This window comes from Undibacterium sp. SXout7W, from assembly GCF_049339385.1.
Classification (GTDB): Bacteria; Pseudomonadota; Gammaproteobacteria; order Burkholderiales; family Burkholderiaceae_D; genus Undibacterium.
Map to the genome: position 1 here is coordinate 57,672 of NZ_JBMPPF010000009.1, position 57,671 is coordinate 115,342.

The 57,671-nt window shown below is 50.5% G+C and carries 52 protein-coding genes, 1 tRNA gene and 1 riboswitch (2 of these 54 cut by a window edge); of the genes, 30 read left to right on the forward strand and 23 right to left on the reverse strand.

The features are described 5' to 3' along the window. The 7 genes from ACO0LB_RS10455 to mutM all read right to left on the reverse strand — a co-directional run. A protein-coding gene (locus ACO0LB_RS10455) for a membrane-targeted effector domain-containing toxin (protein WP_423049046.1) crosses the window boundary here: on the reverse strand, window positions 1-414 show its start. It extends 882 nt beyond the left edge of the window; 414 of the gene's 1,296 nt are visible here — the first part of the coding sequence; it begins with the start codon at window positions 412-414; the stop codon falls past the left edge of the window. Window positions 415-858: 444 nt separating this feature from the next. Then, window positions 859-2,022, reverse strand: a complete 1,164-nt coding sequence (locus ACO0LB_RS10460) for an ABC transporter permease (RefSeq protein WP_423049047.1) — start codon at window positions 2,020-2,022, stop codon at window positions 859-861. Beyond that, on the reverse strand, window positions 2,019-2,858 hold the full coding sequence (locus ACO0LB_RS10465) for an ATP-binding cassette domain-containing protein (protein ID WP_423049048.1): 840 nt from the start codon (window positions 2,856-2,858) through the stop codon (window positions 2,019-2,021). Before ACO0LB_RS10465 ends, ACO0LB_RS10460 begins: the two co-directional genes overlap by 4 nt. Further along, window positions 2,855-4,282, reverse strand: a complete 1,428-nt coding sequence (locus ACO0LB_RS10470; protein WP_423049049.1) for an alpha/beta hydrolase — start codon at window positions 4,280-4,282, stop codon at window positions 2,855-2,857. The genes ACO0LB_RS10465 and ACO0LB_RS10470 overlap by 4 nt, the downstream gene beginning before the upstream one ends. A gap of 373 nt (window positions 4,283-4,655) precedes the next feature. Next, window positions 4,656-5,831, reverse strand: coding sequence for an A/G-specific adenine glycosylase (gene mutY, locus ACO0LB_RS10475; RefSeq protein WP_423049050.1), 1,176 nt, complete (start codon window positions 5,829-5,831; stop codon window positions 4,656-4,658). Window positions 5,832-5,871: 40 nt separating this feature from the next. Continuing rightward, complete coding sequence (locus ACO0LB_RS10480) at window positions 5,872-7,809, reverse strand: dynamin family protein (protein ID WP_423049051.1); 1,938 nt, start codon at window positions 7,807-7,809, stop codon at window positions 5,872-5,874. Between the two features lie 320 nt (window positions 7,810-8,129). Then, window positions 8,130-8,951 carry a bifunctional DNA-formamidopyrimidine glycosylase/DNA-(apurinic or apyrimidinic site) lyase gene (mutM, locus tag ACO0LB_RS10485; protein WP_423049052.1) on the reverse strand — a complete coding sequence of 274 codons (822 nt, stop codon included), beginning with the start codon at window positions 8,949-8,951 and terminating at the stop codon, window positions 8,130-8,132. Window positions 8,952-9,431: 480 nt separating this feature from the next. On the opposite strand from mutM, the gene ACO0LB_RS10490 reads away from it, so the two are divergent. The 7 genes from ACO0LB_RS10490 (at window position 9,432) to ggt (ending at window position 16,749) form a co-directional block, all read left to right on the forward strand. After that, complete coding sequence (locus ACO0LB_RS10490) at window positions 9,432-11,282, forward strand: tetratricopeptide repeat protein (RefSeq protein WP_423049053.1); 1,851 nt, start codon at window positions 9,432-9,434, stop codon at window positions 11,280-11,282. 95 nt (window positions 11,283-11,377) lie between these two features. Beyond that, complete coding sequence (lolB, locus tag ACO0LB_RS10495) at window positions 11,378-12,052, forward strand: lipoprotein insertase outer membrane protein LolB (RefSeq protein WP_423049054.1); 675 nt, start codon at window positions 11,378-11,380, stop codon at window positions 12,050-12,052. Next, the gene (gene ispE, locus ACO0LB_RS10500) at window positions 12,049-12,921 is read left to right on the forward strand and encodes a 4-(cytidine 5'-diphospho)-2-C-methyl-D-erythritol kinase (RefSeq protein WP_423049055.1); all 873 of its coding nucleotides are present in this window, start codon (window positions 12,049-12,051) and stop codon (window positions 12,919-12,921) included. The genes lolB and ispE overlap by 4 nt, the downstream gene beginning before the upstream one ends. A 69-nt stretch (window positions 12,922-12,990) precedes the next feature. Further along, window positions 12,991-13,067: transfer RNA gene (locus tag ACO0LB_RS10505), tRNA-Gln, on the forward strand. Window positions 13,068-13,186: 119 nt separating this feature from the next. After that, a complete protein-coding gene (locus ACO0LB_RS10510) occupies window positions 13,187-14,149 on the forward strand; it encodes a ribose-phosphate pyrophosphokinase (RefSeq protein WP_423049056.1) in 963 nt (320 codons plus the stop codon). Window positions 14,150-14,268: 119 nt separating this feature from the next. Next, window positions 14,269-14,856, forward strand: a complete 588-nt coding sequence (locus ACO0LB_RS10515) for a 50S ribosomal protein L25/general stress protein Ctc (RefSeq protein WP_423049057.1) — start codon at window positions 14,269-14,271, stop codon at window positions 14,854-14,856. Between the two features lie 153 nt (window positions 14,857-15,009). Further along, window positions 15,010-16,749 (forward strand): gamma-glutamyltransferase, encoded by a 1,740-nt coding sequence (ggt, locus tag ACO0LB_RS10520; RefSeq protein ID WP_423049058.1) that lies wholly within the window; start codon window positions 15,010-15,012, stop codon window positions 16,747-16,749. Between the two features lie 14 nt (window positions 16,750-16,763). Here the strand turns inward: ggt and ACO0LB_RS10525 are convergent, their stop codons facing one another. Both ACO0LB_RS10525 and ACO0LB_RS10530 read right to left on the reverse strand, forming a co-directional pair. Next, window positions 16,764-17,396, reverse strand: a complete 633-nt coding sequence (locus ACO0LB_RS10525) for a glutathione S-transferase (RefSeq protein ID WP_423049136.1) — start codon at window positions 17,394-17,396, stop codon at window positions 16,764-16,766. 99 nt (window positions 17,397-17,495) lie between these two features. After that, window positions 17,496-18,080: a 5-formyltetrahydrofolate cyclo-ligase gene (locus tag ACO0LB_RS10530; RefSeq protein ID WP_423049059.1), complete on the reverse strand. Its 585-nt coding sequence runs from the start codon at window positions 18,078-18,080 to the stop codon at window positions 17,496-17,498. A gap of 34 nt (window positions 18,081-18,114) precedes the next feature. On the opposite strand from ACO0LB_RS10530, the gene ACO0LB_RS10535 reads away from it, so the two are divergent. The 4 genes from ACO0LB_RS10535 (at window position 18,115) to ACO0LB_RS10550 (ending at window position 22,864) form a co-directional block, all read left to right on the forward strand. Continuing rightward, entirely contained in the window at window positions 18,115-20,076 is a 1,962-nt protein-coding gene (locus ACO0LB_RS10535; protein WP_423049060.1) for a transglycosylase SLT domain-containing protein, read from the forward strand. A 9-nt stretch (window positions 20,077-20,085) separates the two neighbouring features. Continuing rightward, window positions 20,086-20,781, forward strand: a complete 696-nt coding sequence (locus ACO0LB_RS10540; RefSeq protein WP_423049061.1) for a glutathione S-transferase family protein — start codon at window positions 20,086-20,088, stop codon at window positions 20,779-20,781. Between the two features lie 16 nt (window positions 20,782-20,797). Next, on the forward strand, window positions 20,798-22,030 hold the full coding sequence (locus ACO0LB_RS10545) for a multifunctional CCA addition/repair protein (protein WP_423049137.1): 1,233 nt from the start codon (window positions 20,798-20,800) through the stop codon (window positions 22,028-22,030). A gap of 93 nt (window positions 22,031-22,123) precedes the next feature. Continuing rightward, complete coding sequence (locus ACO0LB_RS10550) at window positions 22,124-22,864, forward strand: GNAT family N-acetyltransferase (RefSeq protein ID WP_423049062.1); 741 nt, start codon at window positions 22,124-22,126, stop codon at window positions 22,862-22,864. On the opposite strand, the gene ACO0LB_RS10555 is transcribed toward ACO0LB_RS10550, so the two are convergent. Then, on the reverse strand, window positions 22,851-23,351 hold the full coding sequence (locus ACO0LB_RS10555) for an Lrp/AsnC family transcriptional regulator (RefSeq protein WP_423049063.1): 501 nt from the start codon (window positions 23,349-23,351) through the stop codon (window positions 22,851-22,853). The two genes, ACO0LB_RS10550 and ACO0LB_RS10555, sit on opposite strands and share 14 nt — an antisense overlap. A 183-nt stretch (window positions 23,352-23,534) precedes the next feature. On the opposite strand from ACO0LB_RS10555, the gene hppD reads away from it, so the two are divergent. From hppD to ACO0LB_RS10570, 3 genes are all read left to right on the forward strand, one after another. Continuing rightward, on the forward strand, window positions 23,535-24,650 hold the full coding sequence (hppD, locus tag ACO0LB_RS10560; RefSeq protein WP_423049064.1) for a 4-hydroxyphenylpyruvate dioxygenase: 1,116 nt from the start codon (window positions 23,535-23,537) through the stop codon (window positions 24,648-24,650). Between the two features lie 199 nt (window positions 24,651-24,849). Continuing rightward, window positions 24,850-25,737 (forward strand): phenylalanine 4-monooxygenase, encoded by an 888-nt coding sequence (phhA, locus tag ACO0LB_RS10565; RefSeq protein ID WP_423049065.1) that lies wholly within the window; start codon window positions 24,850-24,852, stop codon window positions 25,735-25,737. A gap of 142 nt (window positions 25,738-25,879) precedes the next feature. Next, entirely contained in the window at window positions 25,880-26,245 is a 366-nt protein-coding gene (locus tag ACO0LB_RS10570) for a hypothetical protein (RefSeq protein WP_423049066.1), read from the forward strand. 114 nt (window positions 26,246-26,359) lie between these two features. On the opposite strand, the gene ACO0LB_RS10575 is transcribed toward ACO0LB_RS10570, so the two are convergent. The 3 genes from ACO0LB_RS10575 to ACO0LB_RS10585 all read right to left on the reverse strand — a co-directional run bounded on the left by ACO0LB_RS10575 (window position 26,360) and on the right by ACO0LB_RS10585 (window position 29,340). Continuing rightward, window positions 26,360-27,181, reverse strand: a complete 822-nt coding sequence (locus tag ACO0LB_RS10575; RefSeq protein ID WP_423049067.1) for a DUF2087 domain-containing protein — start codon at window positions 27,179-27,181, stop codon at window positions 26,360-26,362. Window positions 27,182-27,559: 378 nt separating this feature from the next. Beyond that, the gene (locus ACO0LB_RS10580) at window positions 27,560-28,426 is read right to left on the reverse strand and encodes a lipid A biosynthesis acyltransferase (RefSeq protein ID WP_423049068.1); all 867 of its coding nucleotides are present in this window, start codon (window positions 28,424-28,426) and stop codon (window positions 27,560-27,562) included. Then, window positions 28,423-29,340, reverse strand: coding sequence for a lysophospholipid acyltransferase family protein (locus ACO0LB_RS10585; RefSeq protein ID WP_423049069.1), 918 nt, complete (start codon window positions 29,338-29,340; stop codon window positions 28,423-28,425). The genes ACO0LB_RS10580 and ACO0LB_RS10585 overlap by 4 nt, the downstream gene beginning before the upstream one ends. A 222-nt stretch (window positions 29,341-29,562) precedes the next feature. On the opposite strand from ACO0LB_RS10585, the gene metK reads away from it, so the two are divergent. Both metK and ACO0LB_RS10595 read left to right on the forward strand, forming a co-directional pair. Further along, window positions 29,563-30,744 carry a methionine adenosyltransferase gene (gene metK, locus ACO0LB_RS10590; protein ID WP_423049070.1) on the forward strand — a complete coding sequence of 394 codons (1,182 nt, stop codon included), beginning with the start codon at window positions 29,563-29,565 and terminating at the stop codon, window positions 30,742-30,744. A 29-nt stretch (window positions 30,745-30,773) separates the two neighbouring features. After that, window positions 30,774-31,715 carry a M14 family zinc carboxypeptidase gene (locus tag ACO0LB_RS10595; protein WP_423049071.1) on the forward strand — a complete coding sequence of 314 codons (942 nt, stop codon included), beginning with the start codon at window positions 30,774-30,776 and terminating at the stop codon, window positions 31,713-31,715. Window positions 31,716-31,793: 78 nt separating this feature from the next. Here the strand turns inward: ACO0LB_RS10595 and ACO0LB_RS10600 are convergent, their stop codons facing one another. Then, window positions 31,794-32,474: a Fe2+-dependent dioxygenase gene (locus tag ACO0LB_RS10600; RefSeq protein WP_423049138.1), complete on the reverse strand. Its 681-nt coding sequence runs from the start codon at window positions 32,472-32,474 to the stop codon at window positions 31,794-31,796. Between the two features lie 31 nt (window positions 32,475-32,505). Between ACO0LB_RS10600 and ACO0LB_RS10605 the strand changes: the two genes are divergently transcribed. Beyond that, complete coding sequence (locus tag ACO0LB_RS10605) at window positions 32,506-32,724, forward strand: hypothetical protein (RefSeq protein ID WP_423049072.1); 219 nt, start codon at window positions 32,506-32,508, stop codon at window positions 32,722-32,724. 62 nt (window positions 32,725-32,786) lie between these two features. Here ACO0LB_RS10605 and ACO0LB_RS10610 read toward each other — a convergent pair whose 3' ends face one another. Then, window positions 32,787-34,895, reverse strand: a complete 2,109-nt coding sequence (locus ACO0LB_RS10610; RefSeq protein WP_423049073.1) for a TonB-dependent receptor — start codon at window positions 34,893-34,895, stop codon at window positions 32,787-32,789. A gap of 587 nt (window positions 34,896-35,482) precedes the next feature. On the opposite strand from ACO0LB_RS10610, the gene ACO0LB_RS10615 reads away from it, so the two are divergent. From ACO0LB_RS10615 to ACO0LB_RS10630, 4 genes are all read left to right on the forward strand, one after another. Further along, window positions 35,483-37,246, forward strand: coding sequence for an ABC transporter ATP-binding protein (locus tag ACO0LB_RS10615; RefSeq protein WP_423049074.1), 1,764 nt, complete (start codon window positions 35,483-35,485; stop codon window positions 37,244-37,246). After that, window positions 37,236-38,999 (forward strand): ABC transporter ATP-binding protein, encoded by a 1,764-nt coding sequence (locus tag ACO0LB_RS10620; protein ID WP_423049075.1) that lies wholly within the window; start codon window positions 37,236-37,238, stop codon window positions 38,997-38,999. Before ACO0LB_RS10615 ends, ACO0LB_RS10620 begins: the two co-directional genes overlap by 11 nt. A gap of 9 nt (window positions 39,000-39,008) precedes the next feature. Further along, window positions 39,009-41,240, forward strand: coding sequence for a penicillin-binding protein 1A (locus ACO0LB_RS10625; protein ID WP_423049076.1), 2,232 nt, complete (start codon window positions 39,009-39,011; stop codon window positions 41,238-41,240). A 419-nt stretch (window positions 41,241-41,659) separates the two neighbouring features. Beyond that, window positions 41,660-42,163, forward strand: coding sequence for a hypothetical protein (locus tag ACO0LB_RS10630; protein ID WP_423049077.1), 504 nt, complete (start codon window positions 41,660-41,662; stop codon window positions 42,161-42,163). An 80-nt stretch (window positions 42,164-42,243) separates the two neighbouring features. Here ACO0LB_RS10630 and metC read toward each other — a convergent pair whose 3' ends face one another. Beyond that, the gene (gene metC / locus ACO0LB_RS10635; protein ID WP_423049078.1) at window positions 42,244-43,464 is read right to left on the reverse strand and encodes a cystathionine beta-lyase; all 1,221 of its coding nucleotides are present in this window, start codon (window positions 43,462-43,464) and stop codon (window positions 42,244-42,246) included. Window positions 43,465-43,628: 164 nt separating this feature from the next. Here metC and ACO0LB_RS10640 point away from each other — a divergent pair, with 164 nt between their 5' ends. After that, window positions 43,629-44,111 (forward strand): Lrp/AsnC family transcriptional regulator, encoded by a 483-nt coding sequence (locus ACO0LB_RS10640; RefSeq protein ID WP_423049079.1) that lies wholly within the window; start codon window positions 43,629-43,631, stop codon window positions 44,109-44,111. 111 nt (window positions 44,112-44,222) lie between these two features. Here ACO0LB_RS10640 and ACO0LB_RS10645 read toward each other — a convergent pair whose 3' ends face one another. Next, window positions 44,223-45,005 carry an MBL fold metallo-hydrolase gene (locus tag ACO0LB_RS10645; RefSeq protein ID WP_423049080.1) on the reverse strand — a complete coding sequence of 261 codons (783 nt, stop codon included), beginning with the start codon at window positions 45,003-45,005 and terminating at the stop codon, window positions 44,223-44,225. Between the two features lie 305 nt (window positions 45,006-45,310). On the opposite strand from ACO0LB_RS10645, the gene ACO0LB_RS10650 reads away from it, so the two are divergent. Further along, window positions 45,311-46,213: an AEC family transporter gene (locus ACO0LB_RS10650; RefSeq protein ID WP_423049081.1), complete on the forward strand. Its 903-nt coding sequence runs from the start codon at window positions 45,311-45,313 to the stop codon at window positions 46,211-46,213. A 70-nt stretch (window positions 46,214-46,283) separates the two neighbouring features. Here the strand turns inward: ACO0LB_RS10650 and metF are convergent, their stop codons facing one another. The 6 genes from metF to ACO0LB_RS10680 form a co-directional block, all read right to left on the reverse strand. Next, window positions 46,284-47,111: a methylenetetrahydrofolate reductase [NAD(P)H] gene (metF, locus tag ACO0LB_RS10655; protein ID WP_423049139.1), complete on the reverse strand. Its 828-nt coding sequence runs from the start codon at window positions 47,109-47,111 to the stop codon at window positions 46,284-46,286. Further along, on the reverse strand, window positions 47,111-47,452 hold the full coding sequence (locus ACO0LB_RS10660) for a phage holin family protein (protein ID WP_423049082.1): 342 nt from the start codon (window positions 47,450-47,452) through the stop codon (window positions 47,111-47,113). Before ACO0LB_RS10660 ends, metF begins: the two co-directional genes overlap by 1 nt. A 168-nt stretch (window positions 47,453-47,620) precedes the next feature. Then, on the reverse strand, window positions 47,621-49,048 hold the full coding sequence (gene ahcY, locus ACO0LB_RS10665; protein ID WP_423049083.1) for an adenosylhomocysteinase: 1,428 nt from the start codon (window positions 49,046-49,048) through the stop codon (window positions 47,621-47,623). 25 nt (window positions 49,049-49,073) lie between these two features. Further along, a riboswitch (S-adenosyl-L-homocysteine riboswitch) is annotated at window positions 49,074-49,147 on the reverse strand. A 337-nt stretch (window positions 49,148-49,484) separates the two neighbouring features. Beyond that, window positions 49,485-50,027, reverse strand: coding sequence for an adenine phosphoribosyltransferase (locus tag ACO0LB_RS10670; RefSeq protein ID WP_423049084.1), 543 nt, complete (start codon window positions 50,025-50,027; stop codon window positions 49,485-49,487). A 29-nt stretch (window positions 50,028-50,056) separates the two neighbouring features. Next, window positions 50,057-52,039 (reverse strand): monovalent cation:proton antiporter-2 (CPA2) family protein, encoded by a 1,983-nt coding sequence (locus ACO0LB_RS10675; protein ID WP_423049085.1) that lies wholly within the window; start codon window positions 52,037-52,039, stop codon window positions 50,057-50,059. A 129-nt stretch (window positions 52,040-52,168) separates the two neighbouring features. Continuing rightward, a complete protein-coding gene (locus ACO0LB_RS10680; protein WP_423049086.1) occupies window positions 52,169-52,315 on the reverse strand; it encodes a hypothetical protein in 147 nt (48 codons plus the stop codon). 115 nt (window positions 52,316-52,430) lie between these two features. On the opposite strand from ACO0LB_RS10680, the gene ACO0LB_RS10685 reads away from it, so the two are divergent. From ACO0LB_RS10685 to hpf, 7 genes are all read left to right on the forward strand, one after another. Continuing rightward, a complete protein-coding gene (locus ACO0LB_RS10685; RefSeq protein WP_423049140.1) occupies window positions 52,431-53,471 on the forward strand; it encodes a KpsF/GutQ family sugar-phosphate isomerase in 1,041 nt (346 codons plus the stop codon). After that, entirely contained in the window at window positions 53,471-53,995 is a 525-nt protein-coding gene (locus tag ACO0LB_RS10690) for a KdsC family phosphatase (RefSeq protein WP_423049087.1), read from the forward strand. Before ACO0LB_RS10685 ends, ACO0LB_RS10690 begins: the two co-directional genes overlap by 1 nt. Continuing rightward, window positions 53,992-54,642 carry an LPS export ABC transporter periplasmic protein LptC gene (gene lptC, locus ACO0LB_RS10695; RefSeq protein WP_423049088.1) on the forward strand — a complete coding sequence of 217 codons (651 nt, stop codon included), beginning with the start codon at window positions 53,992-53,994 and terminating at the stop codon, window positions 54,640-54,642. The genes ACO0LB_RS10690 and lptC overlap by 4 nt, the downstream gene beginning before the upstream one ends. A gap of 12 nt (window positions 54,643-54,654) precedes the next feature. After that, window positions 54,655-55,254 carry a lipopolysaccharide transport periplasmic protein LptA gene (gene lptA / locus ACO0LB_RS10700; protein WP_423049089.1) on the forward strand — a complete coding sequence of 200 codons (600 nt, stop codon included), beginning with the start codon at window positions 54,655-54,657 and terminating at the stop codon, window positions 55,252-55,254. A 1-nt stretch (window position 55,255) separates the two neighbouring features. Further along, a complete protein-coding gene (gene lptB / locus ACO0LB_RS10705; protein WP_423049090.1) occupies window positions 55,256-56,008 on the forward strand; it encodes an LPS export ABC transporter ATP-binding protein in 753 nt (250 codons plus the stop codon). Between the two features lie 11 nt (window positions 56,009-56,019). Then, on the forward strand, window positions 56,020-57,510 hold the full coding sequence (locus tag ACO0LB_RS10710) for an RNA polymerase factor sigma-54 (RefSeq protein ID WP_423049091.1): 1,491 nt from the start codon (window positions 56,020-56,022) through the stop codon (window positions 57,508-57,510). A 108-nt stretch (window positions 57,511-57,618) separates the two neighbouring features. After that, on the forward strand, window positions 57,619-57,671 hold the 5' end (the start) of the coding sequence (hpf, locus tag ACO0LB_RS10715; protein WP_423049092.1) for a ribosome hibernation-promoting factor, HPF/YfiA family. Its footprint extends 295 nt past the window's final position; 53 of the gene's 348 nt are visible here — the first part of the coding sequence; the start codon lies at window positions 57,619-57,621; its stop codon lies off the right edge, out of view.

The following is a 57,671-nucleotide window of genomic DNA, read 5'->3' on the forward strand; positions in this document are numbered from 1 at the left end:
TCTGCCCAACACTAAACCTTTTTCAGAAAAAAAATCCTGTGCTTGTTGTTTAAATTCAGATTCATTTTGATCATTAAATCGAAGCGAAAAAGGAGAGATCGTTAAGGGATATTCAGTCTCATAATTTGATCGCAGCTCTTCCCGTCTGCGTGTTTTCGCTTCCATCTGCGCTTCCGGATTTGCAGCATTGGAAGTCGGAGAGCTTGTTGAATGCTCTTGCAAACTATTTGTCCGGGAACGGGAAATCATTCTTCCAACTGCAACCGCAGTTGGAGAAGAAGGACGTGAGGTATTCAGTTGCTGAACCCGAGCATGACCTACTGCTGGAGCAGTAGCGGGAGTGCGCGGCATCTGGGTGTTATCGACATTCCCTTGAGGATGCATGGGTGTGGTAAGAGCATTCAGTGGTTTCATTCTTCATCACTTTCATAATCAATTCAGCAATTTGATGTCTTGCTTGATAATGTATTGCTTGATGGTCAGCACATTCAATGCACTGACGCAAGCGGGATTTTATGGAGTAAGGTACAGAGCTGATTGCTCTGACGTTGCATCAGCCGATGAATAGCTCTTACGCCTGTCCTTATGGGTGGCGAGGATGGAAGAATAGTTCCATCCTCAGGATGATCTGGAATGGGATGTGATCTTAGAACGCATTTCATCAATAGGGTGAGTGCGAACAAGACGATTTGGGCGCAACGCTGCAATGCGCCCAAATCGTCAGTTCCCGGAGGGTTTGTCTCATTCTATTGATGAAATGCGTTCTAGTTAATACACCTGAGCTTATCGTCAGCTTTGTCTGTGTTCAGACAAGCCAGTCTTGTGTCAACCTGTCTCGTGCAATAGCCCATGCAAGAGTCAATGCATCACAACCTGGCGCATTTTTTTGGCGATATAAACAAGGCTGATGCTTGTTAAACCAGCGCAGACAAGGAAAGCAATCAGCATCGACCATACAGATACCGTCTCGCCTTTCAACAACTGATTCATCATCTGATTTTGTGCCAGCACTGGCACCCACTGAAACCAAGTGGGTTCCCGCCCGGGAAACAAAATCGGTATCAGCGATACAAAAGGGATCAGCATCGTCACCATCTGATTACGCACCTGGGCTTCCTTATAACTCTTGCAATCGAGTGCAATGGCAATCTGTAATGCCGCCATGCTGGCTGCCAATGGCAGCAGAACCAGCAAAAATCCGACGGCATCCTTCCATCCGAACTGAAATTCAGCACGCAAGGTTTCATTACGAATCAGCCATTGCGATGGAAAAAAACTGGCAATCGTGAGCAACACCACCGCCATACCTACGGTGGCAACCGCGCCCCACTTGCCCACCGCTAGTTGCCAACCGTGCACAGGATTCATCATCAACGGCTCCAGCGAACCACGCTCACGTTCGCCAGCAGTCGTATCAATCGCGGCATACATGCCACCGAGTACAATCGCCATCAACACCATCATCGGCAACATGGTCGTGACCGTCGCCTTGCGCTCTTGTGGACGTTGCAGATAACGCTCGCGGATGTCGATCATCTGCAAAGATTCTGGTGCCACACCACGCATCATCAAGCCCATCAGAGCTGTCTCCTGCACATACGCATCCAGTAAGCGATGCAAAGGGCGCAAACCCAGTTCTGCCTGCCGGTTAGAGGTGTCATAGGCGATTTCCAGCGACGTTTTTTCTCCGGCAGCCAGTTGTTCTGCAAAGTCGTCGGGAATCAGCAGCACCGGCTGATCCAGCTCCTTGTTTTGGGAACGGCTGACATAATCAGCAGGAGCCGTTTTGACCTGATACCCCTGACGCAAAATGAAATTCTCCAGCGCTGGCGCATGCTCCATACCCACGGCCAGCACAATACGCTTGTCTTCCTGCGATTCCAGCTGTGACAGCACCACAGAAAAAACCAGCAACATCAGCGGCACGCCAAGCAAGGACGAAAACGAAGCGATCAGCAACGTGCGCCGATCGCGCAAGGCATCTTTGATTTCTTTCCTGAAAATAGCCCACATCTGCTTCATTGCTGTCCTCGCTGCATGCCATCTGACGAGCCAAAAGCCAGTGCCACAAAGGCATCTTCAAAATTATTGACGCCCGCCTGCTGCATCAGTTGCACCACACTACCCTCGCTCACGGTGCGCCCATTGGCAACGATCACCACATGGTCACAGAGACGTTCCACTTCCTGCATGATATGAGTAGAAAACAGGATGCATTTTGAACCGCCTTCGGGAGAGCGCAAAAAACGTAGAAATTCGCGCAGGCCTCGTGTGGCCACGACATCCAGCCCATTCGTCGGCTCGTCGAGAATGATATTCTGCGGATCGTGCACAAGTGCTCTGGCCAGCGCAGTTTTCATGCGCTCGCCCTGACTGAAGCCCTCGGTACGCCGATCCAGCAACGCGCTCATTTCCAGCCACTGCGCAAGCTGGCTGGTGCGTATTTCGACCTGTTCCAGCGACATTCCATGCAACAAACCATAGTATTGGATATTTTCTCTGGCCGTCAGACGCGGATACAAGCCACGCGCATCAGACAACACGCCCATTTGTGACTGAGTGGATGACATCCCTGCTTCCACCTTGACGCCGTCCATCGTAATTTGCCCCGCATCAGGACTCAGCAAGGCAGCGATCATCCGCAAGGTGCTGGTTTTTCCGGCACCATTTGCCCCCAGCAAGCCAGTGATACAAGCATCTGCGGCACTAAAATGAATGCCATCAACAGCTTTAACAGTGTCTGCTGGCGCCCCCCGCAAGCGTAGACTCTGCAAAGTCTGCACAATCTGCGCCATACTAAAACCACGACCGGCTCCCCGACGGATAAATTCTTTGTGCAAATCACGGACAATAATCATGGCAGCACCTCCTTGGTCACGGAGGTGCGTGGCGGCTGCCAGGCAAATGGACGGGGAATCTGGCGCACGCAACTGGTGTCCAGCTGTAACGCATCCTGATCGGTTTTTGCATTCAAAAACCGATAGACAACATCACGCACGCATCCCTGCATCAGCAAACCATGTCCGGCCTGCTCAATACTGATCAGCCGGGCATTGCTTCCCAGCGCCTTGCCAACCGCAACCGCATGTCTGGTCGGTGTCACGGGATCAATGCCACCACTCAACAACAAGGCCGGGGAACGGCTGCGCGGGATCGTAAAAAACGCCATTGGAATTTCTGCGCGTGGCCACCCACGGCAACTGCGCTCATACATGGCCGCGCTGAGTTTTTCAAAGTCATCGGCAGGTGCTGGCATGCCAGAGCGGGCATAGGCTTCTGAGCACCAGACAGAAAAATGCATACCGTACGCAATCCCCCCCGGCCCTGCACGACTGGTAGCGCCGCTCAGCGTCAGTAACGGCGCATAATTGCCAGCGTCTGCCTGCATGATGGCATACGGTAAACCGGAGACCGATAAAGGGGCATACAAGGTTTTATGTACCAGTCCCAGTAACAACTCATGCGTCATGTCCAGTTGCCATCGGCTGCCCAGCCGCGGATGCGCAATACTGACGGGCTGCGGCGAATGCTTTAATGTCGCGAGCAAGTGCTGCCAATGCGTTGCCAGCTGTGGGTAAGCCGCATTGCATTGCGCCTGTTGAATACAATCACTGAACAGATTATCCAACGCACGCTGTGCATCTGCTGCGGGTAAATACATCTCTGGCGGCACAACGCCATCCAGCACCATACGCCGGACACTGGCAGGAAACTGGCGCGCGTATTCGAGGCTGGCACGGGTTCCATAAGATACACCCAGCAAATTGATTTTGTCATAGCCTTGCTGCCGCCTGACTGCCTCTATATCCTGCACGGCAATGTGGGTGCTGAAAAAGCGCAGATCACCATAAGGAAGTTGTTGCAGGCGAAGCAGACAGGTGTCACTGAGCGCGCCCATCTGTTCTTGTGTCAGTGTGTCAGCCGCATCTTCAAGTTCAGCACAATGCAAAGGAGCGCTGCGCCCGGTGCCTCGCTGATCTACAAAAACCAGATCACGCCGCCGGTTCAGCCGCGCCATGGCAGCTTGCCCCCAGGCTGCAACATTGATCGCGCTCTGCCCCGGACCTCCGGCAAACAAAAACACCGGATCAGGTAATTTATTTTTATCCTGAGAAGGAAGAATAGCGTAGTGGATATCAATCTGCCTGCCATCCGCCTGCGCCGGATTCAATGGTCGGGTAACTTTTCCACATTGCACTTCTTGTGGAAAATCCGGCAAACGACAAGGAGAAGTCGCAGCATCCGCCTGCGACATACTCATCCATAAAGATATCGTCATCATCGCGAATATGCGGAATCGGCGAAACATGCACAGTATGCTTTGGCGTAAGTAATGCGGTAAATAACGGCATAGATCGCGCCATCCATCACGCCGCCAATGCAGGCGTAAATCATCATGCATATCAGGATTCAAATAAAGATACCGCAACACAATACGCTCCCGACAAAAGATGCTGGCAACCATTAGTGACTAACGGCGACAACCGATGCTGACAGCTAATATCGACCAAAACACCGGCAGCACATAGACAGATTCACTGAGCCTGGTCGCTGTGACGAAACGACTCCTGGTCAACTATCATGATGAAGCGGTATCCTGATCCGCTATCCCGGATATCGCAATCTGTCGCCATGCTATTTTTTCAGTGCAGAGTCTATGCCGAACCGAATGTCAGCTCTTGCTGAGCTGCTTCACTATCCAGTGCCAGCAACAAATTTTTGACTGGTGCAGGCAAGCCAGCCTGTTTCATCTGTGCCGGCGACGACCAGACATAGCGCTGCTCTGCAACCAAAGGATAAACGCATGATAACCGCACTTGCACTGGTTGAACGTGCAGCCGGAAATGCGTAAACACGTGCTCAAACGCTGGCAGTGCCGTACATTCAGCCACATCGCCAAATGTACTTGCCTGCGACAAGATGGCATCTTGCCGCGCATCCCACACGTCGGCAGCATGCACACCCACCTGCATACCGTCCAACTCCGGTAACGATAACAAGCCACCCCATATCCCGGTTTCCGGACGCCGCTCGAGCAAAATCTGCTGTTCATGACGCAAGACCAGCATAATTGCGCTTTTTTCTTTTTGCTCTTTCTTTGGTTTGCGTGTGGGGAGTTCCGCCGTACGCGCTTCTTTGTACGCAACACAACGTTCCTGCAAAGGACAGCGCGGACAAGACGGGCTGCTGCGAGTACAGAGTGTTGCCCCGAGATCCATCAATCCCTGTGTATATGACTCGATGCCGCTCGCTGGCAACAAGGCTTGCGCACGCAGCCAGAGATCATCTTCAATCGTCTTGATGCCCGGATACCCGGCAATGCCAAAGACGCGGGTAAATACCCGTTTGACATTGCCATCTAAAATAGCCGCCACTGTTCCATACGAAAATGCAGCAATCGCTGCGGCAGTCGAGCGCCCGATGCCGGGTAACTCTTGCAACAAGCGTGGATCGGACGGGAATTCTCCCTGATACAGTTCCACGACCTGTTTTGCACATTGATGCAAATTGCGCGCGCGGGTGTAGTAGCCAAGACCTGCCCAGTGCGCCATCACATCCTCTGAGGGTGCTGCAGCCAGATCATGCACCGTAGGAAAACGTTCCAGAAAACGCTGATAATACGGAATCACTGCTGCCACCTGAGTCTGCTGCAGCATAATCTCTGACAACCAGACACGATAGGCAGCGCGACTCAGTTGCCAGGGCAAAGCGTGGCGTCCGTGTTGTTGCTGCCATTCAATGACAGCCGCAGAAAATGTGGGATCAATATAGGCGGGATTTGAAGCATATGTGGCTGAAGTCGCTCCAGCCACAGAAATACGGCGTTTCATACTCAATATCAATTCAAGCTATATGACTTATATGTGCAAACTATGCGGCGACTTTGAGTACACTCAGTTCGGCGGACAAAGCGTGTTTTAAATTATCTTCCAGATCAGTCAATGCTTTTTTCTGAAGATCAATATCAGATTGCATCGATTCAAATGAATTGATTTTATCTTCCAGGCTATCTGTTGCTACATGAATCCGCTGTATCGATTGCATGCGGTTTTTAAGCTGCGCCTTGTGTTCGCGAATCTGCGCCTCCAGGGGAGCCATCACAACCTTTTGCCATGCCTCGACATCGCGATTGGCCTGTAAAAAGTTTTGCTTGACGCGCGCAGCGACCGAATCAAAAAACTTATGAATCAATGCCACACGGGTGGTAGTCAGCATCGTCGCGGCGTTAAACTGTTTCTGATACACAGCCTCGATCGCTTCCATTTCCTGAATATATTTATCCAGTGAAAATGGCATAGGAGACGACAGCGCAAGCCCATGCTCGGTCGAGAATTTACGATACATGACCGACATCATTTCAGAAATTTCGTCAGTCTTTTTATTGGATGTCTGTAAATTCAGCTTCACCTGTGCAAAGAATTTTTTAACAGACTCACGCAGTCCCACCGAGAAATTAGTCGCTTCCATCGCATCTCTGGTTTTGCGGATTTCTTCACGCAAAATATCCATTCCCAGGCTGGTATAGACTTCGGTAGACAAGCGGGTAAAAACAGAACGGGTTCCCTGCATGCGAATCAGACTGGCATCGAATTCTTTCTTTTCCGCGTCAATCCGCTTCATCATGTGTTCGATCACATTCATGTTTTTGCCACGCAGACTTTTCAGTTCCAGCATCTGCTCAACGACATTGCGGCTGCGAGAGGAAATCACGGCCTGTTGCGCATGGGTGATTTCATTGATTTCGGCTGTCATCTGGGCACGGATAATATCCTGCTTGGCAGGAATCAATTCTTTTGATAGTGCGTATTCCAGTGTGGGCAATCGACTTTTAGCCAGTAAAGGTGCGTCCTTATTAATCTTGGCGACCAGACCTTTTTGCGCTGAAACTGGAAACACCTGTTTTTCATCCAATGCCAATGTATGTGCCACCGTAGCGATTTGACGATTAATCTGGGTTTCAATTTCCTCGCTCGTCCTGAGCTCGTCCCACATGCTGTCTATTTTGTTGAGAACCACCATACGCCCGGGACCACTGCCAATGTGATTACGCCAGACATCAATATCACTCTTGGTAACACCAGTGTCAGCAGCAAGGATAAACAGCACGGCATGTGCGTTAGGGATCAGATTCAGTGTCAGTTCAGGTTCGGTACCGATTGCATTCAAACCTGGCGTGTCGACGATGATCAGTCCTTCTTTCAACAGCGGATGCGGGAAATTGACAATCGCATGACGCCACTGAGAAATCTCGACCAATCCATCATCATCGATTTCCAGCGCTGCATCAGGATCATTCTCATCAAACAGGCCATAATATTTGGCTACTTCCACGCTCACCTTTTTTGTCAGGCTGACTTGCTTGAAAGCCTCCAGCATACCCTCGCCAGAATTCACGTTCAGGGGCAGCACTGTCCAGACATGGCTCTGGCCCTTGTATTCGCTGGTGGATTGCGCTTCAGCGCGGGTTTCGATCGGCAGCAGACGAATACATGGCGGAATGGTATCGTCGTAGAGGAGTTCAGTCGGGCACATGGTCGTACGACCAGCAGATGAGGGCAAAATACGCTGACCATAATCAGCAAAAAAAATCGCGTTGATCAGTTCAGATTTGCCACGAGAAAATTCAGCGACAAAAGCAATCGACAATTTGTCATCCACCAATCGTTCCATCAGACGACCAATGCGCTGATCGCTGGCAGCATCGGCCATATCTGATCCATGTATCCATGCACGATACTGCTCAAGGGCATTGACAACGCCTTTACGCCAGTCGCTGTATTCCTGGAATTTCTGAACCAGATTGCTCATGTTCCCCTCTGTTAATCTTTTATTGTCTTTAGTATATATGGAAGCGCAGAAAAAATATGTAGAAAACCCGTTCCAGCTTGCAATTTAATCATCGGCAAATGCTAAGTATGCACGAGCGTGGATGGGCTCTGAATTGTTGCAAATACACACTAATGATGCTCAATACTGCCTGATGCTGGATGCCGGGCTTCAGTGCACGCACATTTCGCAGAAACACCTACCAGCACTTGCCTGTTGACGAGCGCACATTGCACGACGGATCTGAATGCTAAAAATCAAGCAACATCTACACATCTACCGTCAACTACATCTATTTTCAGTTATTTCTGGCATTGCGGGCAATAAAAACTACTGCGCTGCCCTTGCCGGATCTGACAAATTGCCTGCCCGCAAACTCTGCATGGCTCGCCAGTACGGTCATACACAAAGTAGGTTTGTTGAAAATACCCGGTCTGACCGTTCACACCGATAAAGTCTTTCAGCGTACTCCCTCCCTGCGCGATTGCTGCAGTCAGTGTTTCGCGAATGGCGTCGGCTAATAACCGGTAACGGGCGATGCCTATCCGTTTTGCCTGCGTTTTTGGATTGATACGGGCTTTGAACAGTGCTTCCGAAGCATAGATATTACCGACGCCGACCACGATATCGCCAGCCAGCAAAACCTGTTTAACTGGCGCATTGCGGCTTCTGGTTTGCTGATATAGCAACTCTGCACTGAACTGATCCTCCAGCGGCTCAACGCCGAGTGGGCGCAGCAAAGGGTGCTGATTGATATCACCGTCAGCGACGTCATGCCATAACACCGCACCAAAACGCCGCGGATCTGTCATGCGCAACGCTTTATCACCAACGACAATATCAATGTGGTCGTGCTTTGCCGGCAGGGTTTCTTTTGGCAGCACGCGTAAATGGCCAGACATGCCGAGATGAATCAACACAGTGCCATGGACAAAATGCAACAACAGATATTTACCACGGCGACCAGCCGACAGTATGGTTTTACTGCGCAGCAGCACTGGTAATGTCGCAGGAAAAGGCCAGCGCAAACCTTCACGGCGCAAGATCACATCAGTCACCTGCCGGCCAACAAGGTGTGGCTCAACACCGCGACGCGTCACTTCAACTTCAGGTAATTCAGGCATAAACGGAACTTTTAATAGCGGTTATCTTCTAAACTCACAGTTCAGGATAAAACTGTATTGAACTGTATTGAAATGCTTTACAGACACATTGGGATCATCCAATTTGGCGAACCCATTCTGTTGATGACGTCATTACCAGCAACATCAGGATCGAAGCTGACACGATACAGGAGATTCATTATCCGGACTGACGCAATATTGCCCCTGCAAGGGCAGATAAGCCTCCTGTGCCTGGTGAAACTTCACTTGTAAGCAATGTTTGTTTCTGCTTCAGGCAGCTTGTCACCTGAAACTCCGGCAACGTCATGACGACGAAGGCCGCAGGGTTTCGGGGCCATTACAGCAAAGAGCCATCACGCTGTCAGGGAAATTTTGCGTCAGTCCTGATTACAATTTGACACAGTGTAGATTATCCTGAGAACCCACACCGTTGCTGCTTCGGCGTAAAATCAGCCATCTTCTGTCTAATTCGGATTCGTTTTGAAAACTATTTCTGCATTTTTTTCTGCCTCCATGATATCGCTGCTGCGCCCAGCCTCCTTGCTGGCTTGTGCAGCGGTACTGAGCGGCTGCGCCAGCACAGGCGTTCATTCGTTCCTGCATCCGGATGATGCCCATCATGTCAGCGATGTAGCGCAGGCCGCTATCTCGGCAGAAAAAGATCTCAACGGCGAACAGACTCCCGTTGTGGCAACCGATGAAAATCTACCCACCGTCTCGCTGTCCGAAGAATTACTGTACAAAATTCTGACAGCAGAAATCGCCTACCAGCGCGGCAACTGGCAAGCGGCATATGTGACACTACTGGGAGCGGCTCAACAAACCCGCGATCCACGTCTGGCAAGACGATCGGTTGAAATTGCCCTGAGTGCAAAACAAGCAGGTGAAGCGCTGACGGCGATTCGTTTATGGCGCGAACTGGCACCCAAATCGAATGAAGCCACGCAGTATTATCTTGGCTTTATGGTGATGAATAACAATCTCGCCGAAATCCAGAACGTATTTACGGAACGATTCCGCACCGCCGACCCAAAACAGCATGCCATCATCATGTTGCAGGCACAAAGACTATTGTCTCGTGCGCGCGACAAGAATGCGGCTTTCGATGTACTGGAAGAGATTTTATCTCCCTACAAAAATTCACCAGACGCCCATCTGGCGCTGGCGCAAGGCGCCTATACCAAAGGCGACAATAAGCGGGCAGTGAAAGAAGCCGAAGCCGCATTGTCGGCACGTCCCGACTCGCAGCTCGCCATCCTGACGATTGCACAGGCATCGCCACAGGCAGACGCAGCCAAGGCACTGGCCAATTTTCTGAATAAAAATCCGACTGCGCGTGATGTGCGTCTTGCCTACGCCAGCATCCTGATCGACCTGAAACAGCTGGACAAGGCTAGTCACGAATTTGAACAACTGCTACGAGACAAACCTGATGACATCAGCACGCTCTATACACTAGGAGTGCTGGCAATGGAAAAAAACCAGCCAGCGCAGGCAGAACGATACTTATTGCAATACCTGAAAGCACTGGAAGCCAGACCAGGCGATGAACGCGATCCCACGCCAGCGCTGATGCATCTCTCGCGTCTGACAGCGGAACGCAAGGATTACAAAGCGGCGCAGGAATGGCTGTCAAAAATCGAATCCTTTGATGGTCGCAACCCAGTCTGGTTCAATGCACAGATGCGGCGTGCGGGCTTACTATCCAAAGAGGGCAAACTGGATGAAGCTTTGAGCTTATTGAAAAGCGTCAAAGGCACTAACGACAACGAACAGATTCAAATCATACAGACCGAAGCGCAACTGCTGAAAGATGCAGGTAAAAATACCGAGGCAAGCAACGCTCTGCGCGCAGGAACGCAGCAATATCCCAATAATCCGGATCTACTGTATGACTACGCAATGTTGCTGGAATCATCACAAAATATGACGGAAATGGAGGCAGCGCTGCGCCAGGTCATCGCGCTGGCGCCAGAAAGCCAGCATGCCTACAACGCACTGGGATATTCGCTGGCAGACCGCAACAGCAGGCTGGATGAAGCTCTGACATTGATAGAAAAAGCCAATCAGCTGGCGCCCGACGATCCTTTCATTCTCGATAGCCTGGGCTGGGTGAAGTTCCGCTTATCCAAACTGGACGAGGCAGAAACCATTCTGCGTCGCGCCTATCAGCTACGTTCCGATGTAGAAATTGCCAATCATCTGGGTGAGGTTCTGTGGGTCAAAGGTGCGCAAAGTGAAGCCAGAAAAATATGGCGTGAAGCTGTCTCCAAAGAGCCTGGCAATCAGGCACTGAAAAGCACCTTGCAACGACTGAAAATCAGACTCTGACGTTACTGATACCGGTGTGGTAAATCGCCATACTGCACCGGAGTATCTTAACGTAACATCATTTCCCGCAATAAAACAAAGCGGGTGAAGCCATCATGTCACGATACTCCCCCTTTTTCCGCCACACCCAAGCCATCACTGCCACCATTGCCGCCGCCGTCGCATTCATGATCAGCGGCTGCCAAAATCTGCCCACATTACCTGATGCATCACATACAGCGAATACCCCCCTGCAAACCACTCCCCGCCCCACCACAACACCTGAGGTGCTTGAGAGGCGCTATCAGCCTCAGATACTGATCAACGGCCGGATTGCAGTCAACTATCAACTCAACGATCAGGAGCGAAATCTGCCCGGTAGTTTTGAATGGGAGCAATATCAGGATCATTTGCGCATCAGCTTGTATTCTCCGCTGGGACAAACACTGGCGCTCATCACCGAAGATAAAAATGGTGCCACCCTGACTCAGGAAGGACGCCAACCTGCGTTCGCCAGCGACCTCGATCAATTGCTGAGCGATACACTGGGCTGGCCACTGCCCGTCGCTGGTCTGCGGCACTGGCTGCAAGGCTATCTGCGCCAGCATGATGGCCAATTACAGGGCTTGATCACTGGCGATCAGACACTGACCACAGAAGGCTGGAAACTGCGTTATGCCTCTTGGTACAACGCTCCGGACTTTCCCAAACGACTGGATTTGCAACGCCACACTAACGAAGCCGGCAATGTCTCCATCCGCATCGTGATCGACCAATGGAAACCGCTATGACATCAGCACCCACCACCAGCACACCATCATTCATTCAGTTTCCGGCACCCGCCAAACTCAATCTGTTTTTACACGTTACGGGCAGACGTCCCGATGGCTACCATTTACTGCAAACAGCGTTTCAACTGATAGACCGTTGCGACACATTGTCCGTCGCCATCCGCGACGATAGCATCATCGAACGGCATAACGACATCCCGGGCGTACCAGCGGAAAGCGATCTGATTGTGCGGGCAGCACGACTCCTTCAACAACATAGCGGCAGCAAAGCTGGTGCGACGCTACATCTGGACAAGCGATTACCGATGGGCGGCGGCCTCGGCGGCGGCTCTTCAGATGCTGCCACGACACTGATCGCCCTCAATCATCTTTGGAAGACCGGACTGAACCGCCAGGAACTCATGCAACTTGGGTTGCAATTGGGTGCTGATGTACCGTTTTTTATTTTTGGACAAAATGCCTTTGCCGAGGGAATTGGCGAAGAATTGCATGTCATCAACACCCCTGAGCGCTGGTTTATCGTCGTCGAACCCGGCGTACAAGTACCGACCCCAGCAATTTTTTCGGCAAAAGAGTTGACAAGAGACAGCAAGCCCGTCAGAATAGCGGACTTTTCCAGCACTGCTGAAATGTTCTGGAAAAATGATCTGCAAACAGTCGCTTGCGCCTTGTTTCCGGAAGTAGCAGAGTCAGTAAAATGGCTATCGCAATTCGGAAATGCAAAGATGACAGGATCGGGAGCATGTGTTTTTTGCGCATTTGATCAAGAGTCAGCCGCTGATGCTGTGCTTGAAAAAATACCGGATCGCTGGAAGTCATGGAAAGCAAAAGCACTGAGTCACCATCCACTGGCTGACATGTTGCAGTAAAAAATTTGGTCTGATGCCGATTTAACGCTAAAATAGCGGAAAATCTGGACGACAGACAAACGGTTGTGTAGGGGAATCGCCAAGCTGGTTAAGGCACCGGATTTTGATTCCGGCATGCGAAGGTTCGAATCCTTCTTCCCCTGCCATTAAATTAAAGCCGCCGCATAAATTGTGCGGCGGCTTTTTCAGTTTCACCAGCGACTATTTTGCAAAAAGTTAACGCAATCTGGTCAGACTCTCAAAATTCAGCCGATAGGTCCCCGCCATGGCACACGCTCGCGCAAATGACAACATGATGGTTTTTACTGGCAATGCCAATCCAGCTTTGGCAGCCGGTGTTGCCAAACAACTGGGCATTCCACTCGGAAAAGCAGACGTTTCCAAATTCTCCGATGGCGAAGTCATGGTAGAGATCAATGAAAACGTCCGCGGTAAAGATGTTTTCGTTCTGCAATCCACCTGCGCCCCAACCAATGACAACCTGATGGAAATCATGTTGATGGTCGATGCACTGAAACGTGCGTCTGCCGGTCGTATCACTGCTGCGATCCCTTATTTTGGTTATGCCCGTCAGGATCGTCGTCCACGCTCTGCGCGTGTCGCCATCTCTGCAAAAGTCGTTGCTAACATGCTCGAAGAAGCAGGCGTAGACCGCGTGTTGATTATGGATTTGCACGCTGATCAGATTCAGGGTTTCTTTGATATTCCTGTTGATAACATCTATGCATCACCGATTTTGCTGGGTGATCTGGTTGCCAAAAATTACGATGATCTGCTGGTCGTCTCACCTGACGTCGGTGGTGTGGTACGTGCCCGCGCTCTGGCAAAACGCTTGGGTTGCGATCTGGCCATCATCGATAAACGTCGTCCAAAAGCCAATGTCTCCGAAGTGATGAACATCATCGGTGAAGTCGAAGGCCGCAACTGCGTGATTATGGATGACATGGTTGATACAGCAGGCACACTGACCAAAGCAGCAGAAGTGCTGAAAGAACGTGGTGCCAAAAAAGTATTGGCGTATTGTACTCACCCAGTTTTGTCAGGTCCTGCGATCACGCGTATTTCGCAATCGCCGTTGGATGAACTGGTGGTGACCGATACCATTCCTCTGACAGAAGCCGCACGCGCCTGTCCAAAGATTCGTCAATTATCCTGTGATAGCTTGCTGGCAGAAACTTTCCGCCGGATTACCAAAGGCGAATCCGTCATTTCGCTGTTTACAGACTAATTACAGACTAATCAGATACCGATTCCGGCACTGCCTGCATAGGCATTGCCTCTTAATGAATTCCTGGTCGCGGGAATTCAAAACCGCAAGTTCAGTCTTGCTTATTTTGGAGTAACACCATGAAAGTTATCGCATTTGCACGCAAAGAACAGGGGACCGGAGCGAGCCGCCGCCTGCGCAATGCTGGCCAAACACCAGGCATCATTTACGGCGGCCCAGAAGCCCCAGTATCCATCACTCTGGATCACAATGCGCTGTACCACGCGTTGAAAAAAGAAGCGTTCCACTCTTCTATCCTGGACATGGAAGTTGACGGTAAAGTAGAAAAAGTTCTGTTGCGCGACTTCCAAGTTCACGCATACAAACAACTGGTATTGCACGCAGATTTCCAACGTGTTGATCCTAACCAAAAAATCCACGTTAAAGTGCCTCTGCACTTCGTCAACGCTGACGTATCTCCAGCAGTAAAACTGCACGCTGCTGTTATCAGCCACGTGTTAGTTGAACTGGACATCTCCTGCCTGCCAGCAGATCTGCCAGAATTCGTTGCAGTTGATCTGTCCAAACTGGATGCTGGTCAATCTGTTCACGTATCTCAATTGGCTCTGCCAAAAGGCGTTACTGCAGTTGTTCACGGTGATGATGCAACTGTTGCCATCGCTGTTGTTCCAGCTGGTGCAACTTCTGCTGAAGCTGAAGCGAAATAATTTTATTTCGCATCTGTGATACCCTTGCTTCGGCAAGATAAAAAGCCACCCTGACGGGTGGTTTTTTTATGCCTGAAAAATAATCTGCTGCTGATGGATAATTGTTCTCTTTGTGCGGTCTATCTTCTTGCCTCCGTTTTCTGCATAACACTCATGCCTATATTCAACAAATTGTGTCTGCCTCTGCTCATCGGCACCTTGCTGTGTGCTGCACTCACAGACGCGCAGTCACAAACGGCGCCAGTCATTCGTTACGATACGACCAACCCCATTGTCAGCCCAGTATCTGCTGCACATGGCATGGTTGTCAGCGAACAATCACTGGCCAGCAAAACCGGACTCGATATTCTGAAGCGTGGTGGTAATGCGATCGATGCTGCGGTGGCGGTCGGATTTGCTCTGGCGGTGGTATTACCCAATGCGGGTAATATTGGCGGCGGTGGTTTCATGCTGATCCACGATGCACGCACAGGCAGCGACATCGCGCTGGATTTCCGCGAAACCGCAGCGGCGACGGCAGAACAACATATGTATCTGGATTCAAAGGGCAAGGTCATCCTGGGCAGCTCCCTGTTTACGCATCTTGCCGTCGGAGTGCCTGGTACAGTTGCGGGCCTGACTCTGGCGCTGAAAAAATACGGCAGTCTGCCATTAGCAGAAGTCATCGCACCAGCAATCGAGTTAGCGGAACAAGGTTTTGAAGTCAGTGCTCATCTGGCGACCGTACTGGATGCAGAGCGTGATCATTTAGGCGCGTGGAATTCCAGTAAAGCTATTTTTTTCCGGCAAGGCAAGCCATTGAAGGCGGGAGAAAAACTGGTGCAGAAAGACCTTGCACAATCCCTGCGACTGATTGCGAAAGAAGGTGCTTCTGCCTTTTATGAAGGAGAAATCGCACAAAAAATTGTCGCTGAAATGTCGCAACACCGGGGTCTGATCACGATGGCAGACTTGAAGACTTATCAGGTCGCCGAGCGTGAGCCGGTACGTGGTCGTTATCGTGGATATGAGGTGGTTTCCATGCCACCGCCCAGCTCAGGTGGTGTGCATATCATCCAGATGCTGAATATGCTGGAAGCCTACCCCATCCGGGAACAAGGTAGTAACAGTGCACAAAATCTGCACTTACTCAGCGAAGTGATGAAACTCGCGTATGCAGATCGCTCCGAATATCTCGGCGATCCGGATTTTTACCGCATTCCCGTCAAAGGGTTGACTTCCCGTACCTACGCCGCAGAATTGATCAAAAAAATTGATCCTGAACATGCAACACCCTCTTCGGCAATCAAACCCGGGCAACCAGCCCCCTACGAAAGTGACCAGACCACGCATTACAGCGTCGCAGACCAGTATGGCAATGTTGTTGCGACCACCTACACGCTGAATCTGAATTTTGGCAGCGGTATCGTTGCCAGTGGCACAGGTATTGTGTTGAATAATGAAATGGATGATTTCTCGATCAAAGCCGGAACGCCCAATGCATTTGGGCTGATCGGCGGGGATGCGAACGCGGTGCAAGGCCGCAAGCGACCACTGAGCTCCATGTCACCGACCATTGTGCTGAAAGCAGGCAAACCCTTTCTGGTCACTGGTAGCCCAGGCGGCAGCCGTATCATCACAACGACCTTGCAGACCATCCTGAATGTGATCGATCATGATATGAATATTGCCGAAGCGACAGTTGCGCCGCGCGTTCACCAGCAATGGTCGCCGGATCAGCTGCGTTTTGAAAAAGGTATCAGCATCGACACCCTGCGTCTGCTGGAACAAAAAGGGCAGCAGCTGCGACAAGCAGCTGCGATAGGAAAAACGCAGACCATCCAAGTCAATACCAATGGCTTTGATGGCTATTCAGATCCACGCAACCCCGATGGCAGCGCGCTTGGGTTCTGACTGCGCCAGACGTTTCAAGCCTGACGATAGGTACTGTCGCCATGTGGCGCCGCCTGAAATTCCGGCAAAGCCTCCGCTTGTGCAGACAAATCACATAGCAGAGGGTAACGCTGTGCTGGCACAAGATCAGGCACCATCTGCTGGCTGAAATACCATGCCACGGCCATTGTCACGGCACCCTGATGTATCTCTTGACGTTGAATGCGCAGCGGCTGTTGTCGCAACTCCATTTCCAGCGCATCGTATGCTGCCAGTAATTGTCCAGTGACACGCTCAATCCAGGGCTGATGTAGTTTTTCTGACGGCCGCAGGTTTTTCTCATAAATGATCTGTACACTTTTTTCACAGGCCGCCAGCGCCAAACCAATCAGCCTCAATACATGCTGCCGCTCCGGTAAATTAGCAGGCATCAGGCTACGCGGCGCGGCCAGCGCTTCGGCATATTCCAGCAACAAACCCGAATCCATCAGCACTTCACCATTGTCACAGATCAGCGTCGGTGCCTTGACCACAGGGTTAATCTGCTGAAACTGATCAAATGTCCTGAACACGGAGAGCGACTGATGCTCAAATGGCAGGTTCAGTAACTGCAACGAAATGGCCACACGGCGCACGTAAGGGGAATCCAGCATACCAATCAGCTTCATCATCTTTCCTTCAGGTTAATCAACATCATTCATAGAATTTATGCAACATTGCCCCGGTGAGATCAGGCAAGCTTCCTGTGCTTTGGAAAACATCACAACTCATGCTGCATCAGTCAGTATTACATCCATCGCAATATCATGGGCTTCTGCTGGAAAATTTGCCTCGGCACAACGATAAGCCACTCCAACGGTCACGGGTCGTGGTTCATGCTCCAGTGTACGATCATAATAACCACCGCCATATCCCAAACGGTAACGCTGCGCATTAAAGCCCACACAGGGAATCAGTAAGGCCGCGGGTTGAATCCAGTGCTCCCTCTGCTCAGGAACAGGAATGCCATAACCGTCCACGCTCATGGGATCACCCGGTCGCCACGCTAAAAAGCGTAAAGCGGTATTTTTTTTCTGTACCAGCGGCAATGCAAGTACGATGCCGCTATCGCTGAGCTGCTGATAACAATCGCGCAAATCCGGTTCTGCCTGTATCGGCCAATACACGCCAAGACTGGCTGGCGCATTCTGGCGGCACCAGACCAACAACCGATGCGCTATCTGCAGATCCCACTGATGGCGCAGGGATGCATCCACAGCGCGACGCTGTTGCAATAAGAATTGACGCAACTCTGCGCGGATTTGCGATGCATCTTGTCCTGGCTGGTGTGCGCTGCTGATAGGCTGTGTCATACTGTCAAAAATGTTTCTTTTACACTGTGCAAAGATGTCTGTGAAAAATAGTTTAACTGGCCTTGGCCTGAGTGTCTTGATGGTAGCAGGCTTAAGCATGGCACAGCCAGCTTATGCCGCAAAATCACCCAAGAGTTTTATCAACGATGATGATCGCTTCATGGCACTGCGCGATGCCGCATTTCATGATGACCCTGAGGCCGCCGAGCAACATGCGGCGGCGCTCCGGAACTATGACATTCCGTCCTATGTTGATTACTATCGGCTACGTCCGCGTTTATACAAAGCATCCAATACCGAAATACGGGAATTCATCAATAAATACGAAGGCAGTGCCATCGCCGACCGTATGCGCAACGACTGGCTGCTGTTGCTGGGCAAACGGGGTGAATGGGATCTGTTTGATCAGCAGTATCCGCAATTTGTTGTCGCAGATGACAATCAACTGCGTTGTTATGCGCTGCTATCCAAAGCCGTGAGACAACAAAAGGTCGCGAACGAAGCACGCAATCTGCTGACCGCGCCGCGTGATTACGGTGAAGGTTGCCATGCACTGGTCGCGTTTCTGGCAGACAACGGCCAGTTCAGTCAAAACGATCTGTGGTCACAGGTACGTATGGCGGGCGAAAACAGTGCCTTGTCGCTGGCGCAAAGACTGGCAAAACTGATGGATGTCAGTGAAAAGCGTGTGGCTGAAGCCATAGAAAAACCTTCCGCCTTGCTCAAAAAAGAACCTGACAGCGGACGCGCAGCACATGAGTTATTCATCATCGCACTCGGACGCCTGGCCAAGAATGATCCCGAACAGGCAGCCAGCATTTTGTCCCGTTTCAGTGCGAAATTCAGCGATAGTGAACGTGCACTCGCATGGGCACAGATCGCACTTCAGTCAGCCTTAAAACTGGAACCCGATGCACTTGGCTACTGGGTACGTGCCGAAGGCGCGCCGTTGACCAACGAAGCATATCAGTGGCGCGTTCGCACAGCCTTGCGTGAAGGTGACTGGAAACTGGTCAAAAATACGATCAATGCCATGCCAGCATCCCTGAAAAATGATCCCGCCTGGATTTACTGGTTAGGCCGGGCGCTGAAAGCTGAAGGCAGGCAGGAAGAAGCACGTACGCTGTTTAACAGTATTGCCGAACAGATGCATTTTTATGGTCAGCTGGCACTGGAAGAAAACGGCCAGAAAATCGGTGCGCCACTGGCAAGCCGCCCCGTCACGGCAGAAGAAATCGCGCCGATGGAAAAAAACCCGAACCTGCAACGCGCATTGAAATTCTATGCCATGAATCTGCGCATGGAAGGTACGCGTGAATGGAACTGGGAACTACGTAAAATGAATGAACGCCAGCATCTGGCTGCTGCCGAACTGGCACGTCAGAATAATCTGCTGGACCGCATGGTCAATACCTCGGACAGGACCAAGGGAGAACTGGACTTCAGCCAGCGCTACCCAACACCCTTTAATGAAAGCATGTATAAAACCACGCAATCGCTGGGACTCGACATGGCGTGGGTCTATGGCCTGATCCGCCAGGAGTCGCGCTTCATCATGAACGCGAAATCCCATGTTGGCGCATCCGGCCTGATGCAGATCATGCCAGCGACTGCGCGTTACGTAGCAAAAAAAATCGGCTTGGGGAATTTCGTACCGGAACAGGTCAATGATATTGATACCAATATTGCTCTTGGTACCAATTATCTGAATATGGTACTGACCGATCTCGGTGGTTCGCAGGCATTGGCTTCTGCTGCCTATAACGCAGGTCCCGGCAGACCACGCGCCTGGCGTTCTAAACTGACGCGCCCGGTTGAGGGTGCTATTTTTGCGGAAACGATTCCTTTTGCTGAAACCCGTGGCTATGTAAAAAATGTGTTGTCGAATGCGACTTACTACGCTGCGTTATTTGAAAAAAAACCACAATCACTGAAAACACGCCTGGGCACCGTGGTGCCTAAAGGTATGTCTGCCAGTGATGCCGAACTTCCTTAGGACAACATCATGCAAGACACAGAAATGCACCCTGCCCTCGCTGCCATGCTCAGTGGTGAAAAATCACGTATGCAACTGGTGATCGGCAATAAAAATTATTCCTCCTGGTCGATGCGTCCATGGGTCGCTTTACGCGCTTTTGGCATTCCATTTGAAGAAGTCCGTATCGACCTCTACGAACCGGATACCGCTACGCAAATTGCAGAATATTCACTGGCAGGACGTGTTCCTGTCTTGCTGGCCAATGACATCACGGTATGGGATTCGCTGGCGATTTGCGAATTCGTTGCGGAACAATTCCCCAACATCAATATGTGGCCAGAAGATATTGCAGCACGCGCCACGGCACGCAGTGTTTGCGCAGAAATGCACTCCGGCTTTGGTGCATTGCGTTCGGATATGCCAATGGATATTAAGGGCTTTCATCCCGGCAAAGGCAGAACACCGGGTTCTCAGGCCGATATCGGCCGTATCAGTGAAATCTGGGAAAACTGCTTGTCGACGTATGGCGCGCATGAGTTTCTGTTTGGTGAGTTTTCGATTGCAGACGCGTATTTCGCTCCGGTGGTAATGCGCTTTCGCAGCTACGATGTATCACTGGCACCTGCGCTGCAAGGCTATGTCAATCGCGTCATTGCGCATCCTGCCGTTGCGCAGTGGATCAGCGAAGCCATGACAGAACATGATCCACACGCAAACAAGTAACGCGCCACAAAAAGCAATGAAAATTTATACCGTTGGCGGCGCCGTCCGCGATGCCCTGCTCGGCTTGCCAGTACAGGACAGGGATTATGTGGTTGTCGGCTCGACACCGGAGCGTATGCTGGCTGCCGGATATCAGCCGGTAGGCAAGGATTTTCCTGTGTTTTTACATCCAAAAACGCACGAAGAATATGCGCTTGCCAGAACCGAGCGCAAAACTGCCGCAGGTTACAAAGGTTTTGTCTTTCATACTGATGAACATGTCACGCTGGAACAGGATCTGATCCGGCGCGATCTGACCATCAACGCGATGGCACAGGACGATCAGGGGCAGATTACCGATCCGTTTGGTGGCCGGAGCGATCTGCATCAGCGTGTATTTCGCCATGTCTCGGAGGCGTTTACCGAAGATCCGGTCAGAATTCTGCGAATAGCCAGATTTGCGGCGCGCTTTTCGGTCCCTCCCAACGACTTTACGCTGGCTGATGAGACATTAGCGCTGATGCAAAAAATGGTCGCCGCAGGTGAAGTCGATGCGCTGGTACCGGAAAGAGTATGGCAGGAGCTGGCACGTGGGCTCATGGAGGTCAAGCCATCACGCATGTTTGAAGTGCTGCGAGCCTGTGGTGCCCTGCAACGTATCCTGCCAGAACTCGATGCATTGTGGGGTGTGCCTCAGCCTGCAAAATATCATCCGGAGATTGATACCGGCGTACACGTGATGCTGGTTGTTGATTATGCCGCGCAACAAGGATATCCCCTGCCGATACGCTTTGCCGCGTTATTACATGACTTGGGCAAAGGAACGACACCACCAGAGCTGTGGCCTGCACATCATGGTCATGAGGAACGCAGCGCGAAGTTGGTAGATCAGGTATGTCAGCGTCTGAAAGTTCCGTCCGAGTGCCGTGATCTGGCCTTCATGACGGCGCGCGATCATGGCAATGTCGGCCGCGCTCTGGAAATGCGTCCTGCCACCATTGTGGATATGCTGACGCGCAATGATGCCTTTCGCAAACCACAGCGTTTTCTTGCTATGTTGCGAGCAGCGGAGTGCGACTGCTTTGGACGTAGTGGTCTGGACAACATCCAGTTCCCGCAAACAGCATGGCTGGAACAGACTTTACATGCAGCGCAGCAAGTCAATGGTGGGGAGATTGCACGCCAGTGTGCAGCACAGCCGCAGCGCATACCAGAAGCCATACGCGAGGCCAGAATTTTTGCAGTGCAACATCTTAAAAATATATCGTAAGTCCCTCAAATTCAATGTTTTCTGGAATAATCTGAACAGATCGCCTACAATGTGTTGTGCACTGCACAAATTCAGTTGCATTAAGGAATCATCATGAATACCTCCGACATTTTCCCCGAAGGCAACCGCCAACCGGCTGACGCCAAAACCACTTCTGCGATTTACGTCAAAGAACTCTCTGCGAAAGACCGGCATCGCATACTGAAGCATTTTCTGGCGCTGGAAGAAAGCGATCGTCTGCTGCGTTTTGGCACGTATCTGCCAGACCCGATGATAGAAAAATATGTAGAAGGCATCGATTTTTCCCGCGACAAAGTATTCGGTGTCGTCAGTCACCATTTCCGCCTGGTTGGTGTCGGTCATCTGGCTTATGCAGCGCGCAGCCAAGAAGACGAAGATAGCGACAAAGATGCCGTTGCAGAATTTGGCGTATCGGTATCGAGTTCCGCACGCGGTAAAGGTGTTGGCTCCAAATTATTTGAACGTGGCGCGATACATTGCCGTAATGACGGAATTGACACACTCTACATGCATTGCCTGTCGTCAAATCAGACAATGATTCATATTGCCAAAAAAGCTGGCATGGAGATTTTCAGGGAATATGGCGAAGCCGATGCCTACCTGAAGCTCATGCCCGCCGATGCCTCCAGCGTCCTCAAGGAAGCGGTGCAAGAGCAATTTGCAGCGATTGATTACACCATCAAGGCAAATACCCGCGCTGCCGTTAAATGGCTCCGGCACTTGCCAGGCATACGGGATACTCACCGCGACACCCATCATGACGCACATAAAAACGATGCAGAAGCCGGTGTGCCGGAAGTTAAGTCTGACTGAGCACGGGTAAGGCGGTCGTCTCCTTGATCTGCTGCAAGGCAAAGCTGGACTTCACGTCCAGCACCGCAGGATGGCGCAATAATGTCTCCATCATAAAGCGTGAAAAATGATTCATGTCTTCGACATGAACACGCAGCAGATAATCCATTTCTCCGGTCATGGCATAACAGGCAACGACCTCCGGCCATTGCGCCACCGAGACTGAAAAATCATCCCGTGGTGAACGTGACATCCCCTTACCCGGGTTGTCGCTATGCTTCTCCAACCGCACATTAACATACGCCAGCAAACCCAGACCTATCCGCGCTGGCTCCAGCAAGGCGACATATTTACGTATCACCCCACTCTCTTCCAGACGCTTGATACGCCGCAGGCATGGTGAAGGCGACAGATTAATACGTTCGGCAACCTCCTGATTCGTTAGCCGACCATCGGCCTGCAAAATCGCCAGAATTTTTCTATCAATTTTATCCAACTCTATAGACATTAGATTCTGCCAATTAATATAAATAATGAGCAATATTATTGCGTAAATTCCGCAATGTTTGGGTTATTTTGAAATTTTATGGCGCGTTTCGCGGACTATACTGAGAGCTTGATCTGCATCAAAACTGATTCAAAAAAAGACGATTCTGATGCGGAAAATGACAAATTTATACAGGAGACAGGCATGACATTCCAGACTTGGGAAAACCCCATGGGCACCGATGGTTTTGAGTTTATCGAATACGCAGCACCTGATCCGAAAGCACTCGGCGAACTGTTTGTCACGATGGGCTTTACCGCCATTGCCAAACATCGCACCAAGGATGTCACCCTGTATCGCCAAGGTGGCGTGAACTTCATCATCAATGCCGAACCTGATTCTTTTGCTCAAAAATTTGCCCGCAAACACGGCCCTTCCGTTTGTGCGTTTGCGTTCCGCGTCAACGATGCTAACGCCGCTTACAAACGTGCGCTGGATCTGGGCGCATGGGGCTTTGATAACAAAACCGGCCCGATGGAACTGAATATTCCTGCGATCAAAGGCATCGGCGACTCGCTGATTTATTTTGTCGATCGCTGGCATGGTAAAGATGGTGCGCAAGATGGTGCTATCGGCAATATCAGTATTTACGATGCCGACTTCGTTGCATTGCCAGGCGTGGATTCGAACCCTGTCGGCAGCGGCCTGACTTACATCGATCATCTGACGCACAACGTCCATCGCGGTCGCATGAAAGAATGGGCAGATTTCTATGAAACATTGTTCAATTTCCGCGAAATCCGCTACTTCGATATCGCTGGCAAACACACTGGTCTGAAATCAAAAGCAATGACTTCGCCTTGCGGCAAAATCCGTATTCCTATCAACGAATCCTCGGATGATAAATCCCAGATCGCAGAATACCTCGACCTGTACCACGGCGAAGGCGTGCAACATATCGCGATGGGTACAGACAATGTGTATGACACTGTCAGCGGCATGAAAGCCAATGGCGTGGCATTCCAGGATACGATAGAAACCTACTACGATCTGGTGGACCGTCGCCTGCCGGGACACGGCGAGCGCCTGGAAGAATTGCGCAAACTGCGGATTTTGATTGATGGTAAGAGCACTGAACATTCCCGCGAATTGTTGTTGCAGATTTTCACCACGACAGTGATCGGCCCGATCTTCTTTGAAATTATTCAACGTAAAGGCGATCAGGGTTTCGGCGAGGGAAATTTCCGCGCCCTGTTTGAATCGATTGAGCTCGATCAGATACGACGCGGTGTATTGAAAGACGATAAAACACCAGCATAATTCTGCATAGAATCGACAAGGTCAACAGGGCGAATCACCTGTTGGCCTTTTTTGTATCGCCATACCCTGGCGACACCTTGCACTACGCGCAAGAATTCAATCACTGATACATCACTTCTGTATCAATTTGGTTTGCATTGATTTACATTGATTTGCATGTGTTTGCATGGTGTACAAGTAGTTGAATAAAGGAATAATCATGACGACAGCAACAGTTTCCAATGAGGAATTTCTGGCTACCGTAGCAGAAAAATCTGACGGTGCCGCTTTACGCGGAGACTATAGCCAGGCCGATGCCCGCTATGTGGTGCAACAGCACTGGGATGCGTACACTGAAGCAGAACACGCGCTATGGCGCAAACTGTACCAGCGACAAGCGGCATTGCTGCCGGGGCGTGCCTGTCAGGAATTTATCGACGCCCTCGAAAAAATGGATGCCGCCCACGGCATTCCCGATTTTACACAGACCTCGGATGCCTTATTCAAGGCCACAGGCTGGACGATCGTCGCTGTTCCCGGGTTGATTCCTGAGCTGACTTTTTTTGAACATCTGGCCAATCGTCGTTTCCCGGTCACAGTCTGGCTGCGCACGCCGGAAGAATTTAATTACATCGTTGAGCCAGATGTCTTTCACGATTATTTCGGCCATGTTCCAATGCTGTTCAATCCGGTATTTGCGGACTATATGCAGTTGTATGGTAAGGGCGGCCTCAAAGCCATGTCGCTTGGCGGCCTTGATTATCTGGCTCGTCTGTATTGGTACACAGTGGAATTCGGATTGATCAATACACCGGAAGGGCTGCGTATTTATGGCGCCGGGATTTTATCGTCGGCAGGTGAAGTGGAATATTGTCTGAGTCGCGGCACGCATTCGCATCATCTGCGTCTCGACATTGAGCGCTGTCTGCGTACACTGTATAAAATCGATACGTATCAGGAAACCTATTTCGTGATCGACGACTTTCAGCAATTATTCGATGGAACCGCTCCCGACTTCACCCCTGTGTATGAGCGTCTGAAACAGCTACCGTCGCTGCCTGCCAACAGCTTGCTGGCGCATGAAACAGAACTGCTGGAAGCGCTGTGATCGCACGATGCGGTTAGCCACAACACTTGCTTACAAGATAGCGCCGGGCTGAAGCAAGCCCGTTACAATTGCGTGTTTAAATCAGGACATCAGATGGATTTGATGTCCTGATCTGTTTTTTATCACTAAAAATTTCATCGCAATGAAACAATCTGTCTTTGTAGAAACAGAGTTTTTCCTCCTGATATTGTTTACCTTCGTCTTCCCCATCAGCATTTACGCTTACATGATGTGGAAACAGTCTATTTCACGCAAAACGGTGCTGTTATTTGGCGTGCTGTTGATTGTGATTTCCGCCATCAATATTTTTCTGTTGCAGCTTTTAAAAATAATGGCAAAAAGCTCGTTATCACCTATGGACGACATGATTTTTACCTCAGAAGTCTCGGTCGCGCTGTATGTTATACCGGCGATTTTTGCCGGCATCGGGGTCAACATCATTTCTCATATCCTGATCTCGCACCTGACCGAAGCAGAGAAAAAATTCGACCATGATCATGTCGCCTGAATATTCATAAAAATATACTCCCCCTAGTATAAAAAACTCCCGCTTATATTATCTCGTCGGGATGATACTTTTATACTTAAACATGGGGGAGTATCTGTTTTATTGACTATTATTTCAAATACGCCAGTACACTGCCTTGTCGCGTTGCATCAATGCGTTGGCGATCATTTCACGACGTAAGGTCGCATAATCTTCGTGAAATTGCAGAAAAAACTGGTTGAGCTCCGCTTCCGGATATGGCCGCCCTTCCTGCAATTGCGCTGCCAGCCAGCGCAAAATCACCAGACGCTTTTTACGCTGTTCAGGAATTTTCAACAGACGCCCATCCTGAATAAAAGAAGCCATCACACGGTCGGCTTCGGCAGCAGTTGATTCGACCTCCAGCGCAGCCTGACTGGCATTCCAGACTGCATGAAAACGCTCGGTACGACTGCTCTGCAAACGTTGTTGCGCCAGTTGCAACCAGCTCGCACTACCGTACCCACCGACCAGATCATGTGCAATCGGCTGCCAGCAAGCCTCTTCGGTACTGAGTCCTAATGCCAGAAGATATTCTGCCCGCACCACAACATACTGACGCCGATATGGCAACAGATAAGCAGAAGGATCCACTTGCAATTGTCGTACAGCGTCTGCGTAACTGGCGTACCAGTGATTGGTGTATCCACCGACTTCGCTACCATGCCAGAAATCGCCCATATCATCAGTCGCAGCAGCTTCTGCCCCCAATACGTGGCGGGCATGTTCCCAATGCTGGAAACCCGTATCTGCAGCGGCCAAATTGAGGCAATGCCGTAATTGCCAGGTCTCGGGCATCGTCCAGCCACGCTGACGACTGAGTATCAGCGCACGTTTTTGCGCTGCATGTTGGCCAGTCTCCAGCAAGTTCAGCAATAACCGAGCGCGTGTTTTGATTTCAGTGGTCAGCGCATTCATACGGATGCTCCTGACGCTGGCATTGCACATGAAGCTGAGCATAAAACTGAACGTGAAACTGATACCGCCATCGCGCTAGCCATATTTGCGGAAGGAAGCAAGGATGTGAGATATGTAGCGTCTGCGGAGAACGCCGACAAAACGGAAAGACAATAACGAGGTATTAACATGATAAGACTCCTGTTCGCTTATCGACGACCCGCTGACGTCAAACGAAACCTGGATTCATCACATTAAAAAGAATGGATTGCAGGGTGAGAGCCTCTTGAGCGGGCAGGCGCCCCTGAGCACCTGTGCCGCGATTGTAGAGCGTAGGTCTGGTCAGTGTCAATGCAGATTCACAACACTTCGATCACTGAGTCCTGCATCCATCCTGGCTCAATCGTATACCGATGGCTGACCCGGTGGCCGGGTTTTAAAGCGCTTGTGCGCCCAGAAATATTCGGCTGGCGACTTCAGAATTTCTTGCTCAATATAATGATTCATATAACGCGTTGCCGCGTTGATATCCTCACCCGGATAATTCTCCCACGGTTCGCGGAACGCCACCTTCCAGCCACGATAATCCGGCAACATGGTCGCAATGACGGGAATGACTTTGGCTTTGGTCGTCGCAGCGATTCTTGGTACTGCGGTCAGCGTTGCGGCAGGCACGCCAAAAAAAGGAATGAATTCCGCATCCTTGGCGCCAAAATCCATATCCGGCAGCATAAAAAAAGGCAAACCTTCGCGCATCGCACGAATAATCGGCTTTACGCCTTCTGCACGCGAAAATAATTTCACCGGACGAAAACGCGAACGACCTTTACGCAGGGCCTCATCAAAAACGGCATTGCTTTGTCGGGTGTAAATCGAACATAAAGACGATTCCAGCATCACCGCCACCCCCGCTACATCAAGACAAACAAAATGCGGACACATCAGAATCGTCGGTCCCGCTTGTATCGTTGCCAGCGGTACTGCCGGATCAAGCTGAATCAGCTTTTTTAATCGAGCCTCAGATGACCACCACAGAATCCCGCGTTCCAGCACGCTGCGGGCGTAGACTTCAAAATGGCGACGGGCAATCTGCATTCGTTCTTCTTCGCTCAGATCCGGCAAGCAAAGGCGCAGATTGGTCAGTGTGATATGCCGGCGCTTTTTGATCAGACGAAACAACAGGCGCCCGACCGCTTCGCCCAGTCGCCCCAGAATAGGCAGAGGCAACCAGTGCAGCAACCACATCAACGCCAACACCAGTCTCATGCCTGCTCCTGCGTTGACGCTGTGTTATTGCCATCGTCGCTGTTGTTGCCATTGTTACTGTTGTTGCCATTGTTGCTGCTTTCAGGACCGTCCACACCATCAGGCTTTTTGTAACGGTTATAGCTCCAGAAATACTGCGCCGGTGTTTGTGCAATCAGTTTCTCCATTGCACGATTAATTGCTGTTGCCTGTTGCGTTGCATCGCTGCCCAACTCTTCTTCAAACGGTACAAATCGCACCACATAACCACGTCCCAACGGCAGGCGCTCTGCATACGTCAGGATGATCGGCGCACCTGTCATGCTGTGCAATTTGGCAGAAAGCGTCATGGTATAGGCCTGCTTACCAAAAAAATCAGCCCAGACACCCTCTCCCTCCTGCGGTACCTGATCAGGCAATAATCCTATCGGCTCACCTTTTTTCAAGGCCTTCGCCATCATCCGTACGCCGGACAGATTGGCCGCCGCCAGCAATAAATTATCGCGGGCACGTGCCCCTTCAATCAGTGGCTTTAATGCATCTTTACGGGGTGGACGATACAAAACCGTCAACTTTGTTCTGGTAGCAATAAATTGCGCCACAATTTCAAAACAGCCCAGATGAGGTGTTAAAAATATCACCCCTTTTTTTGCATCCAGCGCCGCCTGCACCAGCGCCCAGTTTTCGACACTCGCCGTCCGTAATACACGCTCAGGTCTGGCGCACCAGATAAACGGCAGCTCCAGAATATTCTTCCCCGCCTCCCTGACCGCAGCATGTAAATGTCCGGAAACACCAGCACGCGCCATGTTTTCCTGCATACGACGGCGATACGATGCCGACAGCAAATACACCATCCAGCCTAATGACGATCCTGCAAAATGCAGTACCGAAAGTGGAAAAATTGATAAAAATCGGAATAAAGTGACAAGCATGATGCTGCTCAAGAATCAGTGAAAAATTGAGGGGTATTCGACACACGTCGAATAGAAGGCGTAAAATATCACACATTGGCTGACTGTTGAGGTTCTGACAGCAATGCTACCGCCGAGTTAACAGACAACTTGCGAGGCGGTATATAAATTCCGCTAAAGCGTCGCAGGTTCTCTCACCGACTGCGGCACATTTTTTACGGTCATTTTTTACAGGAGCCTGCGATGGCAAATGATTTTCTTTTTACCTCCGAGTCCGTATCCGAAGGACATCCAGACAAAGTTGCGGATCAGATTTCTGATGCGATTCTGGACGCGATTCTCGAACAAGACCCTTATTCCCGCGTTGCTGCTGAAACCCTGACCAATACCGGTCTGGTGGTGTTGGCTGGCGAAATCACCACGCAGGCCAATGTAGATTACATTCAGGTCGCACGTGACACCATCAAGCGCATCGGCTACGACAATACTGAATACGGCATCGATTACAAAGGCTGTGCAGTATTGGTGGCGTACGACAAGCAATCAAATGACATCGCCCAGGGCGTGGATCGCGCCAGCGATGACTACCTGAACATCGGCGCCGGTGATCAGGGCCTGATGTTTGGTTATGCGTGCGATGAAACACCAGAATTAATGCCAGCACCGATTTACTACTCACATCGTCTGGTTGAACGTCAGGCACAACTGCGTAAGGATGGCCGCCTGCCTTTCCTGCGTCCGGATGCCAAATCCCAGGTCACCATGCGCTATGTCGATGGCAAGCCACACAGCATTGATACAGTTGTTTTATCGACCCAGCACAGCCCGGATCAAAGCGAGACATCCAGCAAGATGAAGCAGTCTTTCATCGACGCGGTGATTGAAGAAATCATCAAACCAGTGCTGCCGAAAGAATGGCTGCAAGATACCAAATACCTGATCAATCCTACCGGTCGCTTCGTGATCGGTGGCCCGCAAGGTGATTGCGGTCTGACTGGTCGTAAAATCATCGTCGATACTTACGGTGGTGCCTGCCCGCACGGCGGTGGCGCGTTCTCCGGTAAAGATCCTACCAAGGTTGATCGTTCCGCTGCATACGCCGCACGCTATGTTGCGAAAAATATCGTCGCTGCTGGTCTGGCACGTCAATGCCAGATTCAGGTTGCGTATGCAATCGGTGTGGCACGTCCGATGAACGTTACGGTGTATACCGAAGGTACAGGCGTAATCCCGGATGAGCAAATCGCTGCACTGGTCAATGAACATTTTGACCTGCGTCCGAAAGGCATTATCCAGATGCTGGATCTGCTGCGTCCGATTTACTCCAAAACAGCGGCGTATGGTCACTTTGGTCGTGAAGAGCCGGAGTTCACTTGGGAGCGCACAGATAAAGCTGCCATCTTGCGCGCTGCTGCCGGGCTGTAATTTTTACTATTCAAGGAGTTGAAGCCGCGATGCAATGGAGTTTGTCGAGAAGTGAATTCATTGCATCCGGCTGCCAGCAACTGATTGTGCAACACATACTGAAAACGATACCGCTGCTGGCTCTCTGTGGCCTGGCAGCGCTCTCCATCAATCCTGCCCAAGCGGCTGCTAACAACAAAGCCAAAACTGCAAACGACTGGTGCCCACCGCTGGTGGCACGGCTACCCAAAGTATCGCTCAATGATTGTCGCAGCAGCAAACTCAATCCTACTGGTGCGTCGTCGCTGAATGGTTTTCCGGTGCTGGCGCGCGATATCAACGCTGATACCAAACATCCCCATGCGATCAGAATTTTATTGCTCGGCGGTATACATGGCGATGAGCAAACAGCGTCTTCGATTGTATTCAAATGGATGGAGTTAATGCAAAAACCCGGTGCACAGGAATTCAACTGGAAAATCGCGCCTATCGTTAACCCTGATGGCTTGATGGCACCAAAGCCCAAGCGTGTGAATGCGCGGGGCATTGATCTGAATCGTAATTTCCCGACACCAAACTGGCAAAAAGAAGCACCAAATTACTGGGCTCGCGTGACCCGCAGTGACCCACGTCGTTACCCTGGGAAAACGCCGATTTCTGAACCTGAAAGCCGCTGGGTATATGACACCATTGAGCGATACAAACCGGATGTGATTATCTCCGTACATGCACCATTTGGCGTTCTGGATTTCGATGGTCCGACCACGCCACCGAACCGTTTTGGCCGACTGATTTATAACCGTGTTGGCGTATATCCGGGTTCATTAGGAAATTACAGTGGGCTGCACAAAGATATTCCGGTCGTCACGATAGAGTTGCCAAATGCAACGCAAATGCCGCCTGATACCGAAGTACTGCGCATCTGGCAAGACATGCAAGTCTGGATACGCCGCCATGTTGCTGCACCAATGAAGACCGCCAAAAATCCTTGATCTGAACGAGATTCATATCAAGGATACAGCTCATTTACGCTACACCTCATCAACAACAATCGCGTCGTTGATGAGCACTCAGGTCTCCGCCCACATCCTGAGCAAATTGTGATAATGCCCCGTCAATTGCACGATCGCTTCGGCATCTGCACCGCTCGCATTCAGTTTCTGGATCGCACCATCCATGCCATATAACAAGGCGCGCTGACCATCATCCCTGATCATGCTTTGAGTCCAGAAAAATGAAGCTAGCCGGACTCCTTCCGTGACCGGCGTGACACGATGCAAACTGGTCGATGGATACACTACCATATGCCCCGCAGGGAGTTTAATGCGGTGGCTGCCATAGGTATCTTCGATGACCAGTTCGCCACCATCGTATTCATCGGGATCGGATAAAAACAGAGTACAGGAAACGTCTGTACGGATTTTTTTTCCCGTACCCGGTAAGAGCCTGACGGCATTATCAACATGCTCCCCGAAATACTGTCCGCCACCATACAAATTAAACATAGGCGGATAGACTATCGCCGGTAACACGGCACTGATAAATTGCGGATGTTTTTCTAGCGCTGAAAGAATCAGATCAGCGAGCCGCAATGCGTGCGGCCCGCCTTCTGGCAGTTGCCAGTTATTTTTTACCAGACTGCCTTGATAGCCAGCAGTCACTTGCCCATCAACCCATTGCGCCTGGTTTAACTGGTCACGGCAAAAATTGATGTCATCTACACTCAGAATATCAGGAATCGTAATCAACATATCAATCAGAATTAAATAGGGCTGACGCACAATGATGTCAGCAAGGCGGGCAACGAAGGCAGCAGCACTGGTAAGGGGCTGCTACGGTTCTGGTGAGGCACTCTACAACAAAGAATTCTCACGCCGTTGTGGCGGCTTTGCGTCAGTCCTGACAAAGAAAAATGGAGTGATGAAGCTCGTACACATGGGGAGAAATATGCAAGAGATTCTTCACGCCAGAAAAAATCTGACCAGTGTACGACGTCAGTAAATCGCTGGTCAGGCTAGTTTGCGCAATGACCGCTATCGCTACTCAGACGGTCATGATAAAAATCAGAAACGATAGGCAAACGTCAGTAGTACTCCACGCCCTTTTGCTGGCGTGGCGCGACCACTGGATGCTGTTTCAAAATAATATTCGTCCGTCAGATTTTGTAAGTTCAAACGAATGTCATAGTCTTTTTGTTTATACGCAATCGTCGCGTCATAACGGTGATAACCATCGACATAAGCTGTTTCAAAATTATTCAGATAACGTCTGGATGCATAGAGCACACCACCGCCGATTTCCCACTGCTGAGCGGGACTGAATGTACTCCATAATGTGACGTTATGACGTGGAGTATTCGGCAGGGTTTTACCGACCGCAGAAATGCCGCCGCTGGTTTCTTTGAGCGCATTGATTTTGCCATCCAGCAGCGTATAACCGGCCATCACTTGCCATGCAGAAGTAACGCGACCAACGATGCCGAGTTCAATACCCTGCACTTGAGTATCACCGGACAAGGTCACGACCGAAGTCAGCGGATCGGTCGTACGGGCATTGGTTTTCTGGACGCGGAAAACAGCGCCGTTCAGGCTCAGATTCCCGTCCAGAAAATCAAGCTTGGTACCAAGCTCTATCGATTTGTTTTTCTCGGGATCGAGATTGACATTCGATGCGGATAAAGCCAGCGTTTCTGTCGAAGGATTGAATGATGTTCCGTAGGATACATAGTAAGACTGCATTTCTGTCGGCTGCCAGATCAGACCAGCACGAGTGCTCAGCATGTTATCGGTGTGGGATAAATCTGTTCTGACTTTGGTACTGTAACTGTATGCAGACTGTGAAGCGCGGTAACGATCCCAACGTACACCCGCCACCAGCTTCCATTGTGGATCAAGATCAATCTGATCGTTCAGGTAGAGCGCAACCGACGTTGCATCTGAATCCGTTTGCGTACTGGCAGTACGCACCGCTGTTGCGGGCTTGGCCACATACAAAGGAGCAGCCAGATTGACGTTACCAAGCCCGCTCCAGGTATATCCGGCATTGGCATACTTATCTTTCGCCAACTCCAGCCCGCTGGTGAAGGTATGCTGCACGCCAGCCAGTTTCCGCTTCACAATCAGGTCGGTCTGATTCACGAAAGAACTATCGTCAATCACACGATCACCAGGGTTATATACGGCCACAATTTTATCCAAAGCAATACCAACAGGATAAGTACCCGTCACGTTGACCCGTGTAGGCGACGCCGTGGTTGTGTATTTAGCATACTGTGTTCTGTTTTGCAGTGTCGTATCTTTATCGATTTTATGTTTGATACTGACGCTGGCAATCGATGCGTCCTGATCATACCGGTCATCGGTATAACCGTAGTAACGACTGGCAGGAGCGTTGATGGGCTTGCCATTCACAACAGGAAAACCATAATCGGGAATATCTTTATTACGTTGAATAAATGCAGACAAAATAATTTCGGTTGGCGTTCCGATGCCCAGTCGCAATGAGGGCGCAACACCAAAACGCTTGTTCTGCACTACATCGCGTGTTGACTCGCTATCTTGCACAAAAGCGTCTACGCGAAATGCGGATGTCTCGGACAATGGACGGTTCAGATCTAGTGTACTGCGATAGTAGCTGTCTGTACCGATCGTGGCAGTCACTTCACCACTTGCCCGAAGGTTGGGTTTACGGCTTGACTGGTTAATCACGCCGCCGGTAGAGCCACGTCCAAACAGCATCGACGAAGGCCCTTTTAATACTTCGACCGCTTCCAGATTAAAGGTATCACGGCTGTACTGACCTCGATCGCGGAAGCCATCCAGATACACGTCCGTTCTGGCAGAATAGCCACGTAGATTGATATTGTCGCCGATCTGCCCGCCTTCGCCGGCAGAGATGGTAATCCCGGGAACATTGCGCAAGGCTTCGCTCATGGTCGTTGCCGCCTGCGCATTGAGCACCGCCCGATTCACCACATTCACAGTCTGGGGAATATCGCGCATGTCAGCACCAGCTTTATTGCCGATAGTCGATGTGGCTGCGGCATAATTATCTTTATCAGCACGCTCCTGCACCTTGATTTCAGGTAGTACGGCAGGCGCTGTTTGTGCTATTGCAGGAGCCGCAACGGCTGTGAGTAATGCAGTCGCTAACGGTGTCAGACGGTGTTTCATTTGTTTCCTCTTTTATAGTAAGCCAATGATGAATAACAGAAATGGCTGGCTGACAAAAAGAGTCGTTGCTGGCTGCTGCAATACGAAGTAAATATAATCACACAACATTATAAATGAGAATTATTCTCATTAAAAGTTTTTTGTTACAACTCTTCACACAGAAGACAAACATAGAATTGTCATCGCAGTGTGTCGCAGCGAAGAAAGTACCGGCTTACACAAAACTTGACAACAATGAGCCACCACACCACCTGGATAATTTTGTACCAGTCCTGATTCATTAACACTGACGAGAAAAATCAGACCACAACAGACAGGGAACAGGCAGAAGACACCGTATTCAACCGAAGTACCGAATACACCGGAAAACATCAACTACATCTGTTTCAAAAAGAAACAGTCCGAAGTGCGATAATGGGCGTTTGACCAGACATTAAACTGAATTGCAGGCTATATCTTTGGTTGAATTTTTTAGTATTCAACACTTCCTGATTGCTACGCCGTTTCGATTGCGTGTCAGACATGGATGAATCATTCACCTAATCCGTTTTCCTGTGCCGGAGAGCGGATTTTATTTAAGAATGTGCATGACGCTGTTTCAATTATTACGACAATTTATCCGTCAGCACTGGCGACATTATGCGGCGGCAGGTGCCATGCTGGCTGCAGTGGCAGTGATGACAGTCTGGATACCGCGCCGTGTCGGTACCGTCATTGATGGCATGGTCTCACATCAGCTGGATCAGCGCGCTTTGTTGACAGAACTCGGCTGGCTACTCGCCATGGGAGCTGCTATTTACTTCCTGCGCGTGGGCTGGCGCATGCAGTTGTTCACAGCCTCTTATCAACTCGGGGTGGAACTGCGTACCCGTCTGTATCAGCGTCTGAGCGTGCAAGGTGCCGGTTTTTTTCAGCAGCAAAGAACTGGCGATCTGATGGCATTGGGCACCAATGATGCCGATGCGATTGAACTGGCATCAGGCGAAGCAGCGCTGGCGGGTTTCGATGGTTCGCTGACCTTCGCACTGGTCATTGGCATGATGTTGCTCGGCGTTGACTGGCGTCTGGCACTGGCTGCCCTGCTGCCATTTCCTTTCATGGCGTGGGCCTTCAGAAACATCACCCATCACGTACACGAAGCCTCCCGCGACTCGCTGGATCGTTTCAGTAAACTCAATGAGCAGGTACAGGAAACACTGGCCGGTGTGCGCACTTTACGGGCACTGGGTCTTGAGCAGCGCAGCGCGGCGCAGTTTGCCGAACTCGCTGAACAGGCCGCAGCAGCGAGCCTGTCGGCACAGCGCTGGGAAGCCGCGTATGAGCCAGCGGTCGGTATTGCCCTTACCTCTGCCGGAGCATTGACACTGGGGGTTGGCGGTTATCTGGTCTGGCACGGTGACATCACGATCGGCGCACTGACCAGCTTTACCATGTATCTCGGGCAACTGATCTGGCCGATGTTTGCCGCTGGCTGGGTATTATCGTTACTGGAGCGTGGCAAAGCCGCCTGGAACCGCCTGGAACCTGTGTTATCGCAGCCCTTATCGATCGAAGACAAAGGCACACTCAGTCATCCTCCTGCTGGCCTGCTGGAGTTGCAACACATCAGTTTCACTTATCCTGGTCAGGTGCAAGCAGCATTGGAAGATATCTGTCTGCGTATTGCACCGGGACAAACGCTGGGGATCGTCGGCCCTACCGGCTCGGGCAAATCCAGCATCATCCGGCTTTTGCTGCGCCAGATAGAGACCGGGCATGGTCGCATCTGCTGGGGTGAACATCCGTTGTCAGCCTATCCTCTGCATGCACTGCGCCGCGCGATCAACTGGGTAGCACAAGAGCCTTTTTTATTTTCTGCGTCGATTGCAGACAATATTGCCCTCAGCAATCCAGCTGCAACACGCGAGCAAATCATCCATGCCGCAACGCTGGCAGCGGTACACGACGATATTCTGCGCTTTCCGCAGGGATACGACACTCCCGTCGGCGAACGCGGCGTAACCTTGTCTGGAGGCCAGCGCCAGCGTGTGGCGATTGCGAGAGCACTGTTGACCGACAGTCCCCTGCTCTTGCTCGATGATGCATTGTCTGCCGTCGATACCGATACCGAAACCCGCATCCTGCAACATCTGGCCCGTTTGCGATTACAAACACATGCGCAAGGCACTGAACGCAGCGCGGTCATCGTCAGCCATCGTCTCAGTGCTGTGGTGGATGCAGATCAAATCATCGTCCTGCGCGATGGCAAGATTACCGAGCAAGGCACGCATCAACAACTGCTTGAGCGGCAACAATGGTATGCATCGCAGTGGCGCTATCAGCAACTGGAGGCAAGTCTGAATGCAGCCTGAACAACCCAATATCAGACATCGCACCGAAAAACAGCTCGCGGTGCAATTACTGGTCAACGCTGCACATCCTGAAAAACACCATGTGATTGCCGGCATCCTGTTCCTGCTGATTGCCGCAGGTCTGGAAGCGGTCGGCCCTCTGCTCGGCAAAGCGTTTATTGATCGCTACCTGTTACCACATCAGATGGACTGGCCGCTGGTGCTACTGTTACTCGCAGGCTATGTGCTGACAGGTTGGGCGGCCACCTGGCTGCGCTATCTGCAATTAACCCGTCTGGCAGGGGTGGCAATGCGGTCGGTGCGTCGTTTGCGCGAGCAAGTGTATGGCCATGTATTGCGACTGCCGATGGCATTTTTTGATCAAGCGATTACGGGTCAGTTGGTCAGTCGTGTGACCAACGATACGGAATCAGTCAAAAATTTATACGTACAAGTCTTGTTCGTGATGCTCGACAGTTCGATCGTGGTGCTGGGCGCGCTGGTCGCAATGGCATGGCTGGAATGGCGGCTGATGCTGATCGTCACGATGCTGATCCCGGCAGTCATCATCATCGTCTGGTTTTATCAACGCTGGAGCGCACCGGCGGTCAGTAAGGCACGCCAGCTGCGCAGTGAGATCAATGCCCAGGTGGCAGAGAGCATCAATGGTATGAGTGCGCTGCAAGCCAGTAATGCAGAACAACGCTTCGGCAAACGCTTCGCTGATACCAATCAGCTGCATTACGCAGCAAGACTGGACGAGTTACGCGCCAATGCCTGGCTGCTCCGCCCGGCACTGGATTTTCTGAACGCTGTGTTACTCGTGATCGTGATTTTCTGTTTTGGGCAGCGTAGTTTTTCCGGTGTTGAAATCGGTATTCTGTATGCGTTTGTCAGCTATATTGCCCGCGTGGTCGATCCGCTGATACAGATCACTCTGCAATTCGGACAAATCCAGCAAGCCGTTGTCTCCGCCGCCCGCGTCAATACCTTGCTTAACGAAACCGTCGTCAGCCAGTCTGATACCAATGCGCAAATGCAGCATGGAGAAGTCCGCATAGCACATCTGAGTTTTGGTTATGATCCTGCACATCCGGTACTGCACAATCTGCAGTTGCATATTCCTGCCGGAAGTTTTTATGGCATCGTTGGTCATACCGGCAGTGGTAAATCAACGCTGATGAGCCTGCTGCTGCGGTTTTATACAGCACAATCGGGCAGCATCTGTATTGACGACCAGCCACTGTCCGCGTTCTCTGATGCACATTTCCGCGCCAGTGTCGGACTGGTGCCGCAAGAACCATTTTTGCTGGCGGCCAATGCGCGCGACAATATTGCGATGGGACGCGATATCAGTGAAGCCGATATCATGGCAGCCGCAAAGGCTGCGCATGTGCATGATTTCATATTGCAACTGGAAGATGGTTATGACACGCCTCTGGGCGAAGGTGGAGCCAGACTTTCTACGGGACAAAAGCAACTGATCGCCATCGCCCGCGCGCTTGCTGGCAAGCCACGCATCTTGTTTCTGGATGAGGCCACATCACATATCGATAGTGAAACCGAGCAAATCGTACAGCTTGCATTAACGGAATTACGTGGCAGCGTCACTATCATTGCCATCGCACACCGCTTGTCGACGATACGTGATGCCGACAGCATCATCGTTCTGAATCACGGACAACTGGTCGAACAAGGAAATCATGCAAGCCTGATGCAACTCGATCAGGGCATTTATCAAAAACTGTATTTGTTGCAAACGCTGGAAGAATAAGGACACAACATGAAATGGATTATCGCCATGCTGGCACTGGCTGCATCTGCGGTTGCAGGTGTACTGGCTTACGTATTTCTGGTGCTTGCACCAGACTTGCCAGCGCTGGATGCCGTCACCGATTACAAACCAAAAATTCCGTTGCGTATCTATACATCCGATAATGCACTGATCGGAGAGTTTGGAGAAGAGCACCGGGATTTCGTGCCGATTAAATCGATTCCCCCACTCATGAAAAATGCCTTACTGTCGATCGAAGATGCGCGTTTTTATGAACATGGCGGGATTGATTTTATCGGCGCAGCACGGGCGGTACTGGCGGATTTGCGCGGTGGATTTCATCAGGGCGCATCGACCATCACCATGCAAGTCGCCCGGAATTTTTTCCTCACGCAAGAAAAAACCGTCAATCGTAAACTGCGGGAAATTCTGCTGACGTTGCGTATCGAACAGGCACTGAGTAAAGACCAGATTCTTGAACTGTATATGAACCAGATTTACCTGGGACAACGCACCCACGGTTTTTCCAGCGCTGCACGCACTTATTTTGGCAAACCCCTCGATCAATTGACGATTGCAGAAGCCGCCATGCTGGCGGGAGTGCCGCAAAATCCGGTGCGCCATAACCCGGCAGTCAATCCGCAACGTGCCAAACAAAGACAGATGCTGGTATTAAAAAGCATGCTCAACAAAGGCATGATTACCGAAGCACAATTTGATCAGGCCAGCAAAGAACATCTGACCATCACCGGCAAACAGCAATTTGACGCCCATGCCGATTATGTCGCAGAACTGGTGCGGCAACGGGTCGTGGCAGAATACAAAGACCTCGCCTATACCTCGGGCATCAAGGTCTACACAACGCTATTAAAAGCAGATCAGGACGCCGCCTATGAAGCAGTGCGCCGCAACGTGCTGGCTTACGATCAGCGTCACGGCTATCGCGGTCCGGAAGCCTTCATCCGCTTACCCGCTGACGAAGAAGCAAGAGATGACGCGATTGACGAAGAACTGCGCAAACATCCGGCGAATGACAAATTATTGGCGGCAGTGGTCACTGATGTCAGCAGCAAATCGGTACATGCAGACCTTGCCTCTGGCGAGAACGTAGAACTCAGTGGTGATGGCCTGCGCTTTGCAGCCAGTGCCTTGCAGTCTAATGCTAAATCAGACTTGAAAATTGTCCCCGGCGCCGTCATCCGCGTTGTGCAGGATGCAAAAAAGCGTTGGTCGATTACACAAATACCGGAAGTAGAAGGCGCCTATGTCGCACTGAATGCAGAAACTGGTGCCTACCGTGCGATTGTGGGCGGTTTTGATTTTAATCGCAAAAAATTTAATCATGTCACGAGCGCCTGGCGTCAACCAGGTTCGAGTCTGAAACCATTCATTTATTCCGCTGCACTGGAAAAAGGGTTTTCTCCTGCGACCATGATTAATGACGTGCAATTGTCTGCGACCAGTGAAGAAGCGTTGCGTTGGGATCCTCGCAATGATGACGGCAAATATGATGGCCCTATCAGTATGAAAACAGCACTGGCTCACTCTAAAAACGTAGTGTCCGTCAGAATACTGAAAGCGATTGGCGTAGACGCGGCACATCAGTGGCTCCCACGTTTTGGCTTTGAAAAAGAAAAGCACCCGGGAAATCTGACCATGGCACTGGGAACAGGCTCAGTAACGCCTGTCCAGTTAGCCGCTGCCTATGGCGTATTTGCCAATGGCGGCTATCAGATTACTCCCTGGCTGATCAGCAAAATTACTGATGCGCGTGGCAATATCCTCAGTGAAAACAAAGCACCGGCAATCGCTCAGGAAGATTCACGGGTCATCGATAGCCGTAATGCCTTCATCATGGACAGCATGTTGCGAGAAGTCACGCGCAGCGGTACTGGCGCTGCCGCCAGCCAGAAACTCGGTCGCCGCGATCTGGCTGGGAAAACCGGTACCACCAGTGACGCTGTTGATGGTTGGTTTGCTGGCTACGCAGGCAATGTCGTTGCCGTTGCATGGATGGGCTACGACGATCCAAAATCTCTGGGTGGCAGGGAATTTGGCGCTACGCTGGCATTACCGATATGGATAGATAGTATGCGAGTCAGTCTTGCAGGAAAAGCGGAAACCCAGCGTATGGTTCCGGATGGCATCAGTAACAGTGAAGGTGACTGGATGTATAACGAATTTATCAATAGTGGCGGGATCAAAACGCTGGGGATGGAAGAAACGCCCCCTGCCGAATGACATCAATCAGACGAAGATAAAAAGTGCAGACAAGTTGGCAGGCAATACCGATGAGGCTAATCGAGTGATCTGCTGACTTCTGGCCTGCCTTATTCAGCTTTTTTATGCATTAATTATGAACAATTTATGCATAAAAAAATCCCCGTTGATGCAATATCAGCGGGGAAGAAGTCCTTACCTTTGGAGGAGTATTCAGTAGGATATTTAAATCATAATCACGCGACATGACACCGTGATGACACCGCAGTCAGGTCTGATTGATCTTGGTATGCCTTGTATTGATACGCCTGCATTGCTGATCGGCATCTCATCTTAAATCGAAGAACAGACGGGTAAGCATGCGCTTATTCCGACACTGACATTCAGCATCCTTTTTGTACACTGGACTCCGTCCTCTTTACACTTGAAAAGGTAGCCTGATGACTTCCGGATATCAAACCCGCAGAACCTTGCCCCGCGAGCCGCAGTTTATGCATGGCACACCAGGTACTATTTTTATCTTAGAAAACGATGGTTTGCGTCAGGGTCTATACCGCATTGGCGCAACGCGTCGGTCAGGTGTTGCCAAAGCCATGGAACTCAATCGCGATACTCTGCATACAATTCCAGGGAATTACGAATGCGTCTTCGAATTGCATGCAAAAGACTGCGGCGGAGCGCTGGAAGAAATTCTGAAGCTGTTTCAGCATCATCGCCGGGGCAGAAAAACCCAGGATTTTTATGAACTCGATCTCGATACTGCTACTGAGAAAATTGCGAATGTGATTGCGACTTTCAACCGTCAAGGAATCGTACGGCAACAGCAACATCAGAGCATGATGCGCCATCTGGTCATGGATGAGATTCCGGCAAGTAATACACCAGAATTTACGCCACCACCGGCCAGCCTGCTACAAAAGGCTTACCAGTGGGTTGCTGGTTAATATCAGTAACGAGAAATGACATTAATATTGCTCACGACCAGAGATCGAAGATGTTGCAGATTTCACAGATGTCACAGAGTTCAGGCCGCTTTTATTTGAGCGGCCACAGACATAGCACGCAAGTCAGCAAACCCGTCTGCCAGATCCACCAGTAAATCGTCTGCATCTTCCAGACCAACGTGCAAACGCAACATCGGCGCGTTCCATTGATCGACGTCAATACTGCGATAACGCGAAGGAGCGGTTGGCAGAATCAGGCTCTCATAGCCGCCCCAGCTATACCCAATACCAAACAAGCGGGTACGGTCTATCAACGCAGCGACCTGTTGTACAGTGATGTCGCCGTGAAATACCAGCCCCATTAATCCACATGCATATTCAGGCCGGAAATCTCGCTTCCAGAGTGCGTGGCCGCGAGCATTTTCTAATGGCGGATACAGTACCTCAGCCACTTCTGGTTGTGTCTGTAGCCAGCAAGCTATCTTGTACGCACTCTCACGATGAACAGCCAGTCTGGCGGGCAAAGTCCGCAAACCCCGTAAAGCCAACGCTGCATCGTCGCTACCGATCGTCAGACCAAGCTGGCGGTAGGTGTCGCGTATCACCGGATGCAGCGCTTCCGTCGTCAGGATCGCGCCCATCAAGGCATCTGAATGCCCGACGATATACTTAGTTGCCGCATGAATCGAAACATCAATCCCCAACTCAAACGAAGACCAGCCGATCGGTGTTGCCCAGGTGCTATCGGACACGACAACCGCACCGTGCGCATGTGCAACTGCGGCAATCGCTGGAATATCCTGCACTTCAAAGGTCAGCGATCCAGGCGACTCAACAAAAATTACCTTGGTATTCGGCTGCATCCATTTGGCAATGTCTGCACCAACCAATGGATGATAGTAAGTCGTTGTCACACCGATATTTTTTAATAATCCGTCGCAGAACAAGCGAGTCGGATCATATGCTGTATCGACCATCAGCAGATGATCACCTGGTTTCAGCAAGGCCAGCAAGGTGGTCGTAATGGCAGACAAGCCGGATGGGGTCAGCATACATGCAGCGGCACTTTCTGCGGCACACAAGGCTTGCTCAAGTGCCAGCGTAGTTTCTGTTGCAAGACGGGCATAAGAGCGACGAGTGCCGCTGGCAGCATGCAAGGCTGCCACATCGGGAAACAGCATCGTCGACGCCCGGACGACCGGTGGATTTACAGGACCATGCTGAGTTTTATCACGACGTCCGGCATGGGTCACACGGGTAGCAATCTGTGCTGATTGCCATTGAGAATCTGTCAATATCATTGCCAACTCCATTACGTTTCTGGTTCTGGCGACATTCGTGCATAAAGACCATATGCAATGCCGCCAGCGATAAGAACATCGTAACCAGAAAGGCAGAAAAATTTTTACCAAAACTGCTAGCAAATTATGCTAATTTAAGAAAAATTTTCTACATATTAAAAAAAATGGATAAAAAAGATCTTGATATTCTTCATCTATTGCAAAAAGATGCCTCTATGCCGCTGGCAGATCTGGCGCAGGCGGTGAATTTATCCGTCACACCCTGCTGGAGGCGTGTGCAAAAATTGCAGGAAGATGGCGTCATACGCGCGCAGGTTACGCTATGTGATCCGGTGAAGCTGAATCTGGGATTGACTGTCATGGTTGCGCTCAAAGCGGCCAGACATAATGAAAAATGGATGCAGCAATTCATTGCCGGTGCCACCAGCATTCCTGAAATCGTAGAAATTTTCAGAATGAGTGGCGATATTGATTACCTGCTCAAAGTCCATGTACCGGATATGGCAGGGTTTGATCTGGTCTATAAAAAATTGCTGAAGGTGGCAGATTTGCAGGATGTCAGTTCCAGTTTTGTGATGGAGGTCATCAAGAACACCACCGCACTACCACTCGATTACGCCATACTAAAATCGGCAAAAACCGCCTGAATTACCGGCATATAACAAACTATATCGAATGAGTTACGCTTAACTTGCTCCACCCACGCGCAAACGACCGGCCTCCACCACGCATCGCATGACACAACATGCTGTAAAAGATCAGCCCCGGAAACGATAGTGTTCCTGCGTAAACAGATCAATGCCACATTGCAGATTTTCTATCCAGTCCAGAAACGCATGAATCGCTTCCTTGCCGACAAAATAGCGACCATGCTGCGGCACCATCATCGCCACATCCATCTGCCTGACCATGTTGGCCCAATAACGGCAAACCTTGTTCGATACCATGTAGCGCTTATGAAAGCCCATCATGCTCGGCAATTCTTTCAAAAACTCTTCTTTGCTGGTGATTGGCTGGTGAATTTCTTCTGCATCCACCATGGATGCGCCCATATCGCCGGAAAACAGTATTTTAGATTTACCATCATAAAACTGAAAATTGCCTTCAGCATGCAGGAAATGAGCAGGAATCGCATAAATTATCGTATCAGGCAAATGCACTGGCATTCCCTCATCTGGAATCCCCAGAATACGGCCATCGGCACGATTCAGATTACAAAAATGAGGAACAAAACGCGACCAGAGTTTAGACACATACAACTGGCAATTAGTGCTGAACAACCACTTATCCAGCGCGCCGATAATGTCAGGATCCTGATGTGAGGCAAACAAATATTTGAGCTGCTGCTTCGGCAAATATTTATGCATTGCCAGTACCAGCGAGTTATATGTCAGATGTCCCGAAGGATCAATCAATGCCCCCTCACCATCAGAGACAATCAGAAACTGATTAGCCTGTACCGCATGATCTCCGGCATCTTTCACCAGATCGTTAAACATCACGCAGACGTGTTTGCCGTCGTTATAGAGTTCGATTGCCAATTTTGCTCCCGGAGCGAGGTGGTTTTAAATGCAACAGATCATTCTAGCTCAAAAAACCAGTGCAATTCTTGACATGAATCAAAACAAATTACCGCAAAATTACCCAAGGTTTTCAAAATGCGGGAATGTGTGATATGGCAAAAAAAGCCAATACTCAAAAAACCACTTTTCATCAGTCTGGAATTCTGCGGCTACAATAGCCTCTCAGACAACTCTTCGCCCATTGCAGTATCCGCTCATTTACGTCAGGTACATCAATACCTTGTGCCACACAGCGTGGTCAACGAGCATCAGGCGTATTCATCATGATTGAACGTATTATAGGGATTATTCTCCCCGTCTTTATTATCATCGGGCTGGGCTATGCCTATGCGCGTTACAAAGGGGCAGCGGCGGCCAGTGATATGGTGTCCGTCAACCGTATCAGCATGGATGTGCTTTGTCCCTTGTTGATTTTCACTGCACTGGCTGGCAAAGACTTTGACGTTGTACATAATGGCTGGCTGATACTCGCAGGAACGCTGATCGCAGCCGGTTCGGGGCTGATCGCATGGCCGGTGGCACGTCTTTGTGGCTTTGATGTGCGCAGTTTTATTCCACCAATGATGTATAACAACTGCGGAAACATGGGGCTTCCACTCGCGGCATTGGCATTTGGAACGACTGGACTATCGGCGGCCGTCGCCTTATTTATGGCATGCAATCTGGTGTATTTCACGCTGGGCATACGCATCATCCAACATGGACATCCTGACCATCAGGATTCCCCATGGCGGTTTCTGTTGAGTCCGATGATGTTGGCAATGGCTGCTGGCATGCTATTCGCGATTTTTCATCTCCCACTTCAGCCTACGGTATTCATGGCATTGAAAATGACGGGAGAAGCCTGTATTCCGATTATGCTGTTTGCGCTGGGCGTGCGCATGCTGGATATTAATTTTTCCAGTTGGCGCATAGGTCTGGCAGGTGCAATCACTTGCCCTCTTGCTGGTCTGCTCATGGCAGCATTGCTTGAACATGTGTTGCCACTGACGGCGACACAACGCGGTCAGATGTATCTGTTTGCCGCGCTGCCTCCCGCAGTTTTCTGCTTTATGGTCGCAGAGCAGTATCAACAAGAGCCAGATAAAGTTGCGTCGATTGTGTTGTTAGGCAATGCATCTGCGCTTGTTTTCGTCCCAATGGGATTATGGCTGGGTCTGAGTTGAGTTTATGCAGCTCACAATAAAAAAGCGCTCATGCAGTCTGACTGATGAGCGCTTTTTGGTGCGGTGTCGATCAGACTAATCGCTGCCAGATCGCCGTTGTCGCCACGGCCTGATTCAGCGAGTAAAAATGTAATCCCGGCGCGCCGCCCGCTAACAGGCGTTCACACATTTCAGTCACCACATCAAGCCCAAAGGCTTTGATGGATGCGCTGTCGTCGCCAAAGCTACTGAGTTTCAAGCGTATCCAGCGTGGTATTTCTGCACCACACATTTCTGAAAAACGTAATAGCTGACTGCTGTTAGTGATCGGCATCACACCTGCCACTATCGGCGCTGTCACACCAGCCTTGCGGGCATCATCAACAAAGCGGAAGTAGGCATCTGCATTGTAAAAATATTGTGTAATCGCGGCATTGGCACCGGACTGCATTTTGCGGACAAAATTTTGCAGATCGTCTTGCGGAGATCGTGCCTGCGGATGCATTTCAGGATAAGCCGCGACTTCAATATGAAACCAGTCACCTGTTTCAGCGCGGATAAATTCCACCAGATCATTCGCATAGCGGAATTCACCGCCCATACCATAACCACTGGGCAGATCGCCACGCAAGGCGACCAGCCGACGGATGTCGTGCGACTGATACTGACGCAGAATGTCGCGAATCGATTCACGCGTGCCACCAACGCAAGACAAGTGCGGCGCAGCATCATGACCTTCCTGACGAATTTCGACGACGGTATCAAGCGTACCTTGTTGTGTAGTACCACCGGCACCGAACGTCACAGAAAAATATTTAGGGCGAAGCTCTGCCAGCTTCGCTCTCGTCGCACGCAGTTTCTCTGCGCCTTCCGCCGTTTTCGGCGGGAAAAATTCTATGCTGAAATTATGCGTCTTCATCATTTTTGCAATAGTAAAGTCGAGAGTGTCCAGGAGATCACGCTATACAGCAAAGCACCACCAACAGCTGACCAGAATCCGGCAACATGAAAACCATCCACCATATTTGCGACGCTCCAGAACAGCAGACCATTGATCACAAAAATGAATAATCCCATCGTGATCACAGTCGCCGGTAAAGTCAGTAACACCAACACAGGTCTCAGAATCGTATTGACCAATCCTAATACCAGCGCCACAACCAACGCGGTTCCAAAACTATCAATCGATACTGAATGCATCAGATAGGGAATCGCCAACAATGCAAGCGCATTGACTAACCATGTTGCGAGCAGAGCCATGAGCACTCCTGTCTTTATCAGGACTGACGCAAAATCACCCCGGTGACGTTATGGCTTCTGTCATACGAGCCAGTACTGCTTTCGTCACCGAGCCTTGCTGGGCGGCTTTACGTCAGTTCCATGTATATAAAAAGTCTCTCTGAGCCACGCGACGCAGAGAGCACACGATTAATAACGATAATGTTCTGGCTTGTAGGGGCCTTCTTTTTTCACGCCGATATAGGCAGCCTGTTCTTCTGTCAGTTCACTCAGTTGCGCATTGAGTTTTTTCAATTGCAAACGTGCGACTTTTTCATCCAGATGCTTAGGCAGGGTGTACACGCCAACCGGATATTTGTCTGTATGCAGGAACAATTCAATTTGCGCAATCGTCTGGTTCGCAAACGAAGAACTCATCACATACGATGGATGACCAGTGCCGCAGCCCAGATTCACCAAACGGCCTTCAGCCAGCAAGATAATACGTTTGCCGTCAGGGAAAATCACGTGATCCACTTGCGGTTTGATGTTTTCCCACGTGTATTGCTTCAGTGCGGCGACATCGATTTCATTATCGAAGTGACCAATGTTGCAAACAATCGCCTGGTCTTTCATCTTCAGCATATGTGCGTGGCTGATGACATGGTAATTACCGGTTGTCGTCACAAAAATATCGCCGTGTTCAGCCGCATATTCCATCGTTACAACACGATAGCCTTCCATTGCTGCCTGCAATGCGCAGATAGGATCAATCTCTGTTACCCAGACCTGAGCAGACAGTGCGCGCATCGCCTGAGCGGAACCTTTGCCGACATCACCATAACCAGCAATCACGGCGACCTTACCGGCAATCATGACGTCCGTCGCACGTTTGATGCCGTCAACCAAAGACTCGCGGCAGCCGTACAGATTATCAAACTTGGATTTAGTCACGGAATCATTGACGTTAATCGCAGGGAACGCGAGTTTGCCTTCTTTATGCATTTGATACAAACGATGCACACCTGTCGTCGTTTCTTCCGTCACGCCTTTGATCGCAGCCAGACGTTTGGAATACCAGTCTGGTTCTGCTTTCAGATGAGATTTGATTGCGTTAAACAAGCAGATTTCTTCTTCTGAACCTGGATTATTCAACACGGAAATATCTGTTTCTGCACGAGTACCCAGATGCAACAACAATGTGGCATCACCACCATCGTCGAGAATCATGTTAGAGAAGCCACCATCTTTCCATTCAAAAATACGGTGTGTGAAATCCCAGTATTCATCCAGATTTTCACCTTTGAATGCAAACACTGGTGTGCCGCCAGCAGCGATTGCGGCAGCAGCGTGATCCTGTGTCGAGTAGATATTGCAGGAAGCCCAGCGTACGTCAGCGCCCAGCGCAGTCAATGTTTCGATCAACACAGCTGTCTGAATGGTCATGTGCAGTGAACCCGTAATACGCGCGCCCTTCAAAGGTTGACTGGCAGCAAATTCTTCACGGATGGCCATCAGACCAGGCATTTCAGTTTCGGCGATACGAATTTCTTTACGGCCCCAGTCAGCGAGACTCAGGTCAGCAACGAAAAAATCCTGGGATGCAGAAGATGTAGCGGTAGAGATTGTGGCGTTCATCACGCCCTCCTTTCAGTTGAAAAAAGTAACGTGAGCGCAGTTGTGTGGATTCCAAGCCTGGCAAGATAGCAAGATCTTGTCGCAGCGCTCCTTGGAAGACCCGAAGTATAACGCAGCTTCGGCATTTTTGCGCACGTCAACGCCTTCGTGGCGTGTCAGGCAACATGCAGTCGATACCCTCAGTCTCTCGCCGTTTTATCCTTAAAATACAAAATAGGAGGGAGTATATTGAAAATAAGTGCGATTGTCTGAATAAATATAAGGGGCTTAAAATATACTCCCTCCAGTATATTCAGGCCAATATTCAGCCGCGGATGCTGTTTTACGTAGAATGTGCAGAAATCATCCCGTCCATAAAAAACTGATGCAGTCACAAAATGAATGGCATCAGTTTTTTTTAGCGATCAGCGGAACGAAATAAGACGAAAAGAAACGCTTAATGTCCGTCGAAATTACACACGGTAAACAGCGGCAAGCCACTTTCTTTAATCAACTGAGAACCGCCCAGCTCAGGTAAATCAACGATCACGGCACCTTCGACCACAATAGCACCGAGCCGTTCTAACAATTTCTTACCTGCCATCATGGTGCCACCAGTCGCAATCAGATCATCGATCAGGACGACGCGGTCACCCTGTTTGCAAGCGTCAGAATGCAACTCGACAGTCGCGCTACCATATTCAAGTTCATATTCTTCAGACACGGTATGAAACGGCAGTTTGCCTTTTTTACGAATCGGCACAAAACCCAGATTCAGCTCATACGCCAGCACCGAACCGATAATGAAGCCGCGCGCGTCCAGACCCGCAATCACGTCGATTTTCTGATCCATATAGCGATGAACGAACATGTCGATCAGAACACGAAACACCTTGGGATTTTGCAATAAGGGCGTAATGTCTCGAAACATCACTCCCTGTTGCGGCCAGTCCGGTACGGTGCGGATGTGTTGTTTAATGTAATCAGATGGATTCAGCATGTTGAAAGATTCAAATAAAAATTAACCTGCTATTTTAACAGCCGCTGCTCTGCCCTCGCGACAGCTTCAGATGTGCCGCGGATAACGACCACATCGCCAGCCTGCAATAGAATTTCAGCAGAATGATCGAGCCGGGCTTTACCGCGCCGTACAGCGTGCACATCCACGCCCAGTTCCTCCAATTGCAGACTGGCAAGCGCTTGCTTCAGTGATTTGGCTCGTTCACTCAAAACAACCGTATGCAAACGAATCTGCATACTTTCCGGGCTATCAGCCACGTCACTGGCACCGTGAAAAAAGCCACGCAGGGATTCATAACGAGCATCGCGTGCTGCCTGAACGCGATGTACGACGCGACGCAAAGGAATGCCCAGCATCACCAGCGCATGCGAAGCAAGCATCAGACTACCTTCCATTAATTCCGGTACCACTTCGGTCGCACCGGCCGCGCGCAGTTTGTCCAGATCCACGTCATCATGACTACGCACAATCACGGGCAAACTGGGATTGAGTTCATTGACAAAATGCAGCACTTTCAGTGCCGATGCGGTGCTGGTGTATGTCACAACCAACGCAGCAGCCCGGTTAATACCGGCAGCAAGCAAACTCTCACGTCGCGCCGCATCTCCATAAGACACATTGGCTCCTGCGGTCTGCGCATCACGGACACGATCAGGATCAAGATCGAGTGCATGATAATCAATGTTTTCCTCTGCCAGCAATCTGGCCAGACTTTGCCCACTGCGACCAAAACCGGCGATGATGACGTGTTTTTTGGTAGTCATGGTACGCGCAGCAATTTGCGTGAGCGCCAGTGATTGCATCATCCATTCGTTCGAGGAGAATTTCATCACGATCGCGTCCGATTTTGCCAGGATGAAAGGCGATGCCAGCATCGATAACACCATAGAAGCCAGAATCAGTTGCAACAACAAGGGATCAACCAATTGCAATCCACCGGCCTGGTTCAATAGCACAAATCCAAATTCGCCTGCCTGCGCCAACCCTAGCCCCGTGCGCAATGCAACGCTGGTCGAATTGCCAAAAATACGTGCCAATGCACCAATCAGAACCAACTTCAGCAATACTGGCAAACTCAGTAACAGCAATACCAGCCAGATGTTATCGATCACCAGACGCACATTCAGTAACATGCCGACCGTAATAAAGAACAGCCCCAGCAATACATCACGAAATGGCTTGATGTCTTCTTCCACCTGATGCCGGTATTCGGTTTCTGAAATCAACATACCAGCCACGAACGCGCCGAGCGCCATCGACAGACCCGCTTTTTCAGTCAACCACGCGGCCCCCAACGTAATCAGCAGCAGATTGAGCATGAACAGCTCTTGCGAACGTCGTTTGACCACGATACTGAACCAGGTGCGCATCAGCTTCTGCCCCACCACCAGCAGCAACACCAGCACCAATACCGCCTTGCCGCTGGCAAACGCGAGAGTCTGCAATAAATCCGGTGAATGCGAGGCCAATGCCGGCACCAGAATCAGTAAGGGAACAACCGCCAAATCCTGAAACAACAAGATACTGATAATCTGACGACCATGCAGGCTTTCCAGCTCTACGCGCTCCGTCAGCATTTTCGACACAATCGCCGTGGACGACATGGCAAGTGCACCGCCCAGTGCAAATCCGGCTTCCCAACTGATATGAAAATAATGCGGCAGCCAACGACTCGCGAGCCAGCCAGTGATCATACTGGCCAGAATCGTCACCAGCACCTGCGCCATACCAAGGCCAAATACTGCTTTGCGCATGGACATGAGTTTGGCCAGAGAAAATTCAAGGCCAATAGAAAACATCAAGAACACAACACCAAATTCTGCCAGTTCGCTGGTGACGTGGCTTTCCTGAACCACGCCGAATCCGTAAGGGCCAACCAGAATGCCGACCACCAGATAGCCCAGCATTGGCGGTAATTGCATCATACGAAACGCCACAACACCTAAAACAGCGGCGCCGAGCAACGACAGGGTGATATCAAGTGCATTCATACGGGTCGTACTCAAATAAAAATGGATGGACGGTCAAGCATATGGAAGCGATCTGACAAAGTCAGTCAGCCTCATTCAAGGTTGTACAGGTTCCTGGTGAGCATACCACTTGCACACTGATAGCGCGTTTCACAGGAAAGCCATAGTCGATGCACGCGGATTGATACACGCAGGTCGCACACCAGTACCCGACCGATGCGATGCAGGCTCAGCACAGGTAAAGTCATTGGCGATAGCGGAGACCACAGGCGTCATGCGTGTTGCTACCATGAACATATTTTTAACATTATTGCCGATTTATCGCATCTAAATAATGAATTACGGCAAACATTATTCATTACGTTACAACTGGCAGAGTTTTTGCTTTAAGAATTTCGTTTATACTTCTGCCATGAATGAACTGAATGAAACCACTAATTCCGGCAATGCTTCCGAGAAGACAGCGCAGATAGCCGCTGAGCGCGCGCTTCAGCTTGCGCGGAACACATTACAAATTGAAGCAGATGCACTGCTTGCTTTGCAGCAGCGCCTGAGCAACGGCGATGCTGCAACTTTTACGGATGCCGTCAGGTTGTTGCTGAGTTGCAACGGCAGAGTCGTTGTTTCTGGCATCGGGAAATCCGGTCATATTGCCCGTAAAATCTCAGCCACATTCGCATCCACTGGCACACCGTCCTTCTTTATTCATCCGGCAGAAGCTGCCCACGGTGATCTCGGCATGGTGACGCCGCAAGATGTATTGATTGCGATATCGTATTCTGGCGAAGCATCTGAATTGATGTCCATCCTGCCCATTATCAAACGACTGGGTGTCAAACTGATTGCGATCACCGGCAATCCTCAGTCGAGTCTGGGTAAACTGGCCGACGTCCATCTGAACGTCTACGTTAGCAAAGAAGCATGTCCTTTAAACCTGGCACCGACGGCCAGCACAACCACAACGCTGGCGATGGGCGATGCGCTGGCAGTCGCGGTGCTGGATGCGCGTGGCTTCAGGGAAGAAGACTTTGCGCGGTCACATCCCGGTGGGGCGCTTGGACGCCGCTTACTGACACACGTGCGTGATGTCATGCGTACTGGTGACGCCATCCCTCAAGTAACGCCGGACACCACATTAGTCAACGCCTTACTGGAAATCACCAAAAAAGGTATGGCAATGACTGCCGTAGTCGATGAACAACAACACATCATCGGCGTGTTCACTGATGGTGATTTACGCCGCCTGATGGAGAGTGTCCGTGATTTCACACAAATCAGCATCGCCGACGTCATGCACAAAAATCCGCGCAGCATACGTGCGGAGCAACTCGCTGTAGAGGCGGTAGAAGTGATGGAAACCCATCGCATTAATCAGTTACTGGTCGCTGACGACAGCGGAAAACTGGTTGGCGCTCTGCATATTCATGACCTGACGCGTGCCAAGGTAATCTGATGATGACTGCACAACAACGAGCGGCGCAAGTCCGGCTGATGATTTTTGATGTTGACGGTATCCTGACTGACGGCAGCCTGCAATTCGGGCCGGAAGGCGAAGCATTGAAAACATTCAATGTGCTGGATGGTCAGGGCATCAAGCTATTACAACAGCATGGTGTGGAAACGGCCATCATCAGTGCACGCAATTCCGCTATCGTGACAAAGCGCGCCACAGATCTGGGCATCACGCATATCTGTCAGGGCATTCATGATAAAAAAAATGCTTTTCTGGAATTGATCAATCGTTTATCAATTCCCGCGCAGGCCTGTGGCTTCATCGGTGATGATGTGATCGATTTACCGGTGCTGACACGCGTCGGATTTGCTGCCAGTGTGCCCAATGGCCATCTCGAAGTACGTCAGCGGGTTCATTATGTGACAACCCAATCTGGCGGCAAAGGCGCAGCGCGCGAAGTCTGTGATTTTATCTTGCAGGCACAGGGGAAATACGATCAGGCTCTGGCAGAATTTTTATCATGAAACCACTCTTGACTGCAGATCGTTTCCGCATCTGGCTAGGCGTTGTTTTGCTGGCTGTGGTGGCGCTCGGCAGTTTCTGGATGATGGAAGTATTACGCCGCTCGGGTGAAGACGAACAGAATAAATCCTCGGTGCGCAGTGAGCCGGATTATTATGTGGAAAAATTTAACTTTATCCGCCTGTCCAATAGCAACAATCCCAACTATCACATCACCGGTGACAGACTGATTCATCTGCCGAAATCCGACAGCTTTGAAATTCTGCAACCACGCATCAATAGTTTTGATGAAGAAAAAACGCCTGTTCACATTCGTGCTGACAAGGCTGTCATAGAAGAAAAAAACGCTGAGATCACACCACAACGTGAACATGACGTCGTGCATTTATATGACAACGTCAGCATGGAGCGCCCTGAAAGCCCGAATTCCCATTATTTGCAGTTACAGACAGACTATCTGATGCTATTGCCGGATGACGACATCATCAAGACAGATAAGGCAGTCAATATTCTCACCGCCAATGCAGAAACCAATGCGATAGGTATGCTGGCGAATAACGCCACACAACAAATGCAACTGATGAGCAAAGTACGCGTACGCCTGAAAAAATCTGGCAAAGCGCTCATCCCACAACATTCCAGAGAATAGAAAGAGCACACCATGCGCTTGCAGAATATCTCCCTCTCTGTTGCAGACAAACAAGCTGGTCAACGATACCGGCAACTGCTGAGCATACTCGCCAGCAGTGTTTTGCTGTTCGGCAGTGCCCACGCCGAAAGAGCTGACAGCCTCAAAGAAACCAATATTGAAGCAGAACACTCTATCAGTGATGGTAAAAAAAATATCGTCACCCTGACAGGCGATGTCAAGCTGACACGCGGTACATTGATCGTCAAAGCCGAGCGTGCTGTCGTCACCGAAGCCGCTGACGGCCATCAGCACGCAACGCTCTACGGCAAACCAGGTGCCACTATTACCTTTCGTCAGAAACGCGATGGCGGGCCGGACTTATGGATAGAAGGTGAAGCAGAACGTGCTGAATACGATGAAAAAACTGAGCTGGTCAAATTCATCACCAGAGCCCGTGTCAAATATCTGGAAGGAAAAAAAGTCACCCAGGAACAGGAAGGTGAATTTTTATCTTATGACAGTAAAAACGATGTCTTCATCGGCACTAACTCCAGCAGCGGTCAACAAATTCCGGGCGGTGGTCGTATCAAGCTGACATTGCAACCAAAGCCAGAAAAACAGGTGAACTGAGATGACTGTGAACGACAGTACCCTGATCATTCAAGGCCTGCAAAAACGCTATGGTGCGAGGCAAGTGGTGCGCGATGTATCGCTGCAAGTAAAGAGCGGAGAAGTCGTTGGCCTGCTGGGTCCCAATGGTGCCGGTAAAACCACCTCGTTTTATATGATCGTCGGGCTGGTTCCTTCCGATGCCGGCGAGATACTCATCAATGGCACGGATATTTCTCACCTGCCGATCCACCAGCGCGCCACGCTGGGATTATCATATTTGCCGCAAGAAGCATCGGTATTCCGGAAATTATCTGTCGAAGATAACATTCGTGCGGTACTGGAATTGCAAAAAGACGAGCAAGGAAAATTTTTAAATAGTCGAGAAATCGACCAGCGTCTGAATAATTTGCTGGCTGATTTACAAATCGAAAAAATTCGTGAAAATCAGGCGTTGTCACTTTCCGGAGGCGAACGTCGCCGCGTGGAAATTGCCCGCGCACTGGCAACCAATCCACGTTTTGTGTTGCTGGATGAACCGTTTGCCGGCGTCGATCCGATTGCCGTGATTGAGATTCAACGTATCGTGGGGTTTCTCAAAGAACGTCGTATAGGTGTGCTGATCACTGACCACAATGTGCGTGAAACGCTGGGAATCTGCGATCACGCTTACATCATCAATCAAGGCGCAGTGCTGGCCAGCGGTAAGCCAGATGACATTATTCAAAATGAGTCAGTGCGTCGGGTCTATCTGGGAGAGCATTTCCGCATGTGACGGGAATCATCATGAAACAAAGCCTGCAACTACGTACCTCACAACATCTGGCACTGACGCCACAATTGCAGCAATCCATCCGATTACTGCAATTGTCGACGCTGGAGCTTCATCAGGAACTGGAAACTCTTCTGGTAGAGAATCCTTTGCTTGAACGTGTCGACGATCCACTCGACAACGCCGTACGCCTGCTGGCAGATGGCGCCATTTCCAGCAACAATACGAATGCCGATGCTGGCATGCAAACAACAGGCAATACAGACGAGCACGCGCCTGCTGCAAGTGATGCTGGTGGCGATGCCGATACGGCCCCGATCAATGATGCCGTCAGTGCCAGCGATAACGACTGGAGCTTTGATGACGTGCCTCAGGGCGGGCATTCATCTGAAGAAGACGAAGGCCGTTCACAACTGGAATCTGCTCACACGACACTGCATGAGCATTTACAGGAGCAGATGCGACTGAATCTGCGCGAGCCACGTGATCGGGCGCTGCTTGAACTGATTATCGATGCAATAGATGACAACGGTTATCTGATCGAAACGCTGGAAGAAATTCATGCCAGTTTGCCGCTGGAACTTGGTGTCGAACTGGAAGAACTCTCGTTTGCACTGTCCATGCTGCAAAGTTTTGATCCACCGGGTGTCGGTGCCCGTACACCTGCGGAATGTCTGGCATTGCAGATCAAACGCATGCCCAAAATCGCCTTTGTCACGCGTCGCCTGGCATTGCAGATTGTAGAAACACAACTCACTCTTTTCGCCCAGCGGGATTTCAACAAACTAAAAAAACTTCTCGATTGCGATGACGAAGATTTGCGCGAGGCCCAGACCGTGATACGCCAATGCAAACCACGTCCTGGTGCTGTATTTGCAGAAACGGATTCCGATTTCGTCGTACCCGATGTCATCGTCAAAAAATCAGGCAATGGCTGGCAAGTGTTACTGAATCAGGATGTCATGCCAAAGCTGCGCGTCAGCAGCATGTACGCCAACATCATGAAACAAAATCGTGGTGAAACCGGCATGGGTTCGCAATTGCAGGAGGCACGCTGGCTGATCAAAAATATGCGGCAACGTTTTGATACTATTTTGCGCGTTGCACAAGCGATAGTGGAAAGACAACGCAACTTTTTTACTCACGGTGCTGTTGCCATGCGCCCCCTTGTTTTGCGCGAAATAGCTGATACACTAGGATTACACGAGAGCACTATTTCTCGCGTAACGACTCAGAAATACATGCTGACGCCGCATGGGATGTTTGAGTTGAAGTATTTTTTCGGCAGCCATGTCGCGACGGAAACAGGAGGCGAAGCATCTTCCACCGCGATACGTGCACTCATCAAGCAGTTGATAGGAGCAGAAGACCAGAAAAGCCCACTCTCTGACAGTAAAATTGCAGACATGCTGGGTGAACAGGGCATGGTAATTGCCCGAAGGACAGTTGCCAAATACCGTGAAGCCCTCAAAATACCACCAGTCAGTTTGCGAAAATCTTTGTAAGTAGTCCTTGTAATCACGGTTTGAATTGCTATATATGATTTAGCTCAAAATAATTCCGATGAAATGAGCGCATCGTTATAGCAAGTAACATCACCATAGGAGCACAGTATGAATCTCACCATCAGTGGACATCACGTCGAAGTTACTCCTGCAATTCGTGA

What these genes read in the sequence shown, in the direction of transcription:
- ACO0LB_RS10460 (WP_423049047.1), bottom strand. Translation starts at nt 2,022, where the DNA reads ATGAAGCAGATGTGGGCTATTTTCAGGAAAGAAATCAAAGATGCCTTG.
- ACO0LB_RS10465 (WP_423049048.1), bottom strand. Translation starts at nt 2,858, where the DNA reads ATGATTATTGTCCGTGATTTGCACAAAGAATTTATCCGTCGGGGAGCC.
- ACO0LB_RS10470 (WP_423049049.1), bottom strand. Translation starts at nt 4,282, where the DNA reads ATGATGACGATATCTTTATGGATGAGTATGTCGCAGGCGGATGCTGCG.
- mutY (WP_423049050.1), bottom strand. Translation starts at nt 5,831, where the DNA reads ATGAAACGCCGTATTTCTGTGGCTGGAGCGACTTCAGCCACATATGCT.
- ACO0LB_RS10480 (WP_423049051.1), bottom strand. Translation starts at nt 7,809, where the DNA reads ATGAGCAATCTGGTTCAGAAATTCCAGGAATACAGCGACTGGCGTAAA.
- mutM (WP_423049052.1), bottom strand. Translation starts at nt 8,951, where the DNA reads ATGCCTGAATTACCTGAAGTTGAAGTGACGCGTCGCGGTGTTGAGCCA.
- lolB (WP_423049054.1), top strand. Translation starts at nt 11,378, where the DNA reads ATGTCACGATACTCCCCCTTTTTCCGCCACACCCAAGCCATCACTGCC.
- ispE (WP_423049055.1), top strand. Translation starts at nt 12,049, where the DNA reads ATGACATCAGCACCCACCACCAGCACACCATCATTCATTCAGTTTCCG.
- ACO0LB_RS10510 (WP_423049056.1), top strand. Translation starts at nt 13,187, where the DNA reads ATGGCACACGCTCGCGCAAATGACAACATGATGGTTTTTACTGGCAAT.
- ACO0LB_RS10515 (WP_423049057.1), top strand. Translation starts at nt 14,269, where the DNA reads ATGAAAGTTATCGCATTTGCACGCAAAGAACAGGGGACCGGAGCGAGC.
- ggt (WP_423049058.1), top strand. Translation starts at nt 15,010, where the DNA reads ATGCCTATATTCAACAAATTGTGTCTGCCTCTGCTCATCGGCACCTTG.
- ACO0LB_RS10525 (WP_423049136.1), bottom strand. Translation starts at nt 17,396, where the DNA reads ATGAAGCTGATTGGTATGCTGGATTCCCCTTACGTGCGCCGTGTGGCC.
- ACO0LB_RS10530 (WP_423049059.1), bottom strand. Translation starts at nt 18,080, where the DNA reads ATGACACAGCCTATCAGCAGCGCACACCAGCCAGGACAAGATGCATCG.
- ACO0LB_RS10535 (WP_423049060.1), top strand. Translation starts at nt 18,115, where the DNA reads ATGTCTGTGAAAAATAGTTTAACTGGCCTTGGCCTGAGTGTCTTGATG.
- ACO0LB_RS10540 (WP_423049061.1), top strand. Translation starts at nt 20,086, where the DNA reads ATGCAAGACACAGAAATGCACCCTGCCCTCGCTGCCATGCTCAGTGGT.
- ACO0LB_RS10545 (WP_423049137.1), top strand. Translation starts at nt 20,798, where the DNA reads ATGAAAATTTATACCGTTGGCGGCGCCGTCCGCGATGCCCTGCTCGGC.
- ACO0LB_RS10550 (WP_423049062.1), top strand. Translation starts at nt 22,124, where the DNA reads ATGAATACCTCCGACATTTTCCCCGAAGGCAACCGCCAACCGGCTGAC.
- ACO0LB_RS10555 (WP_423049063.1), bottom strand. Translation starts at nt 23,351, where the DNA reads ATGTCTATAGAGTTGGATAAAATTGATAGAAAAATTCTGGCGATTTTG.
- hppD (WP_423049064.1), top strand. Translation starts at nt 23,535, where the DNA reads ATGACATTCCAGACTTGGGAAAACCCCATGGGCACCGATGGTTTTGAG.
- phhA (WP_423049065.1), top strand. Translation starts at nt 24,850, where the DNA reads ATGACGACAGCAACAGTTTCCAATGAGGAATTTCTGGCTACCGTAGCA.
- ACO0LB_RS10570 (WP_423049066.1), top strand. Translation starts at nt 25,880, where the DNA reads ATGAAACAATCTGTCTTTGTAGAAACAGAGTTTTTCCTCCTGATATTG.
- ACO0LB_RS10575 (WP_423049067.1), bottom strand. Translation starts at nt 27,181, where the DNA reads ATGAATGCGCTGACCACTGAAATCAAAACACGCGCTCGGTTATTGCTG.
- ACO0LB_RS10580 (WP_423049068.1), bottom strand. Translation starts at nt 28,426, where the DNA reads ATGAGACTGGTGTTGGCGTTGATGTGGTTGCTGCACTGGTTGCCTCTG.
- ACO0LB_RS10585 (WP_423049069.1), bottom strand. Translation starts at nt 29,340, where the DNA reads ATGCTTGTCACTTTATTCCGATTTTTATCAATTTTTCCACTTTCGGTA.
- metK (WP_423049070.1), top strand. Translation starts at nt 29,563, where the DNA reads ATGGCAAATGATTTTCTTTTTACCTCCGAGTCCGTATCCGAAGGACAT.
- ACO0LB_RS10595 (WP_423049071.1), top strand. Translation starts at nt 30,774, where the DNA reads ATGCAATGGAGTTTGTCGAGAAGTGAATTCATTGCATCCGGCTGCCAG.
- ACO0LB_RS10600 (WP_423049138.1), bottom strand. Translation starts at nt 32,474, where the DNA reads ATGTTGATTACGATTCCTGATATTCTGAGTGTAGATGACATCAATTTT.
- ACO0LB_RS10605 (WP_423049072.1), top strand. Translation starts at nt 32,506, where the DNA reads ATGATGTCAGCAAGGCGGGCAACGAAGGCAGCAGCACTGGTAAGGGGC.
- ACO0LB_RS10610 (WP_423049073.1), bottom strand. Translation starts at nt 34,895, where the DNA reads ATGAAACACCGTCTGACACCGTTAGCGACTGCATTACTCACAGCCGTT.
- ACO0LB_RS10615 (WP_423049074.1), top strand. Translation starts at nt 35,483, where the DNA reads ATGACGCTGTTTCAATTATTACGACAATTTATCCGTCAGCACTGGCGA.
- ACO0LB_RS10620 (WP_423049075.1), top strand. Translation starts at nt 37,236, where the DNA reads ATGCAGCCTGAACAACCCAATATCAGACATCGCACCGAAAAACAGCTC.
- ACO0LB_RS10625 (WP_423049076.1), top strand. Translation starts at nt 39,009, where the DNA reads ATGAAATGGATTATCGCCATGCTGGCACTGGCTGCATCTGCGGTTGCA.
- ACO0LB_RS10630 (WP_423049077.1), top strand. Translation starts at nt 41,660, where the DNA reads ATGACTTCCGGATATCAAACCCGCAGAACCTTGCCCCGCGAGCCGCAG.
- metC (WP_423049078.1), bottom strand. Translation starts at nt 43,464, where the DNA reads ATGATATTGACAGATTCTCAATGGCAATCAGCACAGATTGCTACCCGT.
- ACO0LB_RS10640 (WP_423049079.1), top strand. Translation starts at nt 43,629, where the DNA reads ATGGATAAAAAAGATCTTGATATTCTTCATCTATTGCAAAAAGATGCC.
- ACO0LB_RS10650 (WP_423049081.1), top strand. Translation starts at nt 45,311, where the DNA reads ATGATTGAACGTATTATAGGGATTATTCTCCCCGTCTTTATTATCATC.
- metF (WP_423049139.1), bottom strand. Translation starts at nt 47,111, where the DNA reads ATGAAGACGCATAATTTCAGCATAGAATTTTTCCCGCCGAAAACGGCG.
- ACO0LB_RS10660 (WP_423049082.1), bottom strand. Translation starts at nt 47,452, where the DNA reads ATGGCTCTGCTCGCAACATGGTTAGTCAATGCGCTTGCATTGTTGGCG.
- ahcY (WP_423049083.1), bottom strand. Translation starts at nt 49,048, where the DNA reads ATGAACGCCACAATCTCTACCGCTACATCTTCTGCATCCCAGGATTTT.
- ACO0LB_RS10670 (WP_423049084.1), bottom strand. Translation starts at nt 50,027, where the DNA reads ATGCTGAATCCATCTGATTACATTAAACAACACATCCGCACCGTACCG.
- ACO0LB_RS10675 (WP_423049085.1), bottom strand. Translation starts at nt 52,039, where the DNA reads ATGAATGCACTTGATATCACCCTGTCGTTGCTCGGCGCCGCTGTTTTA.
- ACO0LB_RS10680 (WP_423049086.1), bottom strand. Translation starts at nt 52,315, where the DNA reads ATGTTCATGGTAGCAACACGCATGACGCCTGTGGTCTCCGCTATCGCC.
- ACO0LB_RS10685 (WP_423049140.1), top strand. Translation starts at nt 52,431, where the DNA reads ATGAATGAACTGAATGAAACCACTAATTCCGGCAATGCTTCCGAGAAG.
- ACO0LB_RS10690 (WP_423049087.1), top strand. Translation starts at nt 53,471, where the DNA reads ATGATGACTGCACAACAACGAGCGGCGCAAGTCCGGCTGATGATTTTT.
- lptC (WP_423049088.1), top strand. Translation starts at nt 53,992, where the DNA reads ATGAAACCACTCTTGACTGCAGATCGTTTCCGCATCTGGCTAGGCGTT.
- lptA (WP_423049089.1), top strand. Translation starts at nt 54,655, where the DNA reads ATGCGCTTGCAGAATATCTCCCTCTCTGTTGCAGACAAACAAGCTGGT.
- lptB (WP_423049090.1), top strand. Translation starts at nt 55,256, where the DNA reads ATGACTGTGAACGACAGTACCCTGATCATTCAAGGCCTGCAAAAACGC.
- ACO0LB_RS10710 (WP_423049091.1), top strand. Translation starts at nt 56,020, where the DNA reads ATGAAACAAAGCCTGCAACTACGTACCTCACAACATCTGGCACTGACG.